The following is a 57,671-nucleotide window of genomic DNA, read 5'->3' as shown; positions in this document are numbered from 1 at the left end:
CCGGCCTGCCGGTGCAGGTGGCAGAAGACCCTCTGGACTGTGTTGTCAACGGTGCCGGAAAATATTTGGAAAAAGGATCGCACAACATTCGAAAACCCGAACCCGCAGAAGAATGAGCACGGTTTCTCTCCGTTTTCGTGTTTTTCTGCTACGTCTGCGCACAAGCAACCGAACCCGCGCATACCGCGGGCAGCCGGATGAAGGAGGCTCCCTGTGAACCGGTTCTTTCAAACAAAAAAATTCAAGGGACTCATCGTGGTTCTGTTTCTTCTTTTCAGTCTGGTGCTGTACACCAGCACTGCCGGCCCGGGCGCGGTCAGCAACCTGATTAACAGTGTTGTCATGCCGATGCAGCGGGTTTTCTCTGCTGTGACGGGAAAAGCGGAAACCGGCGTACAAAATATTACCGAAAGTAAGGAAGAACTGCAGTCGGAAAACCAAAAACTTCGCAAGCAGGTAAATGAGCTCAACCAGAAGCTGACCAATTATTACTCCGCCCTGCAGCAAAACGAGCAGTACAAACAGTTTCTGGGCATTAAAAACGAGCACAAGGATTACCAGCTGCTTTCCGCAACAGTCATTGCACGCGACCCGAACTCGCTGTTCGGCAGCTTCACCATTGACCAAGGCTCTACCTCCGGCATCACCAAGGACTGCCCGGTCATTACCTCGGCAGGGCTGGTCGGCTGGGTCAGCGATGTAAATGTTCTTTCCGCAAAAGTAACCACCATCATGGATGCAAGCGCACAGTTCGGTGTGCGCGACACCTCAAACCGCGACACTGGCGTGCTGAGCTGCGACTTGAAGCTGGCTGACCAGGGATTGGTCAAGATGGGCTACCTGGCAAATGGCACCACCGTCAAAGCAGGTGACCAGATTATCACAAGCGGGCTGGCTGTGGAAAGTGGTCTGGGCGGAAAGTTTCCGCGCGGACTGCCGGTGGGCACGGTTACGGCTGTAAAAAACAGCCCGTACGATGTTTCCCTTTACGCGGAAATCAAACCGTACGTTGATCCCACCAAGGTACGTGATGTCATGGTGATCACCGACTTCGCAGGAAAAACGGAAGCGGTCAAGGAAGCTGCCAGTCAGAGCAGTTCTTCCACAGCAAGCGGGGCATCCAAATGACGAAACACAGTAAATTTCTGCGCTACCTTGCCTACACCGTTGAAATCCTGCTGCTGTTTGTGCTGCAAGAAGCCCCCGGCGTGCTGCCGGAAATCTGCCACGCGCGCCCTGTCCTGTTGATTCCGGTTGCGGTTACCATTGCTTTGTTTGAACCCCAGACAGAATCAACCGCATTCGGCATTTTCTGCGGTCTGCTGATTGATTCCGGCATGGACGGCAGCGTGCTGGGGCTGCACGCTATTATTCTGGCAGTGGTGTGCTTTACGGTCAGTTATCTTGCACGCGACCTGCTGCAAACTAACATCATCACCGCATTTGTCACCTGCAGCATCACCATGGGGCTCGCGGTTCTGCTGCAGTGGCTGATTACGTATGTCGCCATGGGGTACAGCGACCCTGCTTACGCTCTGGTGCAGCACTACCTGCCGCGGTTTATTTACTCTGTACTGCTTGTATTCCCGATTTACGCACTGAACCGTTTATTTGCATTGCGGATTCAACCGGTCGGGTAATCCGCCGCGCCCTGCGGCTGAACAGAACCGCAGGCTCCGCTTTACCTGTCTACTGCCGCGGGATATCAGCTCCCGCTTTAGGAGGTTTTGCCCATGCGCCGCCGTCCGAGAAAGAAAAATACGAATATGGGGCGTTACGTTGTGTGCGCCTCGGTGTCGCTTCTGATGGTTGCCGTCTTTATTGCCCGCCTGTTTCAGTGGCAGATTCTGGAGGGCGCCGCCGCTGTGCAGGAAGCCGACAAAAGCAGCAATACCCTGGTCACCATGCCGACCAACCGCGGCGAAATCGTGGACAAAAACGGCGTGGGGCTGGCCACCAATAAAACCGGCTATTCCCTGCAGTTTGACCACGCCTACATGACCTCGAAAACCGAAAACACCACCATTCTGCGGCTGATTCGCCTAATGGAAAAGCGCGGTGAAAAGTGGCTGGACACCCTGCCGATCATTATGGACAGCAAGGGAAACTATGTTTTTAAGCAAAATGCGGAAGATGACATCAAGTATTTGAAGTCCAAAAGTATGCTGGGCGTCAACGACTACGCAAACGCGCCCACCTGTATGCAGGATCTCATTGATATGTACTTTAAAAAATCTTCCAAAAACGACAACCCCACAGCAGGCTACAGCAAGGCCGATTTGCGCAAGGTGGTGTCTGTGCGTTATGCCATGACCTTGCAGGGATTTGACTATTCCTTGAACACCCCTTACACCTTTGCGGAAAATGTCAGCCGCGAAACCGTTGAAATCGTCAGCGAAAACAGCGACAGCCTGCCCGGCGTGACCGCCAAAGTCACCACCACCCGCGAAAATCCCAACAGCACGCTGATTCCGCAGGTAGTTGGCACCATGGGTGCCATTTCCGAAGAGGAATATAACAAGCTAAAGGGGAAAGGCTACCACCTAAACGACCGCATCGGCAAATCCGGCATTGAAAGCGCGCTGGAAAGCACACTGCGCGGCACGGAAGGCCAGAAAAGCCTGACATTGGACTCTTCCGGCACCGTGACCGACGAAAAGGTGCTGAAAGCGCCGGTAAACGGCAAGACCGTTTACCTGACCATTGACTCGAACCTGCAGAAAGTGGCATCCGAGGCCCTTGCTGAAAACGTAAAAGCGGCGCACGCGGCACAGCCGCTCTGCAACGGCGGCGGCGTTGTCGTGCTGAACGTCAAGGATTTTTCCGTGCTGGCGGCGGCCTCTTACCCGTCGTATGACTTGGCAAAGTATCCTTCTGACACGGCTTACACCAACAAACTGCTCAGTGACTCCACCCATCCGCTGATGGATCGTGCATTCGGCAGCGCCTACACCCCCGGCTCTATTTTTAAGCCGTCGGTGGCGCTTGCCGCCCTGCAGGAAGGTATTATCAACGAAAATACAACCTTTGTCTGCAACCACATTTACCGCCGCTTTGAAAGCAACGGCTACACCCCGAAGTGTGAGGGAAATCACGGTCCGATTTCCCTAACGCGCGCGTTGGAGCAGTCCTGTAACATCTTCTTCTTTGAAACCGGATTTTATACAAAAATTGCCAATATGAACGTTTACGCGAAAAAGCTTGGCCTTGGAGAAAGCACCGGCGTGGAAATCGCGGAAAGCACCGGCACACTGGCAGGCCCGGCAGAACGCAAGGTTTCCGGCGGCGAGTGGACGCCGGAAGACACGATTCAGGCCGCTATCGGGCAGAGTGACAACCAATTTACGCCGGCACAGCTCGCAGCCTATGTGGCAACCATCGCCAACGACGGCACCCGCAAGCAGATGCATTTAGTAGACCATGTCACCGATTACAGCCGCAAAAAGACCATCTCCACCACCAATCCGAAGGTTTATACCGACAACAGCAGCTACAGCTTCCTTTCCAAAAAAAATCTGGATCTTGTCAAAGAAGGGATGCGCGATGTGTGCGCCAGCCCGCATGGCACTGCTTATTCCACGTTCGGGCAGTACCCCATAGCTGTTGCCGCCAAAACCGGTACCGCGGAAACCAGCCAGGCTGACAACACCACGTTCATTACGTTTGCACCGTATGACAATCCGCAAATTGCAATTGCGGTTGTCATTGAGCATGGTCAAAAGGGAAAATACAGCCAAAACGTAGCGAAAGCCATCTATGACGCCTACTTTAAAGTAAATCAGTCTTCCGGAACCAGCTCTACAGCAAAGACCAACTGAGCCGCGCGGCAAATACCCTTTTCTTTTTTGTGGACTTTGCTTCATCAAAATCGACTTTTTGTTTTTGTGCATTTCTGACAAAGAAACAAAAAGGTGCAATAAAATCTTTGACTATTTAGAGCGATTGTGTTAGTATGAACATGAGGTTATAAGCATGGGAGCAGTAACGGTCATCACATCTGGAAAAGGCGGTGTCGGCAAATCCACCACAACCGCCCATACGGGTCTGGCGCTGGCAGCCCGCGGCAGGCGGGTGCTTCTGCTGGACTGCGACGCGGGGCTTGGGTGCCTGGATATGCTGCTGGGGGTTTCTCAGCGCCGTGTCTTTGACCTATCCGATGTCGTTTCCGGCGCTGCCTCACCGGCAAAAGCCATTTACGCAAGTCCGCTGATGGACGGGCTGTTTTTAATGCCGGCACCACTGCATGAAGAGGATCTGGTCAGCACAGGTGTCATGCAGCAGCTGGTACCAGCACTGGCGCGGCATTACGACCATGTTTTGATTGACTGCCCGGCAGGGCTGGGCACCGGTTTCCGCAGCGCGTGCGCGGCAGCAGACCGCGCGGTGGTGGTTTCCACGCCAGACGGTGTCAGCGCGGCAGCTGCGGCTAAAGTGCGCGGGCAGCTGCTGGAAGTCGGCATTACGGAACAACGGCTTGCTATCAACCGATTTTCCGCCGCGTTTTTCCGGCAAGCACATTTTTTCAGCGATTTGGACGCGGTCATTGACGCCACCGGCATTCAGCTGATTGCCGTCATACCGGAAGACAGCGCGTTGCGCGCCGCGGCGGTAACCGGTCTGCCGCCAAAAGACTGCCCCGCGGCGCTGGCGTTTGCGCGGCTTGCCCTGCGGCTGGAGGGGCGCAACGTTCCGCTTCCGCCTTTGCAAAAATTATGATTATCTGATTTACATAGACTTTCTGCTTTTACGCAGAGTTTCCCTTGAAGGAGGATTCCGTTTCATGAACATTGCTCTGATTGCGCACGACGCAAAAAAGGAATTGATGGTGCAGTTCTGCATCGCCTACTGCGGTGTACTCAGCCGGCACGATCTGTGCGCAACCGGCACCACCGGTAAGCTGGTCAGCGAAGCAACCGGCCTGCAGATTCAGAAGTTCCTCAGCGGGAGCCAGGGCGGCGACCAGCAGATTTCGGCACGGATTGCCTGCAATGAAGTGGATTTGCTTCTGTTTTTCCGCGACCCGCTTACTGCAAAGCCCAGCGAGCCGAATGATATGAATATGCTTCGTCTCTGTGATATGCACAACATTCCGGTTGCCACCAACATCGCTACGGCGGAAGTGCTGATTCACGGTCTGGAGCGCGGCGACCTTGACTGGCGCAACATCCTCAACCCCAAGGGCTGAGCGTTCTTTTAAAAAAGTATTTGAGCCGCCTGCAGGCAGTCTTTTCCGGCTGCCTGCAGGCGGCTCGTCTTTTTGCCGAAACCCACCGCGTTCGGCTTTTCTTTGCACAGTAAATATGCTATAATGAGCAGGTTAGAATACAGGAGGGAATGACTATGGAACTGATTACACAGGTGCCCCGCGGCACACAGGACATTTTGCCCGGGCAAAGCGAAAAGTGGCAGGCAATCGAACAGGTTCTGCGCGAGGAGGCCGCCCTGCACGGGTTCGGCGAAGTACGCACGCCGGTTTTCGAGCATACCGAGTTGTTTCAGCGCGGCGTAGGCGACACCACGGACGTTGTGCAAAAAGAAATGTACACGTTCCTGGACAAAGGCAACCGTTCCATTTCCCTACGTCCGGAGGGCACCGCGGGTGCAACCCGCGCCCTGTTGGAGCACGGACTTTATGCTGCTGCACTGCCGCAGAAATTCTGGTATGAAACCAGCTGTTACCGCTATGAAAAGGTGCAGAAGGGCCGCCTGCGCGAGCTGCACCAATTTGGTGTGGAAATGTACGGCTCCGCAGACCCGCTGGCTGACGCAGAAGTGATTTCCGTTGCGGACTCTGTATTCCACCGGCTCGGTGTGAAAAATCTGACACTGGAACTGAACTCCATCGGCTGCCCCACCTGCCGTGCGGCGTACACCAAGGCTCTGCAGGAATACTTTGGGCAGTATAAAGACCAGCTTTGTGAAACCTGCCTTTCCCGGCTGGATCGCAACCCTATGCGGCTGCTGGACTGCAAGGTAGAAACCTGCCACAAAATTGGCGAAAACGCACCGTCCATTCTGGATTATCTCTGCGATGACTGCAAGGCACACTTTGAAAAAGTAAAGGAAGCGCTGAACGCGCTGCAGATTGCTTATCAGGTCAACGACCGCATTGTGCGCGGACTGGATTACTACACGCGCACAGTTTTTGAGTTTACAACCAACGACCTTGGCAGCCAGGGAACTGTCTGTGGCGGCGGACGCTATGATGGTCTTGTGCAGGAACTGGGCGGTCCGGCGATGCCGGCGCTTGGATTCGGCCTTGGGCTGGACCGTCTGCTTCTGTTGATGGAAGCGCAGGGAATTGAATTCCCCGCACCGAAAAAATGTGACCTGTACCTTGCCAGCCTTGGCGATGCCGCGCGGTTAAAGAGCCTGACGCTGGCGAGCGCGCTGCGCACTTGCGGCGTTGCGGCGGCATTTGACGACCTTGGCCGCGGTCTCAAGGCACAGATGAAATATGCGGACAAGATTGGTGCGCGGTTCAGCATGGTTCTCGGCGATAATGAAATTTCGTCCGGGAAAGCGCAGGTCAAAAACATGGAAACCGGTGAAAAGGTAGAAATTTCGTTGGGCGAAACTTTCACAACAGAGTTTGCCGCCCTGGATGCGGCGGGCGGGGAGCCCCCGCTGGCAGTGTGCTGAAGCTCACGCGGGGAGCCCCCGCTGGCGGTGTGCTGAAGCTCACGGAGCGTGCTTTCGCTTCTTTTACAGTCTGCGTCAACGTCAATGCAGCACTCCGAGCAGGTTGCTTTCCGTCGCTTTCTCAGAAAGCGACTGGGGGTGTGGGGGCGAAGCCCGCCACGACCTTTTGTAAGAGAAGCAGGTTCGGGCTGCAAGCCCGAGTGAAAAAGTTTGCTGTCGTCTGCCTCTCAAATGCTCCGGTGGAGCGTTTGAAAGGGAAGCGTAAACAAGCGTATGTGAAAACTGCACACACCGCATGACCATTCCATTATGTTCATTTACATTTCTCATATTTTTATATTTTTCTTTGGAGGCACATTATGGCAGAATTTATGACCGGACTAAAGCGAAGCTGCTACTGCGGCGAGCCGCGTTTGTCCGATGCCGGAAAAACATTGACTCTTTGCGGCTGGGTACAGCATCAGCGTGACCTAGGCCAGCTGATTTTCATAGATCTGCGGGACCGCAGCGGCATTATGCAGCTTGCGTTTGATGAGGATACCGACCGTGAGGTGTTCCAAAAAGCATTTTCCTGCCGCAGCGAGTTCGTTCTGGCGGCAACCGGCACCGTACGCGAGCGTACTAGCAAGAATCCGGATCTGCCGACCGGCGACATTGAATTGGCCGTTACCGAGTTGCGCATCCTGGCAAAGAGCGAAACGCCGCCTTTTGCTATTGAAGAAAACTCAAAAGTTTCCAATGAAACACGCTTAAAGTACCGCTACCTTGACCTGCGCCGTCCGGATATGCAGCGAATCCTCACTGCCCGCCACCGCATTGTGAAAACAGCACATGACTACTTTGACGACAATGGCTTTTTGGAAATTGAAACGCCGGACTTAATCAAATCCACACCGGAGGGCGCACGTGATTACCTGGTGCCAAGTCGGATTTTCGGCGGAAAATTCTTTGCCCTGCCGCAAAGTCCGCAGCTTTACAAACAGCTGCTGATGGTTTCCGGCTTTGACCGCTATATGCAGGTTGCGCGCTGCTTCCGCGACGAGGATTTGCGCGCGGACCGGCAGCCGGAATTTACCCAGATTGACTTTGAAATGAGTTTTGTCGAGCAGGAAGATGTCATGGCCATTGGTGAAGGCTTCATCAAAAAAGCTTACAAAGACCTGCTGAATATGGACATCCCCACACCGCTGCGCCGCATGACCTGGCAGGAAGCCATGAACCGCTTCGGTTCGGACAAGCCCGACCTGCGCTTCGGCATGGAACTGCACGATGTCAGCGACTGCGTTAAAAATACCGAATTTAAGGTATTCCGCGGTGCACTGGCAGAAGGCTCTGTGCGCGGCATTAACCTCAAAGGCAAGGCAAATGACCTTTCCCGCAAGGAAATTGACAAACTGGGTGAATGGGTAAAATCCTACGGTGCAAAAGGCCTTGCGTGGACTCGTCTGGCGGACAAGGAAACCAGCAGCTACGAGAAATTCCTTGCACCGGAGGAAGTACAGGCCATCCGCACCGCGCTGGATGCCCAGCCGGGCGATGTGCTGTTCCTGGTGGCAAGTGATGAAAACAGCGTGGTTTACGCTTCTTTGGGCGCACTGCGTTGCGAGCTGGCGCGCCGCTTTGACCTGATTGACAAATCCAAACCCTGCCTGCTGTGGATTACCGACTTCCCGATGTTTGAGTACAGCAAGGAAGAGGGACGGTGGATGGCAATGCACCACCCCTTTACCATGCCGAATCCGGAAGATTTGGACCGCCTGGAAAGCGACCCCGGTTCAGTACGCTCCATTGCGTACGATATGGTCATCAACGGTTACGAAGCCGGCGGCGGCAGCATTCGTATCCACGACACTGAGCTGCAGGCGCGGATGCTGAAAGCACTCGGCTTTGCGCAGGAAGACGCCGAACGCCGCTTCGGCTTCCTGCTGAACGCCTTGAAGTACGGCGCACCGCCGCACGGCGGCATGGCATGGGGGCTGGAACGTCTGGTCATGGTTCTGCTGGGCATTGACGATATGCGCGACACGGTTGCATTCCCGAAGGTTTCCTCCTCTGCAGACCTGATGTCCAACGCACCGGATGTGGTGGATGAAAAGCAGCTGCGAGATCTCAGCATCGCCGTTGCAAAAGAATAAATTTTAACACCAAAGCCGCGCGTTCGCAAAAACCGCGCGGCTTTTTTCGCGATAAAACCTGACAGGAGGTGAGCCCACATGATGAAAAAAAATTATCAGCTGGAACTGGATAAAGTAGTAACCAACCTGACGGAAAACTGCCACCCGCGTTTGCTGCTGCACGCCTGCTGCGCACCCTGCAGCAGCTATGTGCTGGAATATCTGTCCCGCTTTTTTGATATTACCCTCTTTTACTACAATCCGAATATTACATCCAAAGAAGAATACAGCAAACGTGTGCAGGAGGTACAGCGCCTGCTGCAGGAAATGCCGCTGCCGGCGCCGGTTTCCTTTTTAGCGGGGCGCTACGACCCAGAGCGCTTCTTTGCCATGGCAAAGGGAATGGAAACCCTGCCGGAGGGCGGGCAGCGCTGCTTTGCCTGCTACCGACTGCGCCTAACCGAAGCAGCTGCCGCCGCAAAAACAGGCGGTTTTGACTGGTTTACCACAACCCTTTCCATCAGTCCGCACAAAAACGCGCAGAAGCTCAATGAAATCGGGCTGGAACTTGCGCAGCAGGCTGGCGTGCGGTGGCTGCCGTCAGACTTTAAAAAACGCGGCGGTTACCAGCGCAGCATCGCACTTTCCCGCCAGTACAGCCTGTACCGGCAAAATTACTGCGGGTGCATCTATTCACAGACAGAGGCCGAACAGCGCCGAAAGGGGGATTGCAGCCTTGAAAAAGGATAAAAGCAAAGAAAAGAAAAGCAAAAAACGCCTGCGGGAACAGCCCACCGCCCCCGCGCCGCTCACAGCGCTCCCCGCACAAAAACAGGATGCACTGCTCTGCCGCGCACTGGAGGCGGTTGGCGGCAAGTGGAAGCTGCGGGTTCTCTTCGCCCTGGGAAGCGGAAAGGACTTGCGCTACAGCGAAATCCGCGGCAGTGTCGCGGGCATTACCGACATGATGCTCAGCCAGAGCCTGCGGGAACTCTGTGCCGCCGGTTTGGCCGAGCGCAAGCAGTTTCAGCAGATTCCGCCGCGCGTGGAATATCACATGACAGAAAAAGCCGCCGGCGCACTGGAAGCTGCCGCTTTGCTGTGCACTTGGGCAAAACAGCTGTGAAGCTTTCAAAACACTACCGCTTGTGTTTTTTAAATATTTTTTTTATACGTTTCCGCTACCTGTTGATAACTGGTTGAAAAGTGTGGAAAACCAGAAGAATCGCCGTCATTTCGCGCCCTGCGCGTGTCGGAAACGGTGGATAACTCTGTTGACAGTTAGAAAACCGTCGGATTCTTATACACTATATGTAGTTATGTGAAACCGCATCATGTCTACATGCGGTATTTTTTGTTTGACAATCGATGGGCACGGTGCTACAATAGGCTCAGCGTCAGGGGAAAAGCAAAGCTTACAGCTGCTTTTCCCGGTTCATCCACCGGAATACTTCCCGCAGCCAGTTCTTTTGGCTGCCCGTCAGACAAGGAGAAACCCTCACGATGTATAAACAAATCCGTAAGCGCAGCGGGGAATTGGCTGCATTTGATTCGCAGAAAATTTCTAATGCCGTCGCCAAAGCAAACCAATCCGTCAAGGATGAAAAAATTACCGAAATGGATTTAAAGAAACTGGTTGACACCATCATCGCTGCTCTGCCAAAAGGGAAAGTACCCACCGTTGAGCAGGTGCAGGATGTGGTAGAGGCCAAGCTGATTGCCGCGGACTACGCGAAAACCGCTAAAGCCTACATTTTGTACCGCGCAGAGCACAACAAAATCCGTCAGGCCGAAGGTGACCTGATGAATATTTACAAGGAACTGACCTTTTGCGATGCCAAGGATGTGGATCTGAAGCGTGAAAACGCCAATATCGATGCCGACACTGCCATGGGTACCATGCTGAAGTACGGCAGCGAGGGCAGCAAATACTTCATCAACAACTATGTGCTGCCCAAAGACATTGCCGCCGCCCATCTGAACGGCGACATCCACATTCACGACGAAGATTTTTATATGCTGACAGAAACCTGCTGCCAGATAGACCTGCTCAAGCTGTTCAAAAACGGTTTCTGCACCGGCCACGGCACCCTGCGCGAACCGAACGACATCCGCTCCTACGCGGCGCTTGCCTGCATCGCCATTCAGGCAAACCAAAACGAAATGCACGGCGGACAGGCTGTGCCGAACTTTGACTATTCCATGGAGCCGGGCGTTAAAAAAACCTACCGAAAGATGTACCGACTAGGGCTTTCGCTGTACTTTGAAGCTGCCCTCGGTATGTCGGAAAAAGATGCCGAAGCGCTTGCCGCGTACCTGCACGACGAACTGCAGGCCGCCATTTTCATGGACAACGGCGATGTGCTAGAACAAAAGCTTGTCGCACTGCTGCCGGCACATCAGCGCAAAAATGGCTATCAGGAAATTACAGAAGAGCAGGCGCACGCCGCACACCGCTTTGCGGCACACACTGCCTGGGAAGAAACCGACAAAGCCACCTATCAGGCCATGGAAGCGTTGATTCACAACTTGAACACCATGAATTCCCGCGCCGGCGCACAGGTTCCGTTCTCCAGCATTAACTACGGCACCTGCACCAGCCCCGAGGCACGCATGGTGATGCGCAACCTGCTGAAAGCTACGGATGCAGGTCTGGGCGACGGCGAAACGCCGATTTTTCCCGTTCAGATTTTCAAGGTCAAAGAGGGTGTCAATTACAATCCTGGCGACCCGAATTACGATTTGTTTAAGTTGGCAATGAAAACCAGTGCCAAGCGGCTGTTTCCGAACTTTAGCTTTATTGATGCGCCGTTTAACCTGCAGTATTACGATGGCAGCTACAACAGTGAAGTTGCTTACATGGGCTGCCGTACCCGCGTCATGGGCAACGTACACGACCGCACCAAAGAGGTCACCTGCGGCCGCGGCAATTTGAGTTTTACCAGCATCAATCTGCCGCGCATCGGCATTGAGGCGCATCACGACGTGAAAAAGTTCTATCAGATTCTGGACGAACGCATTGACCTGTGCATCCGGCAGCTGCTGCATCGCTTTAAAATTCAGTGCAGCAAAAGGGTTTACAACTATCCCTTCCTGATGGGGCAGGGTGTTTGGATTGACTCAGAAAAGCTTGGCCCGAATGACAGTGTCGCGGAGGTTTTAAAGCACGGCACCCTTTCCGTTGGCTTTATCGGTCTTGCAGAAACACTGGTTGCACTCGTTGGCAAGCACCACGGGGAAAGCGAAGAAAGCCAAAAACTCGGTTTGGAAATCATCGGTCATATGCGCAAACGTATGGATGACGAAAGCGAAAAAACCGGCCTGAACTTTACCCTGCTTGCCACACCTGCTGAGGGGCTTTCCGGACAGTTCGTGAAAATCGACAAAGTAAAGTACGGCATTCTGCCCGGCATTACCGACCGCGATTACTACACGAACTCTTTCCATGTGCCAGTGTACTACCCCATCAGCGCATTTAAAAAGATCCGCACCGAAGCGCCGTACCATGCAATGACCAATGCCGGACACATCTCCTATGTTGAGTTGGACGGCGACACCTGCAAAAATCTGGACGCTTTTGAAGCGGTGGTGCGCTGCATGAAGGAAGCCGGCATCGGCTACGGCAGTGTGAACCATCCGGTTGACCGCGACCCAATCTGCGGCTACAACGGTGTGATTGACAATGTGTGCCCGCGCTGCGGCCGCCGCGAGGGCGAGCCGGTCAGCATAGAACGGCTCAATGAACTGCGCAAGAAGTACCCGCATATGCCTGCCATTGAGGGCTGCGGCTGCGATGGCCGGTAATCCTGGTCTTCTATACAAAGAAATTTCACAACATAGATAGAATCAATACAAAGGAGAGATTATCATGACAGAGCGTATTATCGAGAAGAACAACATGATTGGCGAGGGCGTCGGTTTTGAGCGTATCCGCCGCATTACCGGTTACTTGGTCGGCACCATGGATCGCTGGAACAACGCGAAGGCAGCCGAGGAAAAGGATCGCGTGAAGCATGGCCTGCACTGAACTGCGTTTAGCCGGCACGGAGCCGGAGTCCATTGTGGACGGCCGCGGTATCCGCTACACCATCTTTGTGCAGGGATGTCCGCATAACTGCCCCAACTGCCAGAATCCGCAGACACACGACTTCCACGGCGGCACGGTCACTTCCTTTGACACTCTGCTCGATAAAATCAAGCAGAACCCGATGCTGCGGGGTGTTACCTTTTCCGGCGGCGAGCCATTCTGCCAAGCGGAAGCATTGGCTGACCTTGCGGTGCGTCTGAAGGCGGAAACCAAGCTGGACTTAACCATCTACTCCGGCTGGACGTACGAGCAGCTGCTGCAAAAGCACGATGCAGAGGTGAATCGCCTGTTAAGCTTAGCGGATTATCTGGTTGACGGGCCGTACATCGAAGCGCAGCGTGACTTAACCCTGCACTTCCGCGGCAGCCGCAACCAACGTGTCATTGACTTGAATGCCACCCGAAAAGTCGGGCACGTTGTTTTGGACGATTTGGACGAAGAATAGAGAAATGGTGTACAGCGAAACCTGCTGTACATCATTTTTTATTGCTCATTTTCTTTAAGCTCCTGATTCGCTTTGAAGTCCCGGTAGCGATCCACCAAAATCGAAACCAACAGCACAATCTGCAGAATGAAAATGACCGCCTGCATCGCATTTGCGTAGGCAAGCATATTCATCGCGGCGTCGACATTACCCGTAAACTGCACCTGCAGTGTACCTCCGCCAAAGCTCACACTTTTGTCACTCACCAGCAGCCACGCAAGCTTCGGCGTGAAAAACTGGACAATAAGTAGAACGACAAATGTGACGTACTTCCAGAAATTATCTTTTTCTTTCATGGCGATTTCCTCCACACGATATGCAAATTCTTCCTGAAGTTAGTGTATAATAACCACCTTGATTTGTCAATACGTGGATTTCATTGCTTTCTTTTTGGGGCGCTGCCTTCGGCTGTCAGTTCCTTATAAATTGCGTTCTTCCGGCAGCCGGTCGCAGCGGCGGCTTCCCGCGCAGCGGAAGACGCAGAGGAACCGCCCGCCACCAAAGACCGCGCCAGTTCCACGGCATCCTCTAAAGGTGTTTCCTGTTCCTCCGGCTTTGGCGCGCCCGCAATCACCAGCACAAATTCGCCGCGCGGCGGATTTTCCGTGTAATACTGCACTGCCTCGGCAAGCGTGGTGCGGCGCACCTCCTCATGGATTTTGGTCAGCTCCCGCACCAGCGAAAGCTGCCGATCACCCCATGCGGCAAGCATATCTGTCAGCGTCGTCAGCAGCTTATGCGGCGCTTCGTAAAAAACCATGGTACGGCGTTCCTGTTTGACCTCTTCCAAGTGTTCGCGGCGGCTTTTTTTGTTGACACTTAAAAAGCCCTCAAAGGTAAAGCGTCCGCTCGGCAGGCCGGATACCGCCAGCGCCGTCACCACCGCACTCGGTCCCGGCACCGCCACCACCGGAATGCCGCGTTCATGCGCCTGCCGCACCAGCAGCTCGCCGGGGTCTGAAATCGCCGGCATACCGGCATCGCTGACCTGCGCGCAGTTTTCGCCCGCCTCCACGCGAGAGAGCACCACCTCGCCGCGTTCCAGTTTGTTGTGCTCAAAATAGCTGATGAGCGGCTTTTTAATACCGAAATGCGTCAGCAATTTCAGCGTGACGCGGGTATCCTCCGCCGCAATAAAATCCACACTGCGCAAAATCTCCACCGCACGGGGGGAAAGATCCCCCAAATTTCCGATGGGTGTCCCTACAATATATAATGTTCCGCTCATTTGTATCCCTCTCCGTATTCGCCGTAAATGGCTTTCATTTCTGCTGTGCAGGCACCGGTTTCCTCTTCCAACAGCAGCACCGGCTCCACCGTCAAGCCGGTTTTTCCGCCCCGCCGCGCTTCCAAGAGAAACAAGGAGGGTGCCTTTTGCACACGGTGCTGCACCAACCGCAGGCGCTTCGGCTCTAACCCCGCAGCGGAAAGCACGCAGCAGGCTTCCGCCAGACGCTCCGGACGCAGACAGCACACAAACCGCCCGCCCCAGCGCAGCACCCGCGCGGCCGCGGCGGCAACCTGCGCAAAGGTACAACCGGTTTCGTGGCGTGCGGCTGCCTTGCTGCCGTGTGGGTTTCGGATACCGGTACCCAGCGGCTTGTACGGCGGATTGCACGCCACCAAGTCCAAATCCAGCGGCAGAGGCAGGGCTTTGGCAGGTTCCTCCGCCAAACGGCGCAGGTCATACTCCAGCACCTGCATCTGCGCAAAACCGTTTTGCTGTGCGCCGCGGCGCGCCTGCCCGCACGCCTGCGGCTGAATTTCCAGTGCGTAAACCGCGCGCGGCGCACTGCGGCAGCACCACAGCAGAGAAATCATGCCGCAGCCGGTGCCGAACTCCGCACAGCGCTCGCCGCGCTTCGGCATGGAATAGTGCGCCAGCAGAATTGTGTCGGTATTAAACGTATGCGCCGGCGAAACAATCACGCTGTGCCCGCCGCCAATCGGCTCCAATCGTTCAGACGGTTCCAACTGAACCACTGTGCGCTCCCTCCTGTCCATCCATTCTTATAACAATACTCTTCTCTAGTTTACAGAACCAGACGGCTTTATGCAATGCTTATTTGAAAAGGATTTCTATACAGGCAGTGTCGCCACAAAAAAAGTCCCTCGGAAAAGCTCCGAAGGACTTCGCTTTCGCGTCAGAAACATATCGGCGCACCGGAACGTGTCCCGAACCGTTGCCTTTTGCCTTGACCTCTGCCTGTACGGAAGAAACCGTACCGTTATCAAATCCTTTTCTGCTCCAAAATTTCTGCTTGCTCACAGCGCCCTTTTACTTTGTAACCGCGTGGGTTTCGCCGGTCGCCTCGTCCGTCCAGGCGGTGACCACCCAAATGCCAGTTTTGTCCTTGCGCACCGGCTGGCGAAGCGTCAGCGTGACCGCCGGCTTGCCGTCTTTGGAAAAGGTCATCTTCAGGGTATCGCCGACGGTTTCTTTTTTTATGGAATCACCGGTACCCGCCAGTTCGTTCTTCTTCAATGTTTCCGTTAAAAACTTATTTGCGACATCCTCTGGGTCAAGCCGCCCCGTGTGGTGCCCCGCATCCGTATCCCCCTGCATTTCTTTGTACTGTTTAATCTACCCAGTCGAAAACACGGTGTTGCTCGCGGAAACCGACGTACTGGCCGCGGTGCTGCCTGTGCCGGAAGAACCTGCCGCCTGTGCGCCGCAGGCAGAAAGCAGCAGCAAACCGGAGCAAATCCCCGCCGCAAGCAGCACAGAGAGCCGAACTTTCTTCCTTTTCATACTTTTACTCATCTCCTTAAAAAATATCCTCAAATTCATGCAAGCGCCATCGCGCTCCCAAAATTGATCTACCTTGATCCTATACTTTTGGATATAAAAGTAAATATTTGCAACAATTCTGTAATCAATTTCTGCGCGGCAAGCAGAAAAAAAGGGGGCGACACGCCAAAACGCGCCGTCCTCTTTTTTGCTTTGTTCCGCAGGCTTTTTAGAATTTAAGCCTCTTTCGGAGCGCCAACGGGGCAGACACCCGCGCAGGAGCCGCAGGAAATGCAAGTATCCTCGTTGATTTCATATTTGCCGTCGCCCTCAGAAATTGCGTTCACCGGGCACTCTGCAGCGCAAGCGCCGCAGGAAATACATTCGCTGCCAATCTGATATGCCATTTTGACACACCTCCAATATTAGTTTTCGTTATTATTCTATCATACTTTCCTTGAAATGCAAGCAGTATTTGCCGAAACACACAGAATTCCAGTTCTTTAGGGATTTCCGCTGTCTGCGGAAGCGTCCGAAGATGCCGCTTCCGGCTCCGGGCGGTCCTTTCGGTACTTTCCCTTTTGCCGCGGGCGGGCTGTGGGGCCGTGCAGGACTTTCACCTGACTGACCCTGCAGCTGATGGGAGCGGCCTCCGGCGAGGAAGTATCCAGATGCACCTGCAGCACACCGGTCAGCAGGCTGACCCCCACCACCGTACCGCGCCCCTCCGGCGTGCTGACATAGGAACCTTGCGGCGGGGTATTCCGCTGCAAATCCTGGTACGCTTCCTGCTCATACTTGAGGCAGCACATCAGCCGCCCGCAGGTGCCGGAAATTTTCACCGGATTCAGCGACAGCCCCTGCTCCTTTGCCATCTTGATGGACACTGGCTGAAAGCCCGCCAAAAACTGGCTGCAGCAGAATGGCCTGCCGCACAGCCCCAACCCGCCGAGCATTTTCGCCTCATCGCGCACGCCAATCTGCCGCAGCTCAATGCGCGTACGGAACACGCTGGCGAGGTCTTTGACCAGCTCGCGAAAATCCACGCGGCCATCCGCCGTGAAATAGAAAAGAATTTTGCTGTTGTCAAAGGTATACTCCACATCCACCAGTTTCATTTCCAGCTTGTGAATTGCGATTTTTTTCTGGCAGATGGCAAATGCGTCAATTTCGCGGCGGCAATTTTCCTCCAGCTTGTCCAGATCCGCCTCTGTTGCAACGCGGATAATCGAGCGCAGCGGCTGCACAATGTGGTCATCCGCAATTTCGCGGTTGGGCATGGCGATTTCGCCGCACTCCACGCCGCGCGCGGTTTCCACAATGACATGGTCGCCGATTTTCAGCTCACGCCCTTCCGGGTCAAAGTAATATACTTTCCCCAGATTTTTAAATCGAACTCCGATAACTTTCGCCATGGTGCCTCCTTTATCATGATTCTTTTCCGATGCTTCCGAACAAAGGGAACGGTCAGCGGCCCGCCTCCTGCCGCAGGCGGGCGCACAGTGCGGTCAGCAGCAGCGCAGTGTTGGCGTTGCGCTCCACATAAGCGTGCATTTCGCGCACGGCCTGTGTCAGCCGGTACAACTGTGTACGCGTCAATACCTGCGAAAGCCGCTGCGCCATTTCGCGGTTTTGCGCGGCGGGCGCCCCACCGCACCGCAGAACCAGTGCGTCGCGAAACAACGCCGCAAGCTGATCCAGTACAGCGCGCAGCCGTAGTTTGTCTTTCAGCAACGGCGCGGTCAGGTATAGCAAGCCGCTCTCCCGCAGGCTGCACACCGCCAGCGCAATCTGCCGCGCAAGGTCATCCTGCGCTTCTTCCTGTACTGCCTGCAGCGTGTAAATCTGTGACCGGCTGCGCACCGTTGCCAGCAGGGAAGCCGCGCGGTCGCAGGTCAGCAGGAACTGCACTGCCGCCGGTGGTTCCTCCAGCACCTTCAGCAGTGCATTCTGCGCCTGCGGCGACAGGTTCTGCGCATTTTCCAAAACAAACACGCGGCACGGCGCTTCGTTTGGCCGCACAAACGTATCGCTGCGCACCGCCAGAATTTCCTCCTTGTGAAAGGAACGCCCGGTTTCTCCGCCACCGGCAAACGTGATGTCCGGGTGGCTGCCTGCCTGTGCCTTCACACAGCCGGAGCAGTGCCCGCAGGGATGTGCTTCCGGCGATGTGCATACTGCCGCCTGTGCAAGGTGCTTTGCCAGCGCAAGCGTCTGCTCCGGTGCGCCCTCCAGAATCAAAGCGTGCGGAATGCGCCCCTGCTCATAAACAGAAAGCAATGCCGCCCGTACGGCGGGCGGACACAGCGTTTCCGGTAAATCCAGTTTCAAAGTTTCTCAAAGCGGTCCACGTCCAGCACAAACACGGTTGCGCCGCCGACCGCAACCTCAATGGGATAAGAAGCGTACATAGCGCCGTCCGTTACCGCTGTGCTGGGCATCATCTGCGTGCGGCGGCTGCACTGCTTGCGCAGCAGTTCCAGAACCGTTTCCACCTTATCGTCTTCCGTACCGATGATAAAGGTAGTGTTGCCGGCTTTCAGAAAGCCGCCGGTTGTGGCAAGCTTGGTTACCTGAAAACCGGCTTTGGTCAGGCTGCTGTTCACCATGGGGGCATCGTCATTTCCTACAATCGCAAATACCAGTTTCATAAGTCCATTCCTCCCGCCTGTTTTATTCAGTCCAATGGAGAAGCGTATGCAAAAATCCGGCCGGCTATGCACATGCCTCGCACGGCCGAAAGAGGTGCTTATTCTTTGTCTGCATTATAACACATCAAAAGAGAAAAAGCCATACCCGGAAAGGAACCGCGCAGCCTGCGGGGTGACTTCTTCGCCGGGCATCACCACCGGAACGCCCGGTGGGCAGGGACAGGCAGCCTGCGCCGCAATACGACCGACTGCCTGCCGCAGCGGCACCGTTTCAGACGGGGCAAAAACCGCCTGCCGCAGTGGCATACGCACCGGCGGCAGCGGCGGCAGCTCCGCCCGCGGCGGCAGCGGCGCGCCGACCGGAAGCGCCAGAATCGCTGCGGAAAGTTTTTGATAGTCCTCTTGAGTATTCCACGGCGTGCAGAGGAACACCACAAATCCGCCGTCCGCCATTTCAGGCTCAACGCCGTTTTTACGGAAAATCTCAGCCGCCGCCGCGCCGGTCAGGCCGATATCTGCGGTGCGCAGCGACAGGCGCGCGGGGTCCGCGCTGACGTTTGCAATCCCACGGCTCTTTGCCAGCGCCGCCAACGTGCGCACCTGTGCCTGCACCTCTACAAAAGCGTGCGGGTGCTCCGCAAGCCATGCGCGCGCCAGGTCAAGGCTCGCCATAATCGGGTAGGAAGGGCTGGTGGAAGCAAACAGACTCATCGCCGCCTTGGCTCCCTGCACATAGCGTTCCTCGCCAATCTGCAGCCATGCGCCGCCGGTCAAAACATTCAGCGTTTTATGCGCGCTGTCTGCCGTCATGGAGGCACCCTGATACAGTGGGTGCAGATCCGGCTCGGTAAAGGCCAGGTGCGTGCCGTGCGCATTGTCCACCAAAAGCGGAATGCCGCGCTTTTTGCAAAGACGCGCCAGCACCGGAATATCCTGCAGGCGCCCATAGTAATCCGGACTGGTTACATAGCAGGCATTTATACTTTCGGTATTATTTATCCCATTCTGTACCGCATTCGGCATCACCCAGATTGGCTCCAAACCCAGCAGTGCCATGGCATTGACCGCCGAGCGGTGCACGTTCCGTGCGCAGAGCACCCGACCGCCCTGGGGGCACGCTAATCGCAGCATGGTCTGGATACACAGGGAACAGCCGCCTGCGGAAAACAGCGTTCTTTTCGCGCCGAACAGCGCCGCAGCCGCCTGCTCCGCCTGCAGGATGGCGCCGTCCGCCTCGAAAAGGCTGTCGGTATCCGGCAGTTCCGTATAGTCTAAAGCCAGCAGATCCTGCGGCAGGGCATCCGGCAGGCACTTGTGCCCCGGTGTGTGAAACGGTGCTCTGTGCAGCGCCTGATGCCTGCGCAAAGCCGTGTAAAGCGGTGTTTGTTCCATATGGCTTCGGTATCCTTTCTGAAAAGAAAAGCCGCCGCAGGAAACGCTCCCGCGGCAGCCCTTGTTGTTTATCCGTTTCCGGTGTCGTCTTCCGTATCTCCGTCCTGGCTGTCAGCCGAAGTGGTTGTGTTCGCTGTTGCCGCCAAACCGATGTTAGAAACATCCGGCTTGTCATTTTCATAAATGAACGTCAGTGCATCGGAAACCACTTTTTTGTTGTCGGTAATCTGGACGATATCTGCCGCCTGACCGCCGATGCTGATGGTCGGCGTGGTGTAGTTGCCCACCGCCGGAATCTGGTTCTGCTTGATGGGATAATTCATAATGGTTAATGCCTGTGTCAAAAATCCGTAAATTTCATCACGGCTGAAATTTGTAATGACCTTTGGCAGGACACCGGAAGCCAGCTTGGAAATGGTGCCCAAGTTGCTGCTCTTGAATTTATTGACCACCGCCGTAACCACCGCGCGCTGGCGCTCCGCACGGCCTTCGTCATTGATATGACCATATACATTTTTGACGCGGTCGTCACGAATCCGGCCGTAATAATGCGCCTGCGCACCATCCAGGTGCTGAATACCGTCTTGTTCCTTCAGCTTATAGCCCGCACCGGAGTAACGGTTGATAAACTCTGCCTCGCGTGCGGTCAGGTTGACATCCACACCGCCAAGGATACCGACAACGCTGTCAAACGCAGAGTCTTTCACCACCACATAGCGGTCAATATCCATGCCGAAGTTCAGCTCGATGGTCTGAATGCACAGCTGTGCGCCGGCATTCACGCTTGTGATGTCGCCCGCCTTGGCTTTGCCGCTTTCCACCATGTCGTAAGCGCCGAAGTGATAGGCAGCGTTCAACTTGTTGGAGCCGTTATTCGGAATCGCCAGATACGTGTCACGCATAAAGGAGGTCAGTTTCAACTTTTTGTGGCGATTATCCAAACTAATCACCATCATGCTGTCAGAACGGCCAATGGGGTCGTCCTTCTGGTAGTCGTCCACACCGATAAGCAGGATATTCGTGACCGCCTCATCCTTAATCAAACCGTTGATCTGGTTTGCACCGGTGGAGTTATACTTGGTGCCGGAGTCAATCGTGCTTGCCGTGATGGGTGTGCTGACAATGGTAGAGTCCTTCACATAATTGCCGCTGCTCATCAAGCCGTCTACATATAAACACCCGGAACCAGCCACTAAAACCACCAGGCTGAGCACCAGGATTAAGACATTTCGAACAATATATTTTTTCGCCAGAGACGGCCGTTTTTGCTTTTTCACAACATCAACCCTTTTTATTTGGTTTCTGACAGCATTCTTCATTCTATTTGTAATAGTATACTAAATGGAGGCTCGAATTATATTCTTCATAAGAAATATCATAACAAATTTATTGCTGCTCGCCCAGTGTAAGTTGATAGCTTGGCATCAATTTCCTTAAAAATACGCACCGCACAGAAGCTCACCGGCATCCTTAACCGGCGCGTGCGCAGGTACGGCGGTTTTTCCGCTGTGCTTACAGCTATTTTCACTGTGGACGCTGCGCATCCATCCCCAGCGCCGGATATCCTGCATTCGGGCAAGCTTTGCAAAAAGAGGATACATTCTAACCCCGCCTCTGTATGCGGGCAGCCGGTGGTTTGGTTCCGTCTTCCTTTAGGATGTGTAGAAATTTCCATTTTATTTTACTCCACCGCAATAATTTTTTCAACATCTTCTGAAATCCGTTGTCGCGCCGGACAGATGTGTTATAATAAATTTACGACCATCCTGTAAAAAGATTCTAGGAGGCGACGACTTGGAACGCTTGCAAATTCCGGACAAGCACCGCTATGCACTGCGTGCACTGCTGCTGGGAATGGGCACCGCAGCCGTGATTTTTGTCCCGTTTATGCTTTATGACAAGGGGTATTTCCTGTTTTATGGGGACTTCAACGTTCAGCAGGTACCGTTTTACCAGATGTGCCATGACACCATCCGCAGCGGCAACTGGCGCTGGAGCTGGACCACCGACCTGGGCGCCAACTTCATCGGGTCCTACTCCTTTTACCTGCTGGGCAGCCCTTTTTTCTGGCTGACCATTCCGTTTCCCAGTGCGGCGGTGCCGTATCTGATGGGGCCGCTGTACATCTTAAAATTCGGCTGCGCCTGCATGACCGGCTGCATCTACCTGCGCCGCTACTGCCAAACCGGAAACCTCGCTGTGCTGGGCGGTATGCTTTACGCCTTTTCCGGTTTTTCCGTTTACAATGTCTTCTTCAACCACTTTCACGAAGCCATCGTATTTTTCCCGCTGCTGCTATGGGCCATGGATGAATATATGTACCACCGGCGCCGCGGTGTCTTCGCGTTCTTCACGTTTGTGTGCTGCTTTGTCAACTACTATTTCTTTGTCGGGCAGGTGGTGTTTCTCGCCCTGTACTGGCTGGTTCGCTTTTTTTCCGGAGAACCGCACTACGCAAAAATCACCAAAAAGGATTTTGCGCTTCTATGGGTGGAGGCCGTGTTGGGCGTGGCGTGTTCCTTTGCGCTTTTGCTGCCGACACTGCTTGCCATCACGCAGAACAACCGCATCAACAACCCCAGCAACGGGTGGAACGCCCTGCTGTACGACAGCAACCAGCGTTATATGCACATTCTAAGCTGCTTTTTCTTTCCGCCGGATCTGCCGGCGCGCGCCAATTTTACCCCCGACAGCAACAGTCAGTGGGCATCACTGGGTGCATGGCTGCCGCTGTTCAGCATGAGCGGCGTCATTGCCGCGCTGCAGGCCAAGACCAAACGCTGGTACAAAACGCTGATTACCGTTCTTTTTGTCATGGCAGCCGTGCCAGTGCTCAACAGCGCATTTCAACTTTTTAACGCCTCCTACTACGCGCGCTGGTTCTATATGCTGACCCTCATAATGAGCCTGTGCACCGTGACCAGCCTGCAGCGGGAAGATGTGGACTGGGGCCGCGCGATTCGCTGGACGCTCGCTATCACGCTGGTAATTGGGCTTTCCATCGGGCTGATGCCCAGCGTCACCACCAACAGCGACGACAACACCAAGGTGACCACCTACGGACTGGAAAAATACCCAACCCGCTTCTGGGCTTACGTTTCCATCGCACTGGTCAGCCTGCTGCTGCTGGTGATTGTGTTTAAATACTACAAACACCACAAGCAGTTTTTCCTGCGCATGGCGACCGGCGGCGTTGCCCTCATTTCCGTCATTTACAGCCTGTTTTATATTACAACCGGCAAAACGCAGAGTGACGACACCCACAACGAAATTATTCCCTATGCGCTCAACGGCGGTGCAGACATCCACCTGCCCAGCGACGGCAAGCAGTTCTGCCGCATTGACGTTTATGACGGCATGGACAACCTGCCCATGTACTGGAAGCGCCCGACCATTCAGGCGTTTCACAGCATTGTGCCCGGTTCCATTATGGATTTTTACCCAACCGTCGGTGTTACCCGTGACGTTGCCAGCCGGCCGGATGTCAGCGTGTATGCCATCCGCAGCCTGCTGAGCTGCCGCTGGCTGTTTGACCCCATTAACCACGGACAGGAGTTCATTGACTCCAGCACCAACCAGCCCCGTATGCCCGGCTGGAGCTACTACACCACGCAGAACGGCAGCAAAATCTATGAGAACCAGTATTTCATTCCCATGGGCTTCAGCTACGACCAGTACATCACCCGCTCAGAGTATGACCTGCTGCCGGAGGCTAACCGCAGCCTGGCGCTTCTGAAGGCTCTGGTTGTGGAGGATACCGATGTGCAAAAAGCTAAAGAGGGCGGTCTGACGCATTTTGACAAAATCGACAGCACCAATTATACGGAAGACCGCTACTTTGCGGACTGCAAAAAGCGCGCGGCAACTGCCTGCTCCTCCTTCACTACAGACAACCTCGGTTTTACCGCGAAGGCAACCTCCGCAAAAGAGCGCCTGATTTTCTTCAGCGTACCGTGGGAAAGCGGCTGGAGCGCTGAGGTAAACGGTTCTCCCGCAGAGATTGTCAAGGTGAACGTGGGCTTTATGGCCGTGAAAGTTCCGGCGGGGGAGTCTACCATCCGCTTTACGTACAGCACCCCCGGCTTAAAGCCCGGCGTTGCCGTTACAGCGGTCAGCTTCGTGCTGCTGGGCGGTTACCTTTACGCGACGGATACCACCGGTCGTTGGCGCAGAAAGAAGCTGCCGGCGCCCCCAAAAACCAGCAATTAACCCCTACCGGACAGCAAAAATCTCCCGCAGCATGACAAGTGCTGCGGGAGATTTTTATTGATTGAACGGACACGCCGTCTGCGCTTACTTCTGAAGCGTTTTGGCGTACTGCCCGATTTTCTTGTCCATCGTAGAAATGTGCTGTGTGAGCCAGTCCAGCACAACCTTGTTGGCATTGAGAATCACCGTCAGGTTGCCGCCGGATGTGTTGTAATCGCTGCGCAGCTTGGCAAGCCTGCCAATAAACATGGTGTGCGCCTGCTTCTGTGCGGCATACTCCGGATAATGAATGCTGAGCATATACTTTTCCTCATCCGCGAAATGCTTCTTTGTATAATCCTCCAGAAAACTGAGCAGCTCTCCGATATACTCCGCGGCCTGGTTTTTCTTTCCGGCGTCAAACAGTTTTTCTGCTTTCTCGAACCACATTTTATGCTGGTCGTCAATCATTTTTACGCCGACTGACAAATTGGGAGTCCATGGCATAAGATTTGCCTCCTTTTCTCTGCTTGTTCTTGCCTCGTGCTGCTTATCAGTTTACAGGTAAAGCAAGTGAGAATCAAGAGGATAACCGCACAAAGATGTGAATTTTAAGAGCCAAAAAGCGGTTAGTTCCAACAAATTTATTTGCAATCAAATTAGAACGTGTAGTATAACGGCTTCTAAGCAACACTATATATTGTGTTTTTAGGCGTAGCGTTACATCTTCACACTCAATCCACCGATTTTAAACTTTCCACCATGTTGATTTTCCGGAACTTCGGGTACATTAGCAGGTCTACCGCCAACGTAAAACCCAGCGTCAGCAGAATGCTCCAAAGGTAAGAGGTCGGCGAAATGTTTCTGCCAAACATACAGACATCCACTTCCACGGTGGTAATCACCGCGCGGTGCATGAAGATGCCCAGCACCAGACCGCACACACAGCCCAGCAAGGTTAAAACCGTGGTTTCACGGTAGATATATCCCGCGGTTTCGCGCTCGTAAAAACCCAGTACCCGCAGCGTTGCCATCTCACGCATACGCTCGGTGATGTTAATATTGGTTAGGTTGTACAGCACCACAAAGGAAAGCATTCCCGCACACAGAATCAGCACCAGTGTAATCATATTGAGTGCCTGAATCATGCTGTCAAAATTTGCAGCCACTTCGTCAATATAAATGGCTGTTGTTACACCCTTGGCATTCAGCAGGTCGCGGCTGAGCTGCGCGCGCCCGCTTTTCGCCACTGCCTCAGACGCCCAGACGCCGGTGTAGGACGGTGTCTGTCCGGTCACCTTTTCGTACAGCTCCGGTGCGATATAGACATAGTGATAGATATAGTTTTCCGTAATGCCCGTAACCGTAAACGCATACTTTTTCCCGTCAGCGTCCGGTACAATCACCTGACTGCCAACCTTTAAGCCGAGTCGGTTTGCAAGCTTTTCCGTAACGACCACACTGCTGCTGGTAAAGGCAACCGGCGTTTTAGTGCGGCGGTCACGCAGGCGGATGAAGTGCGGCAGGTCTGCGGTGTGCTGCGGAACCAGCAGATTTGCGGACATGATTTTTCCGCTTTTGTTTTCCATATCCGCAGACCGCACGGCGTATGACATCCAGCTGCTGATACGCTTCTTATCATTCAAAACACTTTTTGCACTGTCCGAAAGTCCAGTCTTCGCCTGCAGGGAAATATCCATATTATACTGACACAAATCGTCATACTGGTTCGTGACGATATGTGTCACGCTGTCTTTAATGCCAAAGCCGGTCAGGATGAGCGCTGTACAGCCTGCGATACCGACAATGGTCATGATTAGCCGCCTTTTGTAACGGAACAGATTCCGTGCGGTTACTTTCGCGGTGAAATTCAGATGCCGCCAAACCGGTGTAAAACGCTCCAGAAGAATCCGCCGGCCCGGCTTCGGCGCCTGAGGCTGCAGCAGGGAAGTGGGGCGCTCCAAAAGAACCGCCCTGCACGCAGCCCACGTTGCCAAAAGCGTAACAGCGGCCGCAGTCAGGCAGCCCATACCGGCATAGAAGGAATCAATATGCGGTACCAGTGCCGGAGCGCTGTACATCAGACGGTATGCGTTCCAGCAAATAGACGGCAGTGTCAAACAACCGATGATAATGCCGGTCACACTGCCGCTCAGGCTGACAATCAGCGCGTACAGTAAATACTTACGCGCAATTGCCTTACCGGGAAAGCCAAGCGCCTTATAGGTACCGATTTGCAGACGCTCCTCATCGACCATGCGCGTCATGCTCGTCAGCACAACCAGTGCCGCCACCAAAAAGAAAAACACCGGGAACATATGCGAGATGGACTCCATACGGTCAGCGTCCCCTGTAAAGCTGTTGTAACCCAGGTTTTTATCGCGGTCCAGCACATACCACGAGGGCTTTTCTACCGCCTTTAGAGCCGCTTCGCCATCCGCAAGCTGCTTCTGCGCTTTTTGCAGCTGCGCGTCTGTTTCTTCTTTGGAGGTTTGATACGCTGTCTGGTTCTTCTGCAGGGTTTGCCGCGCCGTCTGCAGTGCTGCTTTTCCGGCGAAAAGCTGCGTTTTTGCCTGCTCAAGTTCCTTCGTTTCCTGAGAAATCTGCGATGCGGCTGTGTCCAGCTTTTGTTTGGCAGCGGCAAGCTGCTCCTGTGCCACCTGCCGCTGGGTGCGGTACGCGGCTTCGCCATCCGCGAGCTTTTGCTGCTGTTTGGAAAGCTGATTCTGCGCATCGGCAATTTTCTGCTGCGCCTGCTGCAGGCGCGGTTTTGCCGCAGTGGCCTGCTGCTGATACGCCTGCTGTGCCTGCTGCAGCTTTTCACGGTTCTGCGCAAGCTCGGTTTTTGCAGACTGCAGCTCGGCTGTCTGCTGGTCATAAGCAGCAATCTGGCTGCGAAGCGCTGCGGCATCCTGCGTTGCGCCCTGCCCGGCGGCTTCCAGCTGACTGAGCGACGCGCGTGCCTGCGCAATCGCGTCTGCCGCGTCCGCAAGCTTCTGCTGTGACTGCTCCCACTGTACCTGTGCCGCATCCAGCTGCTTTTCCTGGCTATCCAGCTGCGCTTTGGCGTCCGTAAGCTTTTTTGTCTGGGCGTCCAGCTGTGCCTGTCCGTCGGCAATGCGCTGCTGCGCACTGGTGATAGCTTCCCGGCCTGCCCGCAGCTGCGCGGAAGCGTCTGCCAACTTGCTTTCCGCCTGCTGTTTCTGCGCGGTGTACTGCTGCAGGCCTGTTTCGTAAGCAGTTTTTGCCTCTGTCAGTTTGGCGGAGCCTTCGGTAATTTGCCGCTGTGCCGTATCCAGCTTTTCGGCATTCTGCGCAATTTGCGCCTGCGCGTTTTGCAGCTGGGTTTTTGCCTGAGCAAATTTTTTGTCTGCTTCGGCTTTGCTGCTTTCGTATGTTTTCCGGCTGTCCTCCAGCTTTTCGCGGGAATCCGCGACCACTTCCTCCCGCCGCAAGGGGGCGCGGGTCTTGCCGACCGCCGTCAGCGTGTCACAAACTGCCTGTACCTTGTCCCGATACGCCTGTGAAAAAGAGTTCAGCCCCGCCGCGTCTTTGACCGTGACAAAGAGCTGGGTATACGCGGCGCTGGAAAACACCTGCGGCTGCACATACAGGTACCGGCTGATCTGCCCGCTGCCGATGTTGGTATTTCCCAGTGTAAAGCTGAGGTACATGGGGGACTTCACAAATCCGACAACCCGAAAGGTCTTTTGCCGCAGGCTGCTCTGCCCGTTCGGCTCCTGCACCGTGATGCGGTCGCCGACTTTCAAGCCCCCGCTGACCAGCGATTTTTTCTGGTCCAGCACGCATTCCTGCGCGGACTGCGGCCAGCGTCCGGAAACCAGCACCGGACGGTTCATCGAGGCCGCTCCGGTATCCTCTGCGCCTTGCTCCGGCAGAGCATGGACACGCAGCACCACATCTTCACTGTTAATCCGGCTTGTTACATCCTCATACCAAGTCGGCATGACCGCCCGCACCCCCGCGGCGCTGCTGACTGCCTGTACATCCTGCTTGGAAAAGCCCAAAGTGGAAAGCAGCTCGACATCCATAAAATTCTGCTGATCCAGATACTGGTCCACAGTCTGCCGCATATCCGGCGCGGCACTGGAGATGCCCGCAAAAAAGCCAGCCCCCAGTGCAACAATGGCGAAAATCGCGAAGAACCGGGACTTACTGTGCAGAACTGACCGTAAAATCGCCTTACCGTATGCCTTCACGTTACCACTCAATCCTTTCCGCAGAAACCGGGTTCGGGTTGCAGACCATTTTCTGGACTTTTCCTGAGTGAATCGCAATCACCCGATCCGCCATGGCTGCAAACGCCTGGTTATGCGTAACCACCACCACCGTGCGGTGAAACTCCCGGCAGGTCTGCTGCAGAAGCTCCAGCACCTGTTTGCCCGTGCGGTAATCGAGCGCGCCGGTCGGCTCGTCGCACAGCAGCAGCTTCGGGTTCTTTGCCAGCGCACGCGCAATCGCCACCCGCTGCTGCTCGCCGCCGGAAAGCTGCGCCGGGAAGTTGTTTATCCGCTCCTGCAGCCCCACCTCCCGCAGCACCTTGCGCGGGGAAAGCGGCTCTTTGCAGATTTGTGACGCCAACTCCACATTTTCAAGTGCGGTCAGATTCTGCACCAGATTATAAAACTGAAACACAAACCCAACGTCATACCGGCGGTACTCCGTCAGCTGGCGGTCGGTGCAGGCGCTGACCTCGCGCCCGTCCACGGCAATTTTTCCAGATGTGCAGCTATCCATACCGCCCAGCAGATTCAGCACCGTGGTTTTGCCCGCGCCGCTGGGGCCGACCACCACCACGAACTCGCCCTGTTCAATCTGAAACTCCACACCATCCGCCGCATGAATCACACTGTCACCCATGCGGTACTCTTTGTGCACGTTTTGAAATTCAACGAATGCCATGTTTCCCTCCTGCTTTTTGCGTATCGTTCAAAATCAGCCGGGTTTCGCCGGGATTCAGCGTTACCAGCTTGGACGCGATGCGCGGGTGCTTCAGCTTTTTGCGCACCATGTCGCGCAGCACCGTGCCACCGTGACAGCCGTGAATCACGCGCACCTCCCGCACCTCTGCAGGCGCGCGGGACAACCAGCGCGTCAGCTGCCGCATGGCGCTTTCCTCTGTTTCTCCATGAATATCAAGTTCCACTGCAGCGCCGCTGCGGTTTTCCGTCATGTTTCAACGCTTCCTTCCGCGGGGGCCGCGCGGCCCCAAACACACAGTTTGTTCCGAATGCTTTTATTATACACAAATTTCCGCCGGAAAGAAACACCAGCAGCTGCCTGCACGGTGCAAAATCGGCGGATGTGTGCTATAATGAGCAGTACGGAATTTTTTCGACGGGTTTCACGGGCAGCAGGCCCGCGTCCCTGCCGATTTTCTTTCTCACAGAACAAGCAGAAGAAGGTGGAACCGTGAAAATCGTGGACCTGCGCAGCACACTTGTCACCTGCAATGACAAACTGATTGACATCAGCGGAGAGAACATTTACTACGCGGAAGAAAAAAATGTGGAGGGGCACCAAAATCTGTTTTTGCTTGCCTACAACCGCGAAACCCGCCGCGAGCGCGTGCTGGCAGATTACCGGGTAACCAAGCCGGACTATGTGATGCATTACTTCCCATTTGACAGCCACATCCTCATTGTCATGGAAGACGGCGGCAGTGAAGCGTGGCTGCTCAAACTCGACAAGCACACCGGCAGGGAGGAACAGCTGGTGCAGGCACGCTTTGCCGGCAACTTCATTGACTGCTGCGCGCTGGATGCCGACCACGTGGTTCTGTACTCGCAGGCCAGCCGCCGGGATGCTTCGCTGTTCCGCGAGTACCGCCGGCACACCGGGTTTTCGCAAGCCGCCTATCTGTACGACCTGCAAAAGGACTGCTGCTGGTCTGTGCAGGATCCCCGTATCTGTGCGGGTGCCCGCATTCTGCCCTTTTTCGGCGGCGGTGAACATAAGCTGCTGGTCATGCAGCCCTACGGCACCGAGGAGGAAAAGCGAAAGGCTTACCGCGACCGGCGGTGGGTGGGCGACCACATTGAAGACCGGATATGGCTGTGCACAGCAGAGGACTTTACAGACGCTGTTGAAAACGAGCGCCCCGCCGCGCCGATGGTGCGGATTTTGCAGGCGGGCACCAGCGGCATGGTTCGCTTCGCCGGAGAAGATGCGGACAGCCTGTACTTCCGCGCCCTCTTTTTCCCCACGGACGACCAGCACATCCTTTCCGTCAGCAAGCACACCGGCGCCAAGCAGGACGCCGCCCAACTGAACCTTGCGCCGGAAGAACGGGACGCGCGCTTTCTTTCCGACAGCGGCCGGTTTTACAAGCTAACCGTACCGGAAGAGGGGCAGATTCGCGTGCAGGGCATCCTGAACAGCACGATTGATGCGGTTTATAACGAAAAACTGGGCGAACTGGTCTCCTGTGTGGACGACCGCTTCCTGGTTCTGCGAAACCAGATGAGCGATGACACCGACAGCCTTCTGTTTTACACAGTGTACGACGCAAAAGATGGAAAAATCAAAGAATTTGAGGGAAACTGCACTGTCTGCGGCAGCATTCTGGTGCTGTTCTGAAGCAGAGTAGATTCCCACTGAACCATAAAAAAAGGCTGTTCCGAAAAATCGGAACAGCCTTTTGCTGTTATGGGATTACTTTTTAGCCGCCGCACTGCTCGCCGTGGAGGATGCCGCCGCACTGCTCGCCGTGGAGGATGCTGCCACACTGCTCGCCGCGGAGGATGCCGCCGCACTGCTCGCTGCGGAAGATGTCGCCGCACTGCTTGTGGTATCTACCGCAGCAGAGGCCACTGCAGAACTGGACGGTGCCGTATAGAACAGTTCCGCTGTGTATTTCTTCAGCAGTTCTTCATTCCAGGTCACGCCTTTGTAGGACTTGGCTTCCGTTTCCAGTTCCTTCATAAACGCATCGCCCTTCTGTGCATACAGAAGCTTGAAGCGGTTGTCGCTGTCTTTCAGGTAAGAGCTTGTCTTTTTGGTGATGTCGTTTTTGGTCACCAAAACGTAATAATAAGAGGAAACCTCCAGCAGGCGGGTTTCACCGTTCTTCATCGCCTGAACCGCCTCAATCATGTCAGATGGCAGGGAAGAGGTGGCTGTGGAAGAGCTCAAGTTCTCTGTGACATTCTGGTAATTGTCCGTTGTGCTGTGAATTTTCGCATAAGCCGCGCTGGCTTCCTTGACCGTCAGCTTGCCGGACTGAACCTGTGTGAGATAAGTGTCCAGTTCCTTTTTCACTGCAGCCTTTTCTTTATCCGTCATTGCAGTGGACTCACTGGAAGTTCCGCTGGAAGAGCTGCTGCTGGAAGTCGACTGTTTTTCCAGCGGCACATAGGTGTAGTCGATATCCGAATAATTCTTCTCAAAGTACGACTTCAGTTCGCTTTCCGGAACCGCCTTGCTGCCGTTGGTATCGTAAATGCTCTGAAATACCTTGCGCAGCTTGTAGGTGTTCTCGGCATACGCAATCTGGAAGGAAGACTCCGCGACATTTTTGTCTGCCAGCACACTGGAATACTGCTGTGTCCATGCGTTATCAGCAGTCTGTTTGGCCTCGGTCTTTTCTTTGGAAGTCAGTGACAGCTTGGAAGCGCTCATTTTGTCGTCCAGCAGAAAAACTTCATTAGTCAGCTGTTTCGCGCGGTCGGCAATCCACGTCATGGCGTCTTTGTTGTCAATTTTTGCTTTTTTCATATCCGATTCGGTAGTTTTGGTTTGCGCCTCGCTGTAGGCATTGTACAACTCATAAATATAAACACCGGCAGGCAGGGTTGTGCTGCTGGTTTTTGCGCACCAGGATTCGTCATTTCCGGCGATGCAGCCGGCGGCTCCGCCAACGAACAGCGCGCAGGCAAGAACCCCGGCTGTGAACTTTTTCAGTTTCATTTTCGTTTACACACTCCGATTTTTTGTTTTCAGTCAGGCAAAAACTGCCGTAAAGTACAAAAGAACGCTTATAAAAGGAATTATACTACACGGGAAAAGATTTGTCCATTTTTTTCACGGCGCAGGCAGGCTCAGCCTGCCTTTTGCGGGTTGGGCCGCAAAAGGTCTTTGAGCAGGGATAAAACATCCTCGTCCGGCTGCAAGCGCAGGCTGATATACGGGCGGGCACCCGCGTTTACCAGCACACGCTGCGGATACCGCGCGGAAATCCCGGAAATCCACTTCATATCCAACTTTTTCTGATACAGCAGCAGCTGCCCCTGCTGCTGCTTAACCTCATTTAAGCCGCACAGCCCCGCCAGATTGCGCAGCAGAGAAATCTGAATTAGGCCGGCAACGCTCTTGGGCGGGTCGCCGTAGCGGTCAATCAGTTCGTCGGTCACATCCAGCGCATCCTCGTCGCTGCGGATGTCCGCAATGCGGCGGTACATTTCAATTCTGCCATTGCTGTCGCCAATATAGGATTCGGGGATGTGCGCCTGCAGCTGCAAATCCATCAGGCACTCCTCGCCCTGCGGGGGCGCGACGCCTTTTTCTGCGGCAATGGCGTCACCCAGCAGCTTGAGGTACATTTCGTAGCCGACCGCCTCCATGTGGCCGTGCTGCTCGCCGCCGAGGAGGTTCCCCGCACCGCGGATTTCCAAGTCGCGCATGGCGATTTTGAAGCCGGAACCGAATTCCGTAAACTCCCGAATGGCAGCAAGCCGCTTCTGGGCAATTTCCGAAAGCACCTTGTTTGGCGTAAATGTAAAGTATGCATACGCACGGCGAGTGCTGCGGCCCACACGCCCACGAATCTGGTGCAGCTGAGAAAGTCCCAGCCGGTCGGCGTTGTCGATAATCAGCGTATTGGCGTTGGGCACATCCACACCCGTTTCAATGATGGTCGTACAGACCAACACGTCAATCTCATGGTCAATCAGCTGCCGCCAAACCTCAGAAAGTTCCTGCTCCGTCATTTTTCCGTGCCCGATACCGACACGCGCTTCGGGCACGCGCGCTTTCAGGCGTGCCCCCACCTGCGTGATGGATGCCACGTCGTTGTGCAGCCAATAAATCTGACCGCCGCGGCGCAGTTCACGCCGAACCGCATCCGCCAGGATTCCCTCATCGTGCTCAATGACATAAGTTTGCACCGGATGGCGGTCGTGAGGCGCCTCTTCCAGCACGCTCATATCGCGGATGCCGGACATCGCCATGTTCAGGGTGCGGGGAATCGGCGTTGCGGAAAGCGTCAGCACATCCACATTGGTACACAAATTTTTAAGCTTTTCCTTCTGCGCCACGCCAAAGCGCTGTTCCTCATCGATAATCACCAGCCCAAGGTCGCGAAACTGAACGTCCTTGCTAACCAGACGGTGCGTTCCGATGACGAGATCCACCTCACCGCGCCTGAGCTGTTTGATAATCTGCTCCTGCTGTTTGGGCGTGCGGAAGCGGGACAGCAGCTCTACCCGAATGGGAAAGCCCTCCATGCGCTGCAGGGCAGTCTGGTAATGCTGCCACGCAAGAATGGTGGTCGGCACCAGCAATGCGCACTGCCGGCTGTCGCAGATACACTTGAATGCGGCACGCAGGGCAACTTCGGTTTTGCCGAACCCTACGTCGCCGCACAGCAGGCGGTCCATCGGCGCTTCGCGCTCCATGTCACCTTTGATTTCCTCCACGCAGCGCAGCTGGTCATCGGTTTCGTCAAACGCAAAGCGGCTTTCAAAGTCGCGCTGCATTTCCGTATCCGCCGAAAAAGCGTGTCCCTTGGCGTGCATCCGCGCGGCGTACAGCTTAATCAGTTCCTTCGCCATGTCGCGCACAGCGCGCTTGACATGGCTCTTCGTCTTCTGCCACTCTGCCCCGCCCAGCTTATGCAGGCGGATGCCGGCGTCCTCCCGCGGGCCGATGTAGCGACTGACGAAGTCCAGCTGGGTGACCGGTACATACAGCGTATCGCCCTTGGCGTACTGGATTTTAATGTAATCCTTAATAACGCCATGTGTGTCGATTTTATGGATTCCCTCATAAATACCGATGCCGTGACTTTCATGCACCACATAATCGCCGGGCTCCAGCTCTGCCAGCGAGTTGAGCGGACGGCTGTTTTTTCCGCGCTTAGACTTTTTTCGCTTGCCGCTCTGCAGCAGCCTGCCGTGCGTGACAAACCCGAAAAAGGAGCCGGGCCACTCCGCACCGGCGGAAAGAGAGCCGGGCAGCACCGCCACCGCGCCGCGGGCGATTTCTTCCGCGTCCTCGGCGTAAAACGCGTCGATACCTGCCGCACGCAGGTCGGCCGCCGTTGTGCGCGCGCTGCGCGCATTGCCGGCAAGCACCGCACACGCCCATTTATTGTGCAGCATAACGGACAAATCTTCCGCCAGCAGCTGTGTGGAACCGCCCCACACCGAAAGCTGCCGGGCAGAAAAGTTCAGCAACAGCTTCGTAGGCAGCGCATAGCTGCCCCGCGCAAAGGTGTCCAGCAGGACAGCACCGTGTTTTTCCACAAAAGACAGCGCATCCGGCCAGGCAAAGCTGTATGTGTCAAGGTGCTTGCACAGGGTGCCATCCGCCAAGTACTCCTTGATGTCCTCATTCCAGTGAAACTGCGCCGTGCGCATTTTCTCCTTGACGTTTACCGTTTCGCTGACAAACAGCAGGTCGGTTTCGGCACAGTAGTCCAGCAGGCAGGCGGGCTTTTCATACAGAATTGGCAGGAATTTGTCCATGCAGGCCAGATGCACATTTTCTGCAAGCAAATCCGCCTGTTCCTGCAGAGTCGGGCGTGCCGACGGCGCGTTTTTTCCGCGCAGGGAGGAGGCGATTTTGCGAATGCGCTCGGCAAGTTCCGCCGGGTCGTCTGTAAGCGCCTCTGCCGCAGGCGAAATGCACACCCGCTCGCAGGGGTCTGTGCGCCGCTGTGTCTGCGGGTCAAAGTAGGAGAGGGTATCCACCTCATCTCCCCAGAATTCCAACCGCACTGGCACGTGGCTTTCCGGTGGAAACAAGTCTAAAATTCCGCCGCGGCGCGCAAACTGGCCGGGACCCTCCACCTGCACAGCGTGTTCATAGCCGCAGCGAAGCAAAAGGCTTTGCGCTTCTTCCGGCGGCAGTGTATCGCCGGAAGAAACCTGCCGGGTGCGTGCGTACATGGCCTGCGGCGGCAGGGTGTACTGCAGCGCACCGTCAATGCAGCAGACCACAGCGTCACATTCGCCGGCCTGCAGGCGTGCCAGCACCTGCAGGCGCTGCCGCTCATAATCGTGAGAGGACGCCGCTTCGCCTTTGCGCAGCGTCAGGTCACGCATGGGGTAGTACAGCGCCCGCATTCCTTGGGCGCAAAGGTCCCCGACCATTCGGTTTGCTTCGGACTCTTCTCCGGCAATCACAAAGGCACGCCGGCCGGTATGCACCCACAGTGCGTAAATCACATTTGCCTTGTGTATGCCGGAAAGGCCCGTGACCGCTGCGGGCAGCTGATTCTGTTGTACCGCGCCGAGCAGAGACTGGTATTCCCGCAGGCGTGAAAGTGCAGTTGCGATAAATTTCATGAGGATCTCCTAAAAAGTTGAACCATGGTTGCGTAAAGGGTTGAATAAAATATGAAAAAAATTTTGATTTAGCACTGCAGTGTGCTATAATAAGTTTTTGATATTATCCAAAAAAGAGGGTCGACTATGAAAGAAAAAGAAACTGGAAGAGGTTCGTTTACCAATCAGATTGGATTTGTCATGGCTGCCGCAGGCTCAGCTGTGGGGCTGGGAAATCTTTGGCGTTTTCCATACCTGGCGGCAAAGTACGGCGGGGGCATTTTTCTGCTCATTTACATTATCCTCGCGGTGACGTTCGGTTTCAGTCTGATGGTGACCGAAACGGCAATCGGCAGAAAGACCGGTCTTTCCGCCATTGAAGCCTACGGAAAGTTGAGCAAAAAATTTACGTTTCTGGGGTACATTACTTCTATTGTACCGGTCATCATCCTGCCATATTACTCCGTAATCGGCGGCTGGGTATTCAAATATCTGTTTGCGTTTGTTTCCGGCGGCTCTTCCGCTTCGGCAAAGGACGGCTATTTTTCCGCATACATTGGGCAGAGCGGGGAGCCCATTTTTTGGTTCCTGCTGTTTCTGGGCGTGACCGGCGTGATCGTGCTGCTGGGCGTGGAAAAGGGGATTGAAAAAGTCAGCCGGATCCTGATGCCGGTTCTGGTTGTCCTGACCGTTGGCATGGCGATTTATTCGCTGACGCTGCCGCACGCGATGGAAGGCGTGAAATATTACCTGATTCCCGATTTTTCCCGTTTTTCCATCAACACCGTGCTGGCTGCGCTGGGGCAGCTGTTCTACTCCATGAGTCTTTCCATGGGCATCACCATTACCTATGGTTCCTACATGAGCAAGCAGGACGATATCGCCAAAGCCTCCACACAGGTGGATGTTTTTGATACCGGAATTGCGCTGTTTGCCGGCTTAATGATTATTCCGGCGGTATTTTCCTTCTCCGGCGGAAGCACCACCCAGCTGCAGCAGGGACCCGGCCTGATGTTCGTCATGCTGCCGAAGGTGTTCAACCATATGGGTGTCGGCGGCGTGGTCGCAGGTGCCGTTTTCTTCCTGTTGGTTTTGTTTGCGGCGCTGACCTCCTCGATTGCCCTGATGGAAACCGTCGTTTCCATTCTCAAGGACAAGCTGCACATCAGCAGAACGGCAGCGTGCCTTATAACGCTGGGCGTTTCCGCAGTGCTGGGGGTTTTGTCTTCTCTGGGCTTTGGTGCGCTCTCCGGCATAAAACTTCTTGGCTTTGACATTCTGGACTTCTTTGATTTCATCAGCAACAGTGTGCTGATGCCGATTGTGGCGCTGCTGACCTGCCTGTGTGTCGGTTGGTTTGTGGGCATGAAGGTCATCGATGACGAAGTGCTAAGCAGCTCGCCGTTCCGCCGGCGGAAACTGGTAGATGTCATGATCCGCTGGATTGCGCCAATCTTCATTCTCGCCATTTTGATTTCCAGTGTATTAAACGCGCTGGGAATCATCAGTATCTAACCCTTTGGATTCCAGACGGTCCGCCTGCAAAGGCGGGCCGTTTTTATTTGGTATTGTACTGATTCATGGCTTGATCTGTCTGGTCGTTTACCATCAGCTCCGCTGCTTCTGCCGCGTGCTCGGTGCTTTCGCGCATCAGCGCGGCGTCCGCTTCAGAAAAGCGGCTGAGCACCCAATCGGCAAGGTCCCATTCCGGTGTCGGTTTGGCGCCAATGCCGATTTTGACGCGCGGGAACTGGTCGCTGCCGGTCAGATAAATGATGTTTTTCATGCCGTTGTGTCCGCCGTCGCTGCCTTTGCGGCGAATCCGCAGCCGCCCGCAGGGGAGTGAAATATCATCAAAAAACACAATAACGCGCTGCGGCGGAATTTTATAGAACTGCATGGCCTCCGTCACGCTCTGACCGGACAGATTCATAAACGTGGCGGGCTTGAGAAGCAGCACTTTTTTTCCGCCGACTTGCGCCGTTGCGCACTGCCCTTTGAACTTAAGCCGATCAATTTTCACGCCGGCTTTCTGCGCGATACAATCCAGCGCCATGAAACCGGTATTATGCCGCGTGCCGTCATACTGCGTACCTGGATTGCCAAGACCGACCAGGAGCCACTCCACGGAACCGGCGGAAAATTTGTCTGAAAAAAGCATAAGCATACCTCAACACAAAAGGGGCTGCCGCGACAAACCGCGTCCGTTTCGACGCTTTGCGGCAACCCTGGATTATTTGATTGTAAAAATTTCAAGAAGCGCTAACCGGATTTTAACACAATCTGCAAAGAAATTGGAACTTCAGCACACTGCCTGCGGGGGCTCCCCCGCGCCTGCTAGTTGAACATGGGAGAGACAGGTTTGTCTTCGTAGATGCGTTCAATCGCTTCCGCAAATGTCGGCGCAATCGGCAGAACCGTGATTTTGTCGAGTTTCTTCTCCTGCGGCAGCGGAATGGTGTCCAGCAGAACCACTTCGTCCAAAACAGAATCTTTAATCCGCTCAATCGCCGGGCCGGACAGCACGCCGTGCGTCGCGCACGCGGTAACCGAAACCGCGCCATGCTCCATCAGCGCAGTTGCCGCATTGCACAGAGTGCCTGCGGTGTCGATCATGTCGTCTACCAAAATGACCTTCTTGCCCTCAACAGAACCAATGATGTTCATGACCTCGCAGACATTTGCACGCGGACGACGCTTATCAACGATTGCCATGGGGGTGCCAATGCGCTCTGCAAAGTCACGGGCACGGGTCACCGAGCCCAAATCCGGGGAAACGACAATATACTGGTCCACTTTTTCTCCGACACGCTCCTTCATGAAAGAAGCCAGCAGCGGTGCGCCGCGCAGATGGTCAACCGGAATGTTAAAGAACCCCTGAATCTGCGCCGCATGCAGATCCATGGTCAGAACACGGTCAGCGCCAGCCGTTGTAATCAGATCCGCGCAGAGCTTTGCACTGATCGGGTCGCGCGCCTTTGCCTTGCGGTCCTGGCGGGCATAGCCGAAGTGCGGGATTACCGCTGTGATGCGCGCCGCAGACGCACGCTTCATCGCATCCATCATAATCAGCAGTTCCATCAGGTTGTCATTGACCGGCGAGCAGGTGGACTGCACGATAAAACAGTCAGAGCCGCGCACAGATTCCTGAAGCGAAACGGAAATTTCGCCGTTGCTGAAGGTTGTAACGTTGCTTTTGCCCATCGGCAGGCCAAGACATTCGCTGATTTGCTTGGCAACGTCCGGGTTTGCGTTCGCAGCAAAAATTTTGATGTCCTTGCCGTGAAAATTCATTTCTTTTCCCCCTGTTTGGTTACAATCATTTGTCGTTTCCTCCTGGCGCTGTTCCGAAGCAAAAGCCAAACACACCGCATAAAAGCCGCCGCGGTGCCTTTTGCCTTTGCTTCCAAGCGCCGGCTGTCTTGAATATCATGCAGGAACAGGGAAGTGCCCCTGCACACAAGCAGGGTGCCCCAAACAATGAGGCACCCTGTAGCTGGCTGCTATTGGTAGATATGATAGGATTCCACTGAATCTGTGTTTGCAATTTTTTGGTTGTAAACTTGCACGAAGCATAGGGATACGCCGTCTGCAATCCGAGCATTTCGCAATACAACTTCAGGGCCAACCGTGCAGGCAGCTCCAACGGAAGTGGTGCCCTGCAGGATTGACCCCGGCAAAATGCAGGAATAGGAACCGATGGTCACATCCGGACCAATGATAACGCCATCGGTGCAGGGAATGGAAACTCCCGCTTCCATATGCTTTTGCAGAATTTTCCGGCGTGCAATCGTGTTAAGTTCTGCCAGCTGTACGCAGTCATTCGCGCCCAGCACTGCGTCCGCATCCGCCGAAACATAAGCACCGGCGCGCTGACCGTGTGCAAGTAAAAGCTTGACGGCATCTGTCAGGTAGTATTCCCCCTGGGCGTTGTCACTGGTAATCTCCGAAAGAATCTCCAGCAGGCTGTCAACGCAGAACCAGTAGGAGCCGGAATTAATCTCCCGAATGCGCTGCACACTGCTGTCCGCATCCTTCTGCTCCACGATTCCCTGCAGCAGGCCGGTCTGTTCGTCACGCAAAATACGCCCGTAGCCGAAAGGATTTTCCACTTCAGCGGAAATCACCGTCACCGCTTCCACATTGGCGCGGTGCTGCTGCAGCGCCGCATCGATGGTTTCCGCAGAAAGAAACGGCGCGTCGCCATTAAGCACCAGCACATGACCACCGCGGTGCGCCTCCAGAAAGGTGCGCGCCATCATGACGGCATGGCCGGTGCCGCGGCGCTCCTGCTGCAGCACACACGAAACCGGGTGCCCGGAAAAAGCGCCTGCGTTCAGCTGCTGCAAATAAGCTTCCACCTGCTCGTGCCGAAAGCCCGCCACACAGCAGATGTCCGCCGCTGCAGAAGCCCGCACGGCATCCAGCACCCAGCGAAGCATCGGCTTAAACAGCACTTCGCAGAGCACTTTCGGTTGGTTGGACTTCATGCGCTTTCCTTCCCCTGCGGCAAGTACAACGGCACAGTATGTTTCCGGCATTTTATTGGCCTCCCAGATGTGGCGGTAATCAACTGTACGGATTTGCAGAATCCGTGACAGTATTAGTATAAGGATTTTTCCGCAAGAATGCAAGACCTCTTGTTAAGAAAAACACAACTGCACACACAGCACAGCGCTTTTTCAAAAAAAATTTACGGCAGAATCGGGCAAAGTACAATTTTATCTGGAATTCCGCACTTGTATTTGTTATAATATTTGAGGAACAGCTCCCGCGGGGGGCTTTTTCGCCGTATCATTTTGTTTTCTTTTTATTTTCCATCCCGAAGTACAAAACTTGGGAATCAGAAAAATTTATCTAGGAGGATCAACCAATGAGCCGTAAGTACCTTTACTACTTCACCGAGGGCAGCGAAGCTTTCCATGGCGACATGACTGCGATGAAGAACACACTGGGCGGCAAGGGCGCAGGTCTGGCAGAAATGACCGCTGCCGGCATGCCGGTTCCGCAGGGCTTCACCATCACCACAGACGCCTGCACCCAGTACTACACAGATGGCCGTCAGATCAACGAAGCTATCCAGAAGGATATCTTCGAGCACATGAAGGGTCTGGAAAAAATCACCGGCAAAACCTTCGGCGACATCAACAATCCGCTGCTGGTTTCTGTGCGTTCCGGCGCACGCCAGTCCATGCCGGGCATGATGGACACCATCCTGAACCTTGGCCTGAACGATGAATCCGTTGAAGGCCTTGCGAAAAAGACCAACAATCCGCGCTTTGCATACGACAGCTACCGCCGCTTTGTGCAGATGTTTGCAGACGTGGTCATGGGTGTCTCCAAGAGCCTCTTCGAGGATGAAATCGACAAGATGAAGGCGGAAAAGGGCGTAAAGAACGACATTGACCTTTCCGCAGAAGACCTCAAGAAACTGGTCGTCATCTTCAAGAAAATCTACGAAGACAACGAAAAGAAACCTTTCCCGCAGGACCCGAAAGAGCAGCTCATCGAAGCGGTCAAGGCTGTGTTCCGCAGCTGGGACAACCCGCGTGCAAACGTTTACCGCAAGATGAACGAAATCCCCTACGAGTGGGGCACTGCTGTTAATGTACAGCAGATGGCGTTCGGCAACTCCGGCGACAACTCCGGCACGGGCGTTGCGTTTACCCGCAACCCGGCCACCGGCGAAAAGAAGCTGTTCGGCGAGTACCTCATCAACGCACAGGGCGAAGATGTTGTTTCCGGCGTGCGCACGCCGTCCCCGATCAGCCACCTGCAGGACCAGATGCCCGCAGTGTACAAAGAATTCACCGAAATTGCAACCAAGCTGGAAAACCACTTCAAGGATATGCAGGACATGGAGTTCACCATTGAGGATGGACACCTGTTCATGCTGCAGACCCGTAACGGCAAGCGTACCGCAAATGCCGCTCTGAAAGTTGCCTGCGATCTGGTTGACGAAGGCATGATTGACGAAGAAGAAGCCGTTCTGCGCGTTGAGCCGCATCAGCTCGATGCCCTGCTGCACCCACAGTTTGACCCCGAAGCCCTGAAAAAGGCTGAAGTGGTCGGCAAGGGTCTGGCAGCTTCTCCGGGCGCTGCCTGCGGCAAGGTCGTCTTCTCTGCAGAGGACGCAAAGGCTTGGGCCGGCCGCGGCGAAAAAGTTGTCCTGGTTCGTCTGGAAACCTCTCCGGAAGACATCGAGGGTATGCAGTCCGCAGAAGGCATCCTGACCGTCCGCGGCGGCATGACCAGCCACGCAGCAGTTGTTGCGCGCGGCATGGGTACCTGCTGCGTTTCCGGCTGCGGCGACATCACCGTGAACTACGACAAGAAAGAGTTTACCCTTGCAGGCAAAACCTACAAAGAGGGCGACTATATCTCCATCGACGGCAGCACCGGCAACATCTATGGCGAGGCCATTCCGACGGTCCCGGCTTCCATCTCCGGCGATTTCGGCCGCTACATGGGCTGGGCTGACAAGGTTCGCCGCCTGAAGGTTTACACCAACGCTGACACACCGCGCGATGCAAAGCAGGCAAGCGACTTCGGCGCAGAGGGCATTGGCCTTTGCCGTACAGAGCATATGTTCTTTGAGGGCTCCCGTATCAAGGCTATGCGTGAAATGATTGTCGCAGAAACCGTGGAAGACCGCAAGAAGGCTCTGGCAAAGATTCTGCCGTACCAGCAGGGCGACTTTGAGGGTCTGTTTGAAACCATGGGTGAGCGCCCGGTCACCATTCGTTTCCTCGACCCGCCGCTGCATGAGTTCCTGCCGACCAAAGAAGCCGACATCAAGGATCTGGCAGATGACCTGAACATCACCGTCCAGAAGCTCAAGGAAGTCATCGCTTCCCTGCATGAGTTCAACCCGATGATGGGTCACCGCGGCTGCCGTCTGACTGTCACGTATCCGGAAATTGCCGAGATGCAGACCACTGCTGTCATCAACGCAGCCATCAACGTGACCAAGAAAACCGGCAAAAAGATTGTTCCGCAGATCATGATTCCGCTGGTTGGCGAAGTCAAGGAACTGAAATATGTGAAAGACTTCGTTGTGAAGACTGCTGACGAGCTCATCAAAAAGGCCGGCATCGACATGAAGTACGAAGTCGGCACCATGATCGAGATTCCGCGTGCAGCGCTGACTGCCGGCAAGATTGCAAAAGAAGCAGACTTCTTCTGCTACGGCACCAACGACCTGACACAGATGACCTTCGGCTTCAGCCGTGACGACGCCGGTAAGTTCCTGGATTCCTACTACGAAACCAAGATTTACGAATCCGACCCGTTTGTGCATCTGGATCCGGATGGTGTTGGCCGTCTGGTCAAGCTGAGCGCAACCGAAGGCAAAGCCGCCAATCCGGCTCTGCACCTCGGTATTTGCGGCGAGCACGGCGGCGATCCGTCGTCCGTTGAGTTCTGCCACAATGTTGGTCTGGACTATGTATCCTGCTCTCCGTTCCGCGTGCCGATTGCACGTCTGGCTGCTGCGCAGGCTGCTGTTAAGGAAAAGCGCGCGAAGGCAAAAAAGTAAGTTTTTTATAAAGCTGCGGGAAGCCGCCGGTGTGAAAACCGGCGGCTTCTTTTTTGCGCCTTCCGCCTTTGCAAAGCTGTACTTTTTTCAGAATTTTTGTTATAATACAAACAGAAACAATGTGCCGCTTTTCGGCTATTTTCTGAAAGGAGCCTGCCGCATGGCTGATGCTTGGTACGACATTCGCAAACTGAAGGTCACGCAACGAGCAGCGCTTGGTCTGCAAATCGTTTTGCTTGTTTTTCTCTTTTTGCCTGTGGCGAGAGTAACAGACAGCAGTCAGCTTATGAATTCTGTGGAATTAGGTGTTTTTTATCTGCACCATGGTGGAATTTTGTCGCATATAGGCGGTGTCGTATACTGCGCTTTTTCGTTTGCACTTCCTGTTTCCATCTGGCTGGTGACGCTGCTGCTGCGCAGCAAAAACCGCCTGAACTATGCCGTCAGCGTGGCGCTGTGCGCATTGGAGTCCATTTCGTCCGCCTGCTTTTACACCATGGTACAGCACCGCATGAACGCAACGGTTGCGCTGAATCCGTTAAGTCAAATCATTTTGATTTTGGAAATTGTAAATATGTTTGTTTACATTCACGCTTACCTGCAGTCGTGGCAAGGGACGAATTGACAATTCACTTTGTTATGCGGTATAATAACGACTGCCCTATAAAATGTCTTCGTAGCTCAGCTGGATAGAGCGACCGCCTCCTAAGCGGTAGGCCGGCGGTTCGAATCCGCCCGAGGGCACCAAAAACCTTCCTATTTCGGACTTTTGCCCTTAATAGGAAGGTCTTTTTTAATGATTTTACGAGGAGAAAGCAAATGGAAATTGAAATACGCAAACTGTCACCCGAACTTGCGGAAGACTACGTTCGTTTTTTTGACATTACTCCGCACGATGATAACGTGGAAGAACACAAATGCTACTGTGTATGCTGGAGCAGTAAAGATTATAAAGGCAAAGATTTCTCTACAGCAGCAGAAAGAAGGAAATACGCCTACCGCTATATCCGCAGCAATAATCTGCAGGGCTACCTTGCCTACAGTGAAGGTTCCGTTGTCGGATGGTGTAATGCCAACACAAAAGCCGACTGCTTAAAGTGCGCAAGCTGGCGGCGGTTTATGGATTACGTCCCTTTGGAGGGGCGCACCGCAGACAGCAAGGTAAAGTCCCTGTTCTGTTTTATGATTGCACCGGATATGAAGCGAAAAGGCATTGCCACCATGCTGTTGGAACGTGTATGTCAAGACGCCGCCCGGGATGATTTTGACTTTGTAGAGGTGTACCCCTACAAGGAATCCAGCTATCAATCTTCTGACTTCGGAGGCCATTTTGAGATGTATCGAAAGAATGGGTTTTACATCTCTTCTGAAAGCGAAAAAGGGCTTGTTATGCGGAAACAACTAAAGCCAACTGGTTCCGAATGAACAGCCCTTCAATAGAAGGCAAAAAGCAAATAGAGTGCTCTTTAGAGGGTTGTTGCAAAGAACCTTGTCTCATTATTATACACAAAAATGCGTCTTGGATTGACCTGTAAAAGTCATTTCAAGGCGCATTTTCTTGTTTTTAAGATGATTTCTCTGTGCAATGTGCTATTGCAAATTCATTTTGCTATAACCCTTTTTCATTTACAGTTTTCCGGCCTGCACCATTTGCGCCGCACGCAGAATCAGCACCTGCGTTTTTGCGTCGTAAATCTCGCCGCGCTCCACCTGCTTCAGCGCTTCACGCAGTGGCACGCGATCAACCTCCAGAAACTCCCCATCATCCAAATGCTGACCGCCCTGCTCAGAAATCCGGCAAGCGTACAGATACAGCTTCTCATTGGTATAACCGGGAGAAGGGTACATCACTGACAGCGGAATGAACGAATCTGAAACTGCGCCGGTTTCCTCTCTGAGTTCCCGCTTGCAGGCGGAAAGCGGGTCTTCGCCGGCTTCCAGCTTGCCCGCAGGGGTTTCCAGCACAACCTCGCCATACGGATACCGGAACTGCCGCACCAACAGAATCTCGTTGTGCGGTGTAAGCGCCGCCACACTCACGCCACCCGGATGATCCACGCACTCCCGTGTGGAAACTCTGCCGTCCTCCAGCTGTACATGATCCACATGCATCTGCAGAACACGGCCTTTATAAATCACATTCTTCTCCAGTGTTTTTTCGGTCAGTTCCATGCCATCAGTCCTTTTTTATCCGTTATGCATTGGTAAATGAAAAATTCGGGTCATATTTGTAAAGCTCAAAGTACAGTTGCTGCGCGCGTGCGCGGTAAAACTGCATTACCTTGCTGCCCACACCGACTGCGGCGCCGGTGCCTTCTGACGCAACCGATGCCTTAATTTTCTGCAGCTGCGCTTCCTTGCCGTTTACCCATGCGGTCTGCTCGCTTTTCAGCGCCGCATCGTTTCCGCTGACAGTCATCAGTCGGTCATACGTAACAGCAATCTCGTTCTGCCATTTCTGTGCATATTGTGTATAAGTTTCCACAATTTTTCGATTAGTGTCTGCCGTATCCATTGCCTTTTGCATGGCTGCATCAATGGGATTTGCCGCCCATTTTTTATTGAAACGGTCATCCTTGGTGGGGACAGAAGAAGTATTGCTTTCCGGTGCGGCCTCAATGCCATTGGTCTGCGACACAGCCGTGTCCGCATTTGAAGCCGCGGAATCTGCAGCTGAAGAAGCCTGAGAGGAAACCGCAGACACTGCATGGCTGCTGCTTGCCGTATTTTCAGAAGAAACCGGAATCGCTTGTGCGGAAGAAACTTCTGAGGCAGCACTGCTGCTGCCTGACTTGCTGCCACAGCCTGCCGCAGCAGCGGCAATGCAAAGGCTGAATGCCAGCAGAAGCGCGGTAAATCTGGTGCGGGGCTTACGCATGATAGTTATCCCTCCGTTGTTTCTGTCGAATCCTCAGCGCCCTCCTCAGGGTCACCGTCGTTTTCTGGCAGCTCATCCGTTGTTTCGTCCTCTTCATGTTCCGTGCGTGCTAGCGTAACGACTTTATCGGCACCAGTCAGCCGCATTACTTTGACGCCCTTGCTTGGACGCGCGCAGATGCGGATAGAATCCGCTGGAATCCGAATCAGAATGCCGGCTTCGGAAATCAAGATAATATCATCCGTCAGATCCACTACTTTGATGGCAGCCACACAGCCGTACTTATCCACGTGGTAATTCAGCAGGCCCTTGCCGCCGCGGTTCTGTATGCGGTAATCCTCAATGGGAGAAAGCCGCCCGTAGCCGGTTTCACTGACAGTCAGCACACGGCCGCCCTCACGCAGAACGCTCATGCCAACCACATAGTCACTTTCCTTCAGTGTGATGGCCTTGACACCGCGTGCCACACGGCCCATCGGGCGCACATCGTTTTCATTGAAACGAATAGCCATGCCGAGGTGAGTTGCCACCAGCAGTTCATCATCTCCGCCGGTCAGGCGCACCCACGAAAGTTCATCGCCCTCATCCAAATCCAGTGCAATGACGCCGCCCTTGCGCGCGGTATTATACGCGGAAAGCACAGTACGCTTGATGATGCCGTTGCGCGTCACCATGCACAGGTAACTTTCCTCGTCAAACTCCGGCACACGAATCATGGAAGTGACCTTTTCATTCTGGGAAATTGGCAGCAGGTTAGCAATGTTAATGCCCTTGCTGGTGCGGCTGCCTTCCGGCACCTCATAGCACTTCAGGCGGTACACCCGGCCAAAGTTTGTAAAGAACAGCACATAATCGTGGCTGCCGCAGATGAACATTTCGCTGGTGCAGTCCTCTTCGCGGCGTGTCATGGCACTGATTCCGCGTCCGCCGCGGTTCTGGGTGTGATAGGTGTCTGCTGCCAAACGCTTGACATAGCCGAAATTGGTCAGCGTCAGGACGCACTCTTCCCTGGGAATCAAATCTTCAATATCGACCTCACCGGAAACCGCTGCGATTTCTGTGCGGCGCTCGTCATTGAATTTCTTTTTCACGTTCTGCGCGTCATCCTTAATGATGGTAAGCACACGGGATTCATTCGCCAAAATATCGCGCAAATCCGCCACCTTGGCCTCGATGGCAGCCAGCTCGTCCTCCAGTTTCTTTCTTTCCAAACCGGTCAGGGCGCCCAGCGGCATCTGCACAATCGCCTGCGTCTGAATGTCGTCCAGCCCAAAGCGTTCTGTCATGCGGGCACGGGCAGAAGCGCGGTCCTTACTGGAGCGAATAATCGAGATAATCTCATCGATATTATCGACTGCAATTTTTAAGCCTTCCAGAATATGTGCGCGCGCCAGTGCTTTTTCTAAATCGTACTTCGTTCGGCGTATAATGACATCCTTTTGAAAGCTGACATACTCCTCCAGAATCTGCTTGAGCGTCAGCAGCCTCGGTTCGCCGCTGTAGTTATCGTGCGCACCAACAATCGCCAGCAGGTTCACGCTGAACGTGGTCTGCAGCTGCGTGTAGCTGTAAAGCTGATTGAGCACAATCTGCGGAGAAGCATCGCGCTTTACGGAAATCAGGATATGCATTCCGTTTCGGTCGGAGTGATCTTCGATATTGGAAATTCCCTCAATGCGCTTGTCCTTTACTAAATCCGCGATGTTTTCAATTAGGCGCGCTTTGTTGACCTGATAGGGAAGTTCGGTAACGACAATGCTGAACCGGCCATTTTTTTCTTCTACAATTTCGGCGCGGGCGCGCACGGTGATGCGGCCCTTGCCGGTTGCATAGGCGGCGCGGATGCCCGCACGACCCATGATGATACCCGCTGTGGGAAAATCCGGCCCTTTGATGTACTGCATCAGACCATCCATGTCGATATCCGGATTGTCAATCAGCGCACAGACACCGTCCACCACCTCGCCTAGATTGTGCGGGGGAATATTCGTTGCCATGCCGACCGCGATGCCGGTGGAGCCATTAACCAGCAGATTGGGGAAGTGGCTGGGCAGCACCTTTGGCTCCTTGCGGCTGTCATCAAAGTTCGGGCCGAAATCGACGGTGTCCTTATCGATATCCTGCAGCATTTCCACTGCAATCTTGCTCATGCGCGACTCGGTGTAACGATAAGCAGCCGGCGGGTCACCGTCTACAGAACCGAAGTTTCCGTGGCCGTCCACCAGCATATACCGCATGGAAAAATCCTGTGCCAAACGCACCAGCGCATCATAAACGGAAGCATCGCCGTGCGGATGGTACCGGCCCAGCACGTCGCCGACCGTGGTGGCGCACTTTTTGTAAGGTTTGTCCGGCGTGATGCCGTCCTCATACATGGCGTACAGAATACGCCGATGCACCGGTTTTAAGCCGTCCCGCACATCTGGCAGGGCGCGCTGCACGATAACCGACATGGAATATGCCATGAAAGATTTTTGGACTTCTTCTTCCAGATCCACGTCGATAATTCTTTCCTTGTTTTCATTCTGAATTTCATCCATAAAAGGATATTCCTCCTGTTGTAACTGCGTGCATCAGCCCAAAACTGCAAGACTGTATGTACTGGCAACCCGGCGCGGAAAGGTGCCGCCGACCTGCGGGAAGTTCGCTATCTGCGCGCGACATGGGTACCGGAGCGGAGGATTGCCTCCACATCCGCCAGAACACTCGGTTCCACACTGCGCAGCGGAAGAATCAGCAGAGAGCCGCCTATGTATTCCCGGTCAAACTGCAGCAGCACCAGCCCCTTGTAAAATTCACAGACGCTGGTTCCGTCCAGCGGAATTTCCAGCATATTGCCGGAATGCTCCGCCTCAATCAGATCCGGGTACAGCTTCACGGTATACTCTCCGTGATCATTGGACTCACGGGCGTGCCTGCGCACAGACAGCCACGGCAGCACCAGCACCGCGGCGCCCGCCGCGGCAAATAAAACACCGAAAACCAGGGAATCAGAAGGCGCCTGCAGCCCGTAATACACAAAGCTGACCACAGAAAGCACAAAAGCCAGCGCCGCAAGTCCACCCAAAAACAGCCGGCGCTTCCGGTTCAGGCTCGTGTGCAAAAACGCACGACAGACCTCCTCATCGGTCAGCTGATAGCTGATTTTTACTGCTGTTTTGGTTTCCTCATACGCTTCGGCGTCCTCGTCCGCTACCATTTCCGCTTCACTGCCGTCCCATCGGATGGTATCGTCATCGTCCTCTGGAGCCTCCGGTTCAGGAGGCTGCACCGTTTCTTCCTCTGTACGCTTGTCGCTCATTCTTTTGTAAACTCCTTTTTTGATTCTTTCCTGCGAAAGCAACCGCATTTCTCGTTCTGTTGTATTTATCTTCTATTATACCAGATTCCAAAGAAAATGAAAACACCCGCACGGCGGGTGAAAAAAGGAGAGGGGTTCAGACATCCAGGTTTTCGGTATACTTGGCGTTCTGCTCAATGTAAGCCCTGCGCGGCTCTACTTTGTCGCCCATGAGCACTGTAAACGCCGCGTCTGCCGCCGCAGCATCCTCCACGGTCACGCGGCGCATGATGCGGGTTTCGGGATTCATCGTGGTTTCCCAAAGCTGCTCCGGGTCCATTTCGCCCAAACCTTTGTAGCGCTGCATATCCGTCTGGCCCAATTCCTCCATCAGTTTTTCGCGCTCCTCATCCGAGTAAGCGTAGTAATGCTGCTGGCTTTTCGTCAGGCGGTACAGCGGGGGCTGTGCCAGATAAATATGCCCTTCCTCAACCAACTGCTGCATGAAGCGATAAAAGAATGTCAGCAGCAGAATACGGATATGGGAACCATCAACATCCGCATCCGCCATGATGATAATGCGCCCGTAACGCAGTTTGGAAATATCAAATTCCTCGCCGATTCCAGTGCCGAGCGCTGTGACAATTGGCATCAGCTTTTCGTTGCCATACACTTTGTCCAGACGCGCTTTTTCCACGTTGAGCATCTTGCCCCACAGGGGCAGGATTGCCTGAAACTTGCGGTCACGACCCATCTTGGCGGAGCCTCCTGCGGAGTCGCCCTCCACGATGTAAATTTCGGTTTCACTCGCATCACGGCTCTGGCAGTCTGCCAGCTTTCCCGGCAGGCTCGCGTTTTCCAAAACAGATTTACGGCGAACCAGATCGCGGGCTTTGCGCGCGGCGGCACGAGCGCGGGAAGCAGCCAGTGCCTTTTCGAAGATGGCTTTTGCCACCGCCGGGTGCTCCTCAAGATACGTGGACAGCTTGTCGCCGACCACAGCATTGACCAACGTGCCGATTTCCGTATTGCCCAGCTTGGCTTTGGTCTGGCTTTCAAACTGCGCGTCTTTGATTTTGACGCTGATGATGACGGTTAAGCCCTCGCGCACATCCTCGCCAGAGAGGTTTTCGTCGCTGTCTTTTAAAATATTGTGCTGGTGGGCATAGCTGTTCATCACACGGGTCAGTGCACGCTTGAAGCCCTCTACGTGCGTACCACCATCCGTGGTATGTACGTCGTTGGCAAAGGAAAGCAGCATTTCATTGAAAGAATCCGTGTACTGCATGGCAATTTCCGCGTTGGCGTTGCCGTCCGGCGCCATGGCGGAAAAATGGATGATATCCGGATGCACGGGTTCTTTGTCCTTATTGATGAACTCCACAAAGCTGGAAATGCCGCCCTCATAGCAGTAACGGTTAGAGATGACCGCATCCGAGTCGCGCTCATCCGTTAAAACAATATTGATGCCGGCGTTTAAAAATGCCTGTTCGCGCAGCCGCTTCTGCAGAATGTCGTACTTGTACACGGTAGTATCGCGGAAAATCTCCGGATCTGCCTGAAAGCGGACATTGGTGCCGCTTTCGCCAGGCTGTGCGTTGCCGATGATTTTCAGCTCGTTGACCACCTTGCCGCGCTCAAACCGCTGGAAATAAATTTTTCCATCATGAATCACCTTGACTTCCAGCCAAGAGGAAAGCGCATTGACCACCGAAGCGCCCACGCCGTGCAGACCACTGGAAACCTTGTAACCGCCGCCGCCGAACTTGCCGCCAGCGTGCAGCACGGTGTAAACAACCGTAATCGCCGGCAGGCCGGTCTTGTGCTCTTTACCGACCGGAATGCCGCGGCCGTTGTCCGTAACATTGATGATATTGCCCGGTTCGATTTTCACATCAATGCGGTCGCAGTAGCCTGCCAGCGCCTCATCCACGGCATTGTCGACGATTTCATACACCAGATGGTGCAGTCCGCGCTCGCCGGTGGAACCGATGTACATACCGGGGCGTTTGCGCACCGCCTCCAGTCCTTCAAGAACCTGAATTTGGTCTGCATCATACTCTTCATTTGCCTGTGTGACTTGATTGATATCCAAAACTGAAACCTCCTGCGGGAATCTTCGGCAGGCAGCAGTACGCCGTCCTGCAGCTGTTCCCGGTCTTCTCTTCCGTAAAACCTTCTCTTATCTTTTCCTTCCCGTACCGCACGGGGCTTAAGCATCCGTTATCTTTCGGAAAACAACCGTATGCCCGCGAAAGCACCACAGACACGCAGTACAACCGGCAGTCAGCAGAAAAACCGGCAACAAGGGCACCCCCAGTACCAGAAATAGAAAATCCAGCAGGCACAGCACCGCAGCCAGCAGGAGCCACACGCCGATGCGCTTTTTGCTGCGCACCGCACGGGACGGTCGGCCGCAAACCGGGCAGATGTGCCGCTCCGCCTGCAGCGCCGCACGGCCTGTCTGCTCGGAACAGTGCGCACCGCACCACGGACAGGCGGTTGTTTCCTTATGCATGGCCATCCTCCTGTCTGTCATCCAGAGGCGGGCGGTAGGCACGGAAACCACCGCGCTGCGGACTGCCGCCTTTGGGGCGAGTGTAAAAGACCGGCTCTGCATTTTCGCCCAGATTCTCCTCAAACTGCTTCACGGATTTGCGAAGCCCAAACCGCCCGACTTCCGCAGAAAAATCATCCTCCTGCGGAAACGGCGGGCGCGGTCTGCCCCCAACGAAAGAGGAAACGGGAATCGTGGGCTCCTCCACTGCGGGGTCCTCGTCCGCCTGTGGCTGAATGATGGAATGCCCAAATGTGGAGGGCACGTACACCGTTGGGTCATCCGCGCGGCGACCGGGAGTGCCGTAAGGCCCTTCATACAGACCGCCGGTCGTGCTGTTGGGCACGCGCCGTTCCATCCGCCGACGCTTAATCACTGGGCGCTTCAGTTCCAGAAACAGCGGAGAAAGCACATAAAAAATCAAAAACGGCAGCAGTACTAAAAGTGCCGAGTACCACAGAAAGCGGCGCACTAACAGTTCCTCCACCAGAAAAACCGCCGCAGCTGCCAGCACCATGCTGACCGCCAATTTGTAGACCGCCCCGTCCAGTGCGATGTTAGAAATGCCGCTGCATTTGGTACAGCGGTACTCGCCCTGATTTTTCAGGGTAAAGGCAAGCAGGGGATTCACTTTTTTTCCGCAGTACGGGCACTGCGGATATTGCAGTTTCTTCATCTTATCGGCTCCTGTTATTCCATGTTGACATTCCGCAGTTCTTCCATAAATCCGGTTCGTTTCAGCAGGGTGGTTGAACTGATCTGCGTAATATACACTGTTTCGCCACCCTGCGGCGCACTGCACAGAACGAAGCTTTTGGGCATTTCCAGGGAAACGTTGACCACGCGGCCTTCTTTTTCGCTTTTGGCAAGGTATCTGCGTGTGGAAGTGGAGAGGGTAGAGGTTTCCATATCAAAAATCCCCAGAATATTCTCGCTTCGTATGACCGTATCCTGCCCTAAATGCAGATACATGGCTTTCTCCTTTCTGCGTTAAGCCGTTTGCGGCCGTTCCGGACGCACGCAGCCGTTTTTTACCTGATACAGACCGCCGCCATGCAGACCGCACGCCTGCTGCGGCACGCAGCAGGTGATAAACACCTGACAGTCCGACAGGTGATTGAGCAGATAATCTTGGCGGCCGCCATCCAGTTCGCTGAGTACATCGTCCAGAAGAACCACCGGTTTTTCTCCGGTGATTTCCTCCAGCACTTGAGCCTCTGCCAGTTTGAGGGCAAGCACAATGCTGCGCTTCTGTCCCTGCGAACCATAAGTGCGCGCGGCGGCGCTGTCCAAAAGAATCTCCATGTCGTCGCGGTGCGGGCCGGCGCTGGTAAACCCCTGGCGAATATCACGCTCGCGGTTTTCCAGCAGAGCCGCCGCCAAGTCCTCCGCCGAACACTGGTAGTCCAAAGAAAGCTGTTCCTTACCGTGGCTCAGGCCGCTGTAAATCCGCGCGGCAGCTGTGGTCAGCCGCTCGAGGTATGCCTGCCGCTGCGAAACGATTTGCAGGCCATCCTGTACCAGACGGACATCCCAGACCGGCAGGGTTTCGGTCAACTCCGGGTGGCGGGGAATATCTTTCAGCAAAGCATTTCTCTGTGCCAGAAGACGCTGATAGCGGTTCAGCAGGCGAACATAGCCGGGTTTCAGCTGACACAAGGCAGCATCCAGAAAATTGCGTCGATTGGCGGGGCCTTCACGCACTAACGCGATGTGCTCCGGTGAAAAGATAACCGCGCAGAAATGCCCCACCAGTCCGTTTGAGGAACGCAAGGGCACTTCATTTAAAAATGCATGGCGCCGCCCGCCCTCAATCTGCAGGGCAGCTGTCTGCTCGCGCTCTTCGCTGAAAAAGGCAAGTTCCAGCCGTGTGCCGGAAGCGCCGTGCAGCACCAACTCGCTGTCTTTTGCGCCGCGAAAGCTGTGTCCGCCGGTAAACAGCCACAAGGCCTCCAGCAGGTTGGTTTTGCCCTGTGCGTTTTCGCCCCAGAGCACATTCACACCCGATTCCGGCTGCAGGCAAGCCTTTTGCAGATTCCGATAATTCTGGCAGGTAAGTGACAGGACTTTCACCCGGCCACCTCAAAGGCGCGGCCGGCATAATCCACCGTATCCCCGGAGTGCAGCTTTTTGCCGCGCATGGTACAGACTTCTCCATTGACCAAAACTTCGCCGCCCTGCACAACATATTTTGCGCGTCCGCCGGTATCCACCGCACCGGCCAATTTTAGCAAAGCATCCAAGCGGATAAACGCTGTGTCTATGGTTATAGTTTCCCTATTCATACCAATTTAATCCTTTTATTTAGAATTTTTTGTAATTATAACTGCTGTATCGAACAAAATTTGAAAGCAAACTTCATGTTGACGCAGACTGTAAAAGAAGCGCAGACAGTTAACGTGAGCTTCAGCAACTGCGTGCAGGCTCAGCCTGCGCAGCCCGAACCTGCTTCTCTTATCAAAGGTCGTGGAGGGCTTCGCCCCCACACCCCCAGTCGCTTTCTGAGAAAGCGACAGAAAGCAACTGTCTCAAAGTGCGAACTTCACGTTGACGCAGACTGTAAAAGAAGCGAGAGCGCGCCCCGTGAGCTTCAGCAAGTGCGTGCAGGCTCAGCCTGCGCAGCCCGAACCTGCTTCTCTTACAAAGGTCGTGGAGGGCTTCGCCCCCACGCCCCCAGTCGCTTTCTGAGAAAGCGACAGAAAGCAACTGTCTCAAAGTGCGAACTTCACGGACGCAGACTGTAAAAGAAGAACAGGCAGTTAATGTGAGCTTCAGCAAGCGCGTGCAGGCTTAGCCTGCTCGAAGCGCTGACTTCACGTTGACGCAGACTGTAAAAGAAGCGAGAGCGCGCCCCGTGAGCTTCAGCAAGTGCGTGCAGGCTCAGCCTGCTCAGCCTGCCTCTGACTTGAGGCGAACAGGAAGAACCAGAAACAGGAAGCTGTTTCCCTCCATGGGCAGAACTTTCATAGGAGACAACGACCCGTTCAGTTCCAATTTTATCTGGTCGCCTTCTGCATTGCGCAGAGCATCTAAAAGATAATGATTGTTAAACCCCATTTCTACCGGATTTCCAACCAGTTTAGCAGGAAATTGGTCACTTGCCCGCCCAATCGGCGTGTAGCTGGAAAGCCGCACCGTGTCTTCATCAAAAATGCAGCGAATTGGGCTTTTCAAACGGTCGGTAATCAGCAGGGAAACACGCTCCACACTGCTGATAAATTCACTGGTCTTGAGAATCACAGTGCTGCTGCTTTTCTGTGGAATCGCGGAACGATAGTCCAGAAACTCGCCCTCTAACAGCCGTGCAATAACAGTATAGCGCCCAACTATGAATAAAATATGCCGGCTGCCAATCTGCAGCTCGCAATTTTCATCGTTTTCCGGCAAAAGCTTGCTGACTTCCTGCAGTGCCTTTCCCGGCACCACAAAGGAAAGACCCTGCTCATCACTGTTGACCATCTCTTCCCGCATTGCCAGTCGGTACCCATCTACACTAACCAGACGAATCTTTCCGCTGCCGATTTCAAACAGAGTACCGGTATGAATGGGTTTTGCGTCACTTTCCGCAACTGCAAAGATTGTCTGATGAATCATGTTCTTTAAAACAAGGTTGGAAATCCGAATACCACGTTCTCCGGAAACCGTTGGCAGTTCCGGATACTCTTCCGCAGGAATGCCGACAATCGAAAAGTTGCTTTGCCCGCTGCGGATAGTCGTCATGTTTTTGTCGTCGGTTTCCATGTGCACACGCTCGTCCGGTAAACGGCGTACAATATCGCCAAACAGTTTCGCAGATAAGACAATCGTTCCGGTTTGCGTCACTTCAGCCTCAATCTCGGTTGTCATACCCAGCATTTCCGCGTCGTACCCACACAGAAAGATGCTATTTTGCTTTGCCTTTAATAGAATTCCCTGCAAGGCAGGAATCGAACTTTTTGAAGATACAGCTCGCTGTACATTTAATACAGCTTCCAGAAGCTGCTCACGAGAACAGGTGATAATCATGAAAAGGAAGCCTCCGTTTACAAAGAGTATAATTGAGAAGGAATAGATTTAGAACTAGTAGTAAGGGGCACGGAAAAGTGGAAAGAAAGAAAAAAGCCAGAAAAGCACCGTTTTGCGCAGCCTTTTTTCTTGCACAGACAGCAGTGGACAAATGGTGGAGAAAAAAGAGAAGGATTCGTTTTTCAACGTTGTGTTGAAAACTCGGTGGGGAAAGTTGAAAACAAGTTGAAGAATAAATACAAGTTTATGCAGAAGATTCATGAATGAATATGCAAAAAAAATGCATATTGAAAGGCATAAAAAATCACCGGTCGCGGATGTTTTTGATAATATCCTCAACAGTTGCACGCATTTTTGGATTTTTCTTGATGTTCTTTTCGACCTGCTGAATCGCATACACAACGGTGGAGTGGTCACGCCCGCCAAATTCCGAGCCAATTCCGGTCATGGGCATCTGGGTGATTTCCCGCACGACGTACATCGCTACCTGGCGGGCATTGCTGATATTGGCGCTGCGCTTGGAGGAGCGGATGTCTTCCGGTGTGGTGCCGTAGGTGCGGCTGACTTCTTCAATGATTTTTTCGATGGTCACCGGTACCGGCTGGTCATTATTGATGATGTCGCTGATGGCTGCCTGTGCGGTGTTGATGTTGAGCGGGTAACCGTTGAGCAGATGGTAGGCTTTCATCTTTTTAACGGCGCCCTCCAGCTGACGGATGTTGTTTTTCAGGCGGTTCGCCATGTATTCCGTCACATTTTCGTCCAGCTGGATGCCTAACAGTTCCGCTTTCCTTTTAATAATTGCAATGCGGGTTTCAAAGTCCGGCGGCTGAACATCTGCGGTCAGCCCCCATTCAAAGCGCGTTAGCAGACGTTCTTCCAGGGTGGCAATATCTTTGGGCGGCCGGTCACTGGTCAGTACGATCTGTTTTTTGGCTTCGTAAAGGGTGTTAAATGTGTGGAAGAATTCCTCCTGGGTTGAGTCCTTGCCGGCGATGAACTGAATATCATCTACCAGCAGCACATCCGCGTTGCGGTAGCGGTTGTGAAACTCGGTGGTGGTGCCTTTCTGAATGGCATCAATCAGTTCGTTTGTAAATTCGTCTCCTTTAATATAGACAATATCCATATCGGGCGAATTCTTCTTAATCTCATTGCAGATTGCGTAAAGAAGATGGGTCTTGCCGAGGCCGGAGTTGCCGTAGATAAAAAGGGGGTTGTAAAGTTCCGCGGGCTTTGTGGCGACCGCCATGCTGGCCGCGTGTGCAAACTTGTTGCTGGGACCGACAATGAAGGTGTCAAAGGTATACTCGTAATCTTCTGCGCTAGGCTTGTCCTCAACCGGTTTCTGCGGCGCCATTTCATCGTCGGTGCGCAGGTCGATTTTGATGTCTGATGTACCGAAGATTTGCAGGAATGCTTCCTGAATGGTGTCCAGATAATAGTGCAGGATGGTCTTGCGGTGAAAGTCATTTGGGACTTTCAGCACGGCGGTCCCGCTGTTGAAATCTAAACTGACCGGCTCAATGCGGGAAATCCAGGTCGTGTAGGCGACCTCTGTGATTTTACTTTTGCAGTACTCGCAGACCAGCCCCCAGGCCTCTGTGAAGGAATCCAT

At 54.3% G+C, this 57,671-nt stretch carries 51 protein-coding genes, 1 tRNA gene and 1 pseudogene (1 of these 53 running past the window's edge); 20 read left to right on the top strand and 33 right to left on the bottom strand.

Annotation, left to right across the window (positions count from 1 at the left end):
- The 13 genes and pseudogenes from mreB to nrdG form a co-directional block, all read left to right on the top strand.
- A protein-coding gene (gene mreB / locus PXC00_RS00265) for a rod shape-determining protein (protein ID WP_275845854.1) crosses the window boundary here: on the top strand, positions 1-116 show its 3' portion. Its footprint begins 898 nt before the window's first position; only the last 116 of its 1,014 coding nucleotides appear in the window; its start codon lies off the left edge, out of view; it ends in the stop codon at positions 114-116.
- 97 nt (positions 117-213) lie between these two features.
- Positions 214-1,128: a rod shape-determining protein MreC gene (mreC, locus tag PXC00_RS00260; protein WP_275845855.1), complete on the top strand. Its 915-nt coding sequence runs from the start codon at positions 214-216 to the stop codon at positions 1,126-1,128.
- Complete coding sequence (gene mreD / locus PXC00_RS00255) at positions 1,125-1,640, top strand: rod shape-determining protein MreD (protein ID WP_275845856.1); 516 nt, start codon at positions 1,125-1,127, stop codon at positions 1,638-1,640. The genes mreC and mreD overlap by 4 nt, the downstream gene beginning before the upstream one ends.
- Before the next feature lie 93 nt (positions 1,641-1,733).
- On the top strand, positions 1,734-3,818 hold the full coding sequence (locus PXC00_RS00250; RefSeq protein WP_275845857.1) for a peptidoglycan D,D-transpeptidase FtsI family protein: 2,085 nt from the start codon (positions 1,734-1,736) through the stop codon (positions 3,816-3,818).
- Positions 3,819-3,972: 154 nt separating this feature from the next.
- Positions 3,973-4,716: a P-loop NTPase gene (locus PXC00_RS00245; RefSeq protein ID WP_275845858.1), complete on the top strand. Its 744-nt coding sequence runs from the start codon at positions 3,973-3,975 to the stop codon at positions 4,714-4,716.
- A 64-nt stretch (positions 4,717-4,780) separates the two neighbouring features.
- Entirely contained in the window at positions 4,781-5,185 is a 405-nt protein-coding gene (gene mgsA / locus PXC00_RS00240; RefSeq protein WP_212507199.1) for a methylglyoxal synthase, read from the top strand.
- A gap of 155 nt (positions 5,186-5,340) precedes the next feature.
- Positions 5,341-6,642, top strand: coding sequence for a histidine--tRNA ligase (gene hisS / locus PXC00_RS00235; protein WP_275845859.1), 1,302 nt, complete (start codon positions 5,341-5,343; stop codon positions 6,640-6,642).
- 359 nt (positions 6,643-7,001) lie between these two features.
- A complete protein-coding gene (gene aspS / locus PXC00_RS00230; RefSeq protein ID WP_275845860.1) occupies positions 7,002-8,777 on the top strand; it encodes an aspartate--tRNA ligase in 1,776 nt (591 codons plus the stop codon).
- A 78-nt stretch (positions 8,778-8,855) separates the two neighbouring features.
- Positions 8,856-9,506, top strand: a complete 651-nt coding sequence (locus PXC00_RS00225) for an epoxyqueuosine reductase QueH (RefSeq protein ID WP_275845861.1) — start codon at positions 8,856-8,858, stop codon at positions 9,504-9,506.
- Positions 9,493-9,882, top strand: a complete 390-nt coding sequence (locus tag PXC00_RS00220) for a winged helix-turn-helix transcriptional regulator (protein WP_275845862.1) — start codon at positions 9,493-9,495, stop codon at positions 9,880-9,882. Before PXC00_RS00225 ends, PXC00_RS00220 begins: the two co-directional genes overlap by 14 nt.
- A gap of 377 nt (positions 9,883-10,259) precedes the next feature.
- A complete protein-coding gene (locus PXC00_RS00215) occupies positions 10,260-12,560 on the top strand; it encodes an anaerobic ribonucleoside triphosphate reductase (RefSeq protein WP_275845863.1) in 2,301 nt (766 codons plus the stop codon).
- Between the two features lie 103 nt (positions 12,561-12,663).
- Positions 12,664-12,783 (top strand): annotated as a pseudogene (nrdD, locus tag PXC00_RS00210) (anaerobic ribonucleoside-triphosphate reductase); the annotation flags it as partial.
- Positions 12,770-13,288 carry an anaerobic ribonucleoside-triphosphate reductase activating protein gene (gene nrdG / locus PXC00_RS00205; RefSeq protein WP_275845865.1) on the top strand — a complete coding sequence of 173 codons (519 nt, stop codon included), beginning with the start codon at positions 12,770-12,772 and terminating at the stop codon, positions 13,286-13,288. The pseudogene nrdD and the gene nrdG, both read left to right, overlap by 14 nt.
- A 38-nt stretch (positions 13,289-13,326) precedes the next feature.
- Here the strand turns inward: nrdG and PXC00_RS00200 are convergent, their stop codons facing one another.
- The 12 genes from PXC00_RS00200 to PXC00_RS00145 form a co-directional block, all read right to left on the bottom strand.
- A complete protein-coding gene (locus tag PXC00_RS00200; RefSeq protein ID WP_275845866.1) occupies positions 13,327-13,623 on the bottom strand; it encodes a hypothetical protein in 297 nt (98 codons plus the stop codon).
- A gap of 80 nt (positions 13,624-13,703) precedes the next feature.
- The gene (gene rsmI, locus PXC00_RS00195) at positions 13,704-14,555 is read right to left on the bottom strand and encodes a 16S rRNA (cytidine(1402)-2'-O)-methyltransferase (RefSeq protein ID WP_275845867.1); all 852 of its coding nucleotides are present in this window, start codon (positions 14,553-14,555) and stop codon (positions 13,704-13,706) included.
- Positions 14,552-15,310: a tRNA1(Val) (adenine(37)-N6)-methyltransferase gene (locus PXC00_RS00190; protein ID WP_275845868.1), complete on the bottom strand. Its 759-nt coding sequence runs from the start codon at positions 15,308-15,310 to the stop codon at positions 14,552-14,554. Before PXC00_RS00190 ends, rsmI begins: the two co-directional genes overlap by 4 nt.
- Before the next feature lie 295 nt (positions 15,311-15,605).
- Positions 15,606-15,893, bottom strand: a complete 288-nt coding sequence (locus PXC00_RS00185) for a hypothetical protein (RefSeq protein WP_275845870.1) — start codon at positions 15,891-15,893, stop codon at positions 15,606-15,608.
- Positions 15,894-15,911: 18 nt separating this feature from the next.
- Entirely contained in the window at positions 15,912-16,079 is a 168-nt protein-coding gene (locus PXC00_RS00180; protein WP_275845871.1) for a hypothetical protein, read from the bottom strand.
- A 215-nt stretch (positions 16,080-16,294) separates the two neighbouring features.
- Positions 16,295-16,465: a DUF362 domain-containing protein gene (locus PXC00_RS00175; protein WP_275845872.1), complete on the bottom strand. Its 171-nt coding sequence runs from the start codon at positions 16,463-16,465 to the stop codon at positions 16,295-16,297.
- Positions 16,466-16,561: 96 nt separating this feature from the next.
- Positions 16,562-17,473: a PSP1 domain-containing protein gene (locus PXC00_RS00170; RefSeq protein WP_275845873.1), complete on the bottom strand. Its 912-nt coding sequence runs from the start codon at positions 17,471-17,473 to the stop codon at positions 16,562-16,564.
- A gap of 52 nt (positions 17,474-17,525) precedes the next feature.
- A complete protein-coding gene (locus PXC00_RS00165; RefSeq protein WP_275845874.1) occupies positions 17,526-18,389 on the bottom strand; it encodes a DNA polymerase III subunit in 864 nt (287 codons plus the stop codon).
- The gene (locus PXC00_RS00160; RefSeq protein WP_275845875.1) at positions 18,386-18,709 is read right to left on the bottom strand and encodes a cyclic-di-AMP receptor; all 324 of its coding nucleotides are present in this window, start codon (positions 18,707-18,709) and stop codon (positions 18,386-18,388) included. Before PXC00_RS00160 ends, PXC00_RS00165 begins: the two co-directional genes overlap by 4 nt.
- A gap of 114 nt (positions 18,710-18,823) precedes the next feature.
- Entirely contained in the window at positions 18,824-20,101 is a 1,278-nt protein-coding gene (locus PXC00_RS00155) for an aminotransferase class I/II-fold pyridoxal phosphate-dependent enzyme (RefSeq protein WP_275845876.1), read from the bottom strand.
- 68 nt (positions 20,102-20,169) lie between these two features.
- Positions 20,170-21,378, bottom strand: coding sequence for an LCP family protein (locus PXC00_RS00150; RefSeq protein ID WP_275845877.1), 1,209 nt, complete (start codon positions 21,376-21,378; stop codon positions 20,170-20,172).
- Between the two features lie 156 nt (positions 21,379-21,534).
- On the bottom strand, positions 21,535-21,702 hold the full coding sequence (locus PXC00_RS00145) for a YfbR-like 5'-deoxynucleotidase (protein WP_275845878.1): 168 nt from the start codon (positions 21,700-21,702) through the stop codon (positions 21,535-21,537).
- 193 nt (positions 21,703-21,895) lie between these two features.
- Here PXC00_RS00145 and PXC00_RS00140 point away from each other — a divergent pair, with 193 nt between their 5' ends.
- A complete protein-coding gene (locus PXC00_RS00140) occupies positions 21,896-24,310 on the top strand; it encodes a YfhO family protein (RefSeq protein ID WP_275845879.1) in 2,415 nt (804 codons plus the stop codon).
- Positions 24,311-24,394: 84 nt separating this feature from the next.
- Here PXC00_RS00140 and PXC00_RS00135 read toward each other — a convergent pair whose 3' ends face one another.
- The 4 genes from PXC00_RS00135 to PXC00_RS00120 all read right to left on the bottom strand — a co-directional run bounded on the left by PXC00_RS00135 (position 24,395) and on the right by PXC00_RS00120 (position 29,483).
- On the bottom strand, positions 24,395-24,796 hold the full coding sequence (locus tag PXC00_RS00135) for a bacteriohemerythrin (protein WP_275845880.1): 402 nt from the start codon (positions 24,794-24,796) through the stop codon (positions 24,395-24,397).
- 227 nt (positions 24,797-25,023) lie between these two features.
- Positions 25,024-28,509: an FtsX-like permease family protein gene (locus PXC00_RS00130; RefSeq protein WP_316935022.1), complete on the bottom strand. Its 3,486-nt coding sequence runs from the start codon at positions 28,507-28,509 to the stop codon at positions 25,024-25,026.
- Between the two features lies 1 nt (position 28,510).
- Complete coding sequence (locus PXC00_RS00125) at positions 28,511-29,212, bottom strand: ABC transporter ATP-binding protein (protein WP_275845882.1); 702 nt, start codon at positions 29,210-29,212, stop codon at positions 28,511-28,513.
- On the bottom strand, positions 29,199-29,483 hold the full coding sequence (locus tag PXC00_RS00120; RefSeq protein WP_275845883.1) for a Smr/MutS family protein: 285 nt from the start codon (positions 29,481-29,483) through the stop codon (positions 29,199-29,201). Before PXC00_RS00120 ends, PXC00_RS00125 begins: the two co-directional genes overlap by 14 nt.
- Positions 29,484-29,722: 239 nt before the next feature.
- On the opposite strand from PXC00_RS00120, the gene PXC00_RS00115 reads away from it, so the two are divergent.
- Positions 29,723-30,889 (top strand): hypothetical protein, encoded by a 1,167-nt coding sequence (locus PXC00_RS00115; RefSeq protein ID WP_275845884.1) that lies wholly within the window; start codon positions 29,723-29,725, stop codon positions 30,887-30,889.
- 75 nt (positions 30,890-30,964) lie between these two features.
- Here the strand turns inward: PXC00_RS00115 and PXC00_RS00110 are convergent, their stop codons facing one another.
- Together PXC00_RS00110 and mfd are read right to left on the bottom strand one after the other, a co-directional pair.
- Positions 30,965-32,218 (bottom strand): hypothetical protein, encoded by a 1,254-nt coding sequence (locus PXC00_RS00110; RefSeq protein ID WP_275845885.1) that lies wholly within the window; start codon positions 32,216-32,218, stop codon positions 30,965-30,967.
- Between the two features lie 131 nt (positions 32,219-32,349).
- On the bottom strand, positions 32,350-35,817 hold the full coding sequence (gene mfd / locus PXC00_RS00105; RefSeq protein WP_275845886.1) for a transcription-repair coupling factor: 3,468 nt from the start codon (positions 35,815-35,817) through the stop codon (positions 32,350-32,352).
- A 126-nt stretch (positions 35,818-35,943) separates the two neighbouring features.
- Between mfd and PXC00_RS00100 the strand changes: the two genes are divergently transcribed.
- Positions 35,944-37,311, top strand: coding sequence for a sodium-dependent transporter (locus tag PXC00_RS00100; protein WP_275845887.1), 1,368 nt, complete (start codon positions 35,944-35,946; stop codon positions 37,309-37,311).
- A 43-nt stretch (positions 37,312-37,354) separates the two neighbouring features.
- Here PXC00_RS00100 and pth read toward each other — a convergent pair whose 3' ends face one another.
- The 3 genes from pth to PXC00_RS00085 form a co-directional block, all read right to left on the bottom strand.
- On the bottom strand, positions 37,355-37,957 hold the full coding sequence (gene pth / locus PXC00_RS00095; RefSeq protein WP_275845888.1) for an aminoacyl-tRNA hydrolase: 603 nt from the start codon (positions 37,955-37,957) through the stop codon (positions 37,355-37,357).
- 176 nt (positions 37,958-38,133) lie between these two features.
- Positions 38,134-39,090, bottom strand: coding sequence for a ribose-phosphate pyrophosphokinase (locus tag PXC00_RS00090; RefSeq protein ID WP_275845889.1), 957 nt, complete (start codon positions 39,088-39,090; stop codon positions 38,134-38,136).
- 209 nt (positions 39,091-39,299) lie between these two features.
- Entirely contained in the window at positions 39,300-40,337 is a 1,038-nt protein-coding gene (locus PXC00_RS00085) for a sugar phosphate nucleotidyltransferase (protein ID WP_275845890.1), read from the bottom strand.
- A gap of 332 nt (positions 40,338-40,669) precedes the next feature.
- On the opposite strand from PXC00_RS00085, the gene ppdK reads away from it, so the two are divergent.
- The 4 genes from ppdK (at position 40,670) to PXC00_RS00065 (ending at position 44,758) form a co-directional block, all read left to right on the top strand.
- Complete coding sequence (ppdK, locus tag PXC00_RS00080) at positions 40,670-43,333, top strand: pyruvate, phosphate dikinase (RefSeq protein WP_275845891.1); 2,664 nt, start codon at positions 40,670-40,672, stop codon at positions 43,331-43,333.
- A 160-nt stretch (positions 43,334-43,493) separates the two neighbouring features.
- A complete protein-coding gene (locus PXC00_RS00075) occupies positions 43,494-43,958 on the top strand; it encodes a hypothetical protein (RefSeq protein ID WP_275845892.1) in 465 nt (154 codons plus the stop codon).
- A 45-nt stretch (positions 43,959-44,003) separates the two neighbouring features.
- Positions 44,004-44,080: transfer RNA gene (locus PXC00_RS00070), tRNA-Arg, on the top strand.
- A 72-nt stretch (positions 44,081-44,152) separates the two neighbouring features.
- A complete protein-coding gene (locus PXC00_RS00065) occupies positions 44,153-44,758 on the top strand; it encodes a GNAT family N-acetyltransferase (RefSeq protein ID WP_275845893.1) in 606 nt (201 codons plus the stop codon).
- Between the two features lie 201 nt (positions 44,759-44,959).
- Here PXC00_RS00065 and PXC00_RS00060 read toward each other — a convergent pair whose 3' ends face one another.
- The 12 genes from PXC00_RS00060 to dnaA all read right to left on the bottom strand — a co-directional run bounded on the left by PXC00_RS00060 (position 44,960) and on the right by dnaA (position 57,671).
- Positions 44,960-45,505, bottom strand: coding sequence for an NUDIX domain-containing protein (locus tag PXC00_RS00060; protein ID WP_275845894.1), 546 nt, complete (start codon positions 45,503-45,505; stop codon positions 44,960-44,962).
- Between the two features lie 22 nt (positions 45,506-45,527).
- Positions 45,528-46,211: a lysozyme inhibitor LprI family protein gene (locus PXC00_RS00055; RefSeq protein WP_275845895.1), complete on the bottom strand. Its 684-nt coding sequence runs from the start codon at positions 46,209-46,211 to the stop codon at positions 45,528-45,530.
- Positions 46,212-46,216: 5 nt separating this feature from the next.
- A complete protein-coding gene (gene gyrA / locus PXC00_RS00050; protein WP_275845896.1) occupies positions 46,217-48,751 on the bottom strand; it encodes a DNA gyrase subunit A in 2,535 nt (844 codons plus the stop codon).
- 107 nt (positions 48,752-48,858) lie between these two features.
- Entirely contained in the window at positions 48,859-49,512 is a 654-nt protein-coding gene (locus tag PXC00_RS00045) for a hypothetical protein (protein ID WP_275845897.1), read from the bottom strand.
- 136 nt (positions 49,513-49,648) lie between these two features.
- Entirely contained in the window at positions 49,649-51,586 is a 1,938-nt protein-coding gene (gyrB, locus tag PXC00_RS00040; RefSeq protein WP_275845898.1) for a DNA topoisomerase (ATP-hydrolyzing) subunit B, read from the bottom strand.
- Between the two features lie 117 nt (positions 51,587-51,703).
- Complete coding sequence (locus PXC00_RS00035) at positions 51,704-52,009, bottom strand: hypothetical protein (protein WP_275845899.1); 306 nt, start codon at positions 52,007-52,009, stop codon at positions 51,704-51,706.
- Positions 52,002-52,724: a single stranded DNA-binding domain-containing protein gene (locus tag PXC00_RS00030; protein WP_275845900.1), complete on the bottom strand. Its 723-nt coding sequence runs from the start codon at positions 52,722-52,724 to the stop codon at positions 52,002-52,004. The genes PXC00_RS00035 and PXC00_RS00030 overlap by 8 nt, the downstream gene beginning before the upstream one ends.
- A 14-nt stretch (positions 52,725-52,738) precedes the next feature.
- Positions 52,739-53,020, bottom strand: a complete 282-nt coding sequence (gene remB / locus PXC00_RS00025) for an extracellular matrix regulator RemB (protein ID WP_275845901.1) — start codon at positions 53,018-53,020, stop codon at positions 52,739-52,741.
- Between the two features lie 18 nt (positions 53,021-53,038).
- Positions 53,039-54,121 carry a DNA replication/repair protein RecF gene (gene recF, locus PXC00_RS00020; RefSeq protein WP_275845902.1) on the bottom strand — a complete coding sequence of 361 codons (1,083 nt, stop codon included), beginning with the start codon at positions 54,119-54,121 and terminating at the stop codon, positions 53,039-53,041.
- Entirely contained in the window at positions 54,118-54,333 is a 216-nt protein-coding gene (locus PXC00_RS00015) for an RNA-binding S4 domain-containing protein (protein WP_275845903.1), read from the bottom strand. Before PXC00_RS00015 ends, recF begins: the two co-directional genes overlap by 4 nt.
- A gap of 604 nt (positions 54,334-54,937) precedes the next feature.
- A complete protein-coding gene (dnaN, locus tag PXC00_RS00010; protein WP_275845904.1) occupies positions 54,938-56,053 on the bottom strand; it encodes a DNA polymerase III subunit beta in 1,116 nt (371 codons plus the stop codon).
- A 304-nt stretch (positions 56,054-56,357) separates the two neighbouring features.
- Entirely contained in the window at positions 56,358-57,671 is a 1,314-nt protein-coding gene (gene dnaA, locus PXC00_RS00005; protein ID WP_275845905.1) for a chromosomal replication initiator protein DnaA, read from the bottom strand.

Origin of the sequence: Caproicibacterium argilliputei (assembly GCF_029211325.2) — a bacterium.
GTDB classification, from domain to species: Bacteria; Bacillota; Clostridia; order Oscillospirales; family Acutalibacteraceae; genus Caproicibacterium; species Caproicibacterium argilliputei.
The sequence above is the reverse complement of the archived record's forward strand: the minus strand, read 5'-3'. Positions and strand labels throughout refer to the sequence as shown.

Coding starts and splice junctions, on each gene's coding strand:
- PXC00_RS00225 (WP_275845861.1), top strand. CDS start 8,856: ATGATGAAAAAAAATTATCAGCTGGAACTGGATAAAGTAGTAACCAAC.
- mfd (WP_275845886.1), bottom strand. CDS start 35,817: ATGAAATTTATCGCAACTGCACTTTCACGCCTGCGGGAATACCAGTCT.
- PXC00_RS00160 (WP_275845875.1), bottom strand. CDS start 18,709: ATGAAACTGGTATTTGCGATTGTAGGAAATGACGATGCCCCCATGGTG.
- PXC00_RS00045 (WP_275845897.1), bottom strand. CDS start 49,512: ATGAGCGACAAGCGTACAGAGGAAGAAACGGTGCAGCCTCCTGAACCG.
- PXC00_RS00090 (WP_275845889.1), bottom strand. CDS start 39,090: ATGAATTTTCACGGCAAGGACATCAAAATTTTTGCTGCGAACGCAAAC.
- pth (WP_275845888.1), bottom strand. CDS start 37,957: ATGCTTTTTTCAGACAAATTTTCCGCCGGTTCCGTGGAGTGGCTCCTG.
- nrdG (WP_275845865.1), top strand. CDS start 12,770: ATGGCCTGCACTGAACTGCGTTTAGCCGGCACGGAGCCGGAGTCCATT.
- PXC00_RS00245 (WP_275845858.1), top strand. CDS start 3,973: ATGGGAGCAGTAACGGTCATCACATCTGGAAAAGGCGGTGTCGGCAAA.
- PXC00_RS00145 (WP_275845878.1), bottom strand. CDS start 21,702: ATGTATCCTCTTTTTGCAAAGCTTGCCCGAATGCAGGATATCCGGCGC.
- PXC00_RS00180 (WP_275845871.1), bottom strand. CDS start 16,079: ATGAAAAGGAAGAAAGTTCGGCTCTCTGTGCTGCTTGCGGCGGGGATT.
- mgsA (WP_212507199.1), top strand. CDS start 4,781: ATGAACATTGCTCTGATTGCGCACGACGCAAAAAAGGAATTGATGGTG.
- PXC00_RS00215 (WP_275845863.1), top strand. CDS start 10,260: ATGTATAAACAAATCCGTAAGCGCAGCGGGGAATTGGCTGCATTTGAT.
- hisS (WP_275845859.1), top strand. CDS start 5,341: ATGGAACTGATTACACAGGTGCCCCGCGGCACACAGGACATTTTGCCC.
- PXC00_RS00075 (WP_275845892.1), top strand. CDS start 43,494: ATGGCTGATGCTTGGTACGACATTCGCAAACTGAAGGTCACGCAACGA.
- rsmI (WP_275845867.1), bottom strand. CDS start 14,555: ATGAGCGGAACATTATATATTGTAGGGACACCCATCGGAAATTTGGGG.
- dnaA (WP_275845905.1), bottom strand. CDS start 57,671: ATGGATTCCTTCACAGAGGCCTGGGGGCTGGTCTGCGAGTACTGCAAA.
- PXC00_RS00250 (WP_275845857.1), top strand. CDS start 1,734: ATGCGCCGCCGTCCGAGAAAGAAAAATACGAATATGGGGCGTTACGTT.
- PXC00_RS00055 (WP_275845895.1), bottom strand. CDS start 46,211: ATGCGTAAGCCCCGCACCAGATTTACCGCGCTTCTGCTGGCATTCAGC.
- PXC00_RS00125 (WP_275845882.1), bottom strand. CDS start 29,212: ATGGCATTCGTTGAATTTCAAAACGTGCACAAAGAGTACCGCATGGGT.
- PXC00_RS00035 (WP_275845899.1), bottom strand. CDS start 52,009: ATGCATAAGGAAACAACCGCCTGTCCGTGGTGCGGTGCGCACTGTTCC.
- gyrA (WP_275845896.1), bottom strand. CDS start 48,751: ATGGATGAAATTCAGAATGAAAACAAGGAAAGAATTATCGACGTGGAT.
- PXC00_RS00100 (WP_275845887.1), top strand. CDS start 35,944: ATGAAAGAAAAAGAAACTGGAAGAGGTTCGTTTACCAATCAGATTGGA.
- mreD (WP_275845856.1), top strand. CDS start 1,125: ATGACGAAACACAGTAAATTTCTGCGCTACCTTGCCTACACCGTTGAA.
- PXC00_RS00065 (WP_275845893.1), top strand. CDS start 44,153: ATGGAAATTGAAATACGCAAACTGTCACCCGAACTTGCGGAAGACTAC.
- PXC00_RS00175 (WP_275845872.1), bottom strand. CDS start 16,465: ATGGCATATCAGATTGGCAGCGAATGTATTTCCTGCGGCGCTTGCGCT.
- PXC00_RS00155 (WP_275845876.1), bottom strand. CDS start 20,101: ATGGAACAAACACCGCTTTACACGGCTTTGCGCAGGCATCAGGCGCTG.
- PXC00_RS00110 (WP_275845885.1), bottom strand. CDS start 32,218: ATGAAACTGAAAAAGTTCACAGCCGGGGTTCTTGCCTGCGCGCTGTTC.
- remB (WP_275845901.1), bottom strand. CDS start 53,020: ATGTATCTGCATTTAGGGCAGGATACGGTCATACGAAGCGAGAATATT.
- PXC00_RS00135 (WP_275845880.1), bottom strand. CDS start 24,796: ATGCCATGGACTCCCAATTTGTCAGTCGGCGTAAAAATGATTGACGAC.
- aspS (WP_275845860.1), top strand. CDS start 7,002: ATGGCAGAATTTATGACCGGACTAAAGCGAAGCTGCTACTGCGGCGAG.
- PXC00_RS00185 (WP_275845870.1), bottom strand. CDS start 15,893: ATGCAGGGGGATACGGATGCGGGGCACCACACGGGGCGGCTTGACCCA.
- dnaN (WP_275845904.1), bottom strand. CDS start 56,053: ATGATTATCACCTGTTCTCGTGAGCAGCTTCTGGAAGCTGTATTAAAT.
- PXC00_RS00015 (WP_275845903.1), bottom strand. CDS start 54,333: ATGAATAGGGAAACTATAACCATAGACACAGCGTTTATCCGCTTGGAT.
- PXC00_RS00200 (WP_275845866.1), bottom strand. CDS start 13,623: ATGAAAGAAAAAGATAATTTCTGGAAGTACGTCACATTTGTCGTTCTA.
- PXC00_RS00060 (WP_275845894.1), bottom strand. CDS start 45,505: ATGGAACTGACCGAAAAAACACTGGAGAAGAATGTGATTTATAAAGGC.
- PXC00_RS00170 (WP_275845873.1), bottom strand. CDS start 17,473: ATGGCGAAAGTTATCGGAGTTCGATTTAAAAATCTGGGGAAAGTATAT.
- PXC00_RS00120 (WP_275845883.1), bottom strand. CDS start 29,483: ATGACGGAAAACCGCAGCGGCGCTGCAGTGGAACTTGATATTCATGGA.
- ppdK (WP_275845891.1), top strand. CDS start 40,670: ATGAGCCGTAAGTACCTTTACTACTTCACCGAGGGCAGCGAAGCTTTC.
- PXC00_RS00085 (WP_275845890.1), bottom strand. CDS start 40,337: ATGCCGGAAACATACTGTGCCGTTGTACTTGCCGCAGGGGAAGGAAAG.
- PXC00_RS00030 (WP_275845900.1), bottom strand. CDS start 52,724: ATGAAGAAACTGCAATATCCGCAGTGCCCGTACTGCGGAAAAAAAGTG.